Below are 56,532 nucleotides of genomic sequence, written 5' to 3'. Positions count from 1 at the left end.
GGCCGCTACCGCGGCCCCGAGGCCGATCTCGAGAAGGTGCTGGCCCGCCCGGTGATGCTGCGCGGCGAGCCGCACCTGCAGCTGGTCTGGCGCCACGCCACCCGCGACATCACCAAGAACCACCCTCTGTCCGAGGTGCCGGCGCTGCTGGGCGGCCTGATCGCCGCAGGCGTCTTCGAGAACGCGCACCTGCACACCCGCACCCAGGAGGCGCAGTTCACCGTCAAGACCAAGGGCGGCCGCGACCGCAGCCTGCTGCGGGTGGGCCGCGCCAGCGCGCCCGCCGACGACGAGGGCACGGACGCCGCCTCAGACACGGCCGCCGAGGAGCACAACCGCGAGAAGCACCGCCTGCTGTCGCTGGAGCGCCCGTTCTGGCATGACCTGGGCGTGACCGACGCGCAGCACCGGCTGATCCCGGCGATGTCGCGCAAGTGGCGCCAGATCAACCGCTTCGTCGAGGTGTTCTCCTCGGCGCTGGCCGACGCCGGCCTGAGCGGGCGCGATCCTGCAGAGCCGGTGCGGGTGCACGACTTCGGCTGCGGCAAGGGCTACCTGACCTTCGCGGTGCATGACTGGCTCGCCGGCCAGGGCCGCCGCGCCGAGGTCACCGGCGTGGAGCTGCGCCAGCCGCTGGTGGACCTGTGCAACGCCGCCGCCGAGCGCCACCAGCTCGGCGGCCTGCGCTTCGACGCCGGCGACGTGCGCGACTACACGCCCGCCGGCCTGGACGTGATGATCGCGCTGCACGCCTGCGACATCGCCACCGACTACGCGATCGACTACGGCCTGCGCGCCGGGGCGTCCGTCATCCTGTGCTCGCCGTGCTGCCACAAGGAAGTGCGTCCGCAGATGACGATGCCGGCGCTCCTGCGCCCGGTGCTGCAGCACGGCGTGCACCTGGGCCAGGAGGCCGAGATGGTCACCGACGGCCTGCGCGCGCTGCTGCTCGACGCCGAGGGCTACGACACCCAGGTGTTCGAGTTCATCTCGCTGGAGCACACCAACAAGAACAAGATGCTGCTGGCGGTGCGCCGCCGTCACACGCCCGCCGGCCACGCCGAGGCGGTGCGCGCGCAGATCGCCGCGATCAAGGACTTCTACGGCATCCGCACGCAGGCCCTGGAGTCGCTGGTGGCCGCCCGGGAGCGCTCGGCGGCCTGACGCGCGGCCGGCGCTTCAGCCGGCCTGCAGCGCGCAGCAGGCCTTGTACTTGCGCCCGCTGCCGCAAGGGCACGGGTCGTTGCGGCCGACCTTCGGCGCGCTGCGGCGGAAGGTCAGCGCCTGGCGCTCGCTGCGCTGCAGCTCGCGCCGCGCCGGGGCGAGCTGCTGGTGCAACTGCAGCAGCACATCGGCCAGCACCTCGGGCAGCTCGGCGCGCATGGCCGCATCGATCGGCGGCGGGCGCAGCGCCTCATCCTCATCATGCTCGTGGTGCAGCATCATGATCGGCACCAGCGCCTGGCCGGCCTCGTCGTCGGCCAGCAGCGGCTGCCAGCCCTCCGGCGCGATCTGCATGCCCAGCACGAAGCCCGAGGCCCAGTCGTTCCCGCCGGGCAGACCGTCCGGCCGCAGGGCCAGACGCGGGCGATGCGAGGCGCCGCCGCGCCCGCCACGCTCCAGCGCCGCGCCGATCGACTCGTGCAGCTTCATCAGCGTGCCGGCGATCGCACGCGCCTGGGCCTCGTTCTCGAAGGACACCTGCGCCTCGGCCGATTCGCCCCAGACCTGCGCCAGCCAGACCGAGGGCCCGGGCGGACTGGCCGCGCAGTTCAGCGCGGACAAAAAGCCGTCGAGCCGCTCCAGCGTCATCGCGCCGGCCGGCAGGTCCGTCAGGAAGGCCTGCAGCGCCGCCAGCGCGGCGGCATCGGGCGGAACGGGAGAGGTGGCGGCGTTGTTCATCGGCTGCGGATCCGGTATCGATCGGTGACGGAAGGGGCGCGAGCGTAACCCACTCCCAGGCATGGGTGAAGCAAAGGTAAGTGCAGGTAAACCGGGCGATCCGGGCGGCCCTGTTCGAGGCATGGTCACGTCAACGTCTCGATAGGCTCGATCGCCATGGAACGACCCGTCACGCATGACTTCGCGCTGTCGCCGCTGCCCGCTCTGACCCCGGGCGCGGCCACCGCCTCCTGGCATCTTCTGCTGGCCGGCCTGCCGTTCAGCGACACCACCCGGCTGCAGACGCTGATGCGCGGCCACGGCCACCGCGTCAGCGTGGTCCATGGCCTGGCGCAGGTGCAGGCCCGGCTGGCCGATGACGAGATCGATGTGCTGCTGCACGGCAGCGAGCATCTCGCCCAGCTCGAGAGCATGAGCCGGCTGCCGAGCCGGCCGGCGCGCATCTGCCTGGTCGACGGCACGGACGCACGCTCGCGCATCGAGGCACTCGATGCCGGCGCCGACGACTGCCTCTCGCGGCCCTACGCGCCGCGTGAGCTGCTGGCGCGGGTGGCGGCGGTGCTGCGCCGACGCGGCAGCAGCTCGACCGCTTTTCCGCTGCCTGCCAACGATGTCGGGGAAATCATCGCCACGCCTCAGGATCAGCCGCTGGCCGAGCGGACCGCCCTGCCATGGCTTCAGGCCGCCACGCGCGACTCCGCCAGCGCCAGCTCCAGCGCCTGCGCCCGCTCCGCCCCGAACAGACCGATGGCGATCGCCCGCGAATCGGTGACGGTGCGCAGCCGCAGATAGGCCTCGGCGGCCTGCGGATGGCGCTGGCGCAGGAACTGCAGCCACTGCTTGAGCCGGCCGGCGCGGTAGCCGGGCTCGAAATGCCGGCCCACCAGCACCCAGAAATCGGCCAGCAGCTCCAGCACCTCCGGCCAGTCGAGCTGTCGCCCGCCGCCGCTGGCGATCGCGATCGCCAGGCCCGGATCGGCGACGATGCCGCGCCCGAGCATCAGCGCGTCGCAGCCCGATTCCTGCAGGCAGCGCCGGGCATCGTCCGGCGTCCAGATCTCGCCATTGGCGACGATCGACAGCGCGGGCAGCGCCTGGCGCAGGCCGGCGATGCGGTCCCAGTAGGCCGGCGGCTTGTAGCCCTGGGCCTTGGTGCGCGCATGCACGACGATCTCGCAGGCGCCGCCCTCGGCGGCGGCGCGCGCCGCATCGAGCGCCTGCGCGTCGTCGTCCACGCCCAGGCGCATCTTGGCCGACACCGGCATCGAGGCCGGCACCGCCCGGCGCACCGCCGAGACGATGCGCCACATCAGCTCGGGCTGGTCGAGCAGCGCCGCGCCGCCGCCGTGGCGGTTGACCACCTTGGCCGGACAGCCGAAGTTCAGGTCGATGCCCGCCGGACCCAGCCCGGCCAGGCGCGCGGCGTTGTCGGCCAGGCAGGCCGGATCGGAACCGAGCAGCTGCGCACGCACCGGCACGCCCGCCGGCGTGCGCGCGCCGTCGCGCAGCTCCGGCACGATGCGGTGGAAGACCCGCTCGGGCAACAGCGTGTCGGTCACGCGGATGAATTCGCTGACGCAGCGCTCGATCGCACCGGCGCGGGTCAGCATGTCACGGAGAACAAAATCCAGCAGGCCCTCCATCGGGGCCAGCAGCAGTCGGGGAGCACTCATGGCCGAGAGTGTCACCGATGGCACGACCGGACCGATCCGCCGGGCCGGCCCGGACTGAAAGAGCCCACCCCGCAGCGCATAATCCGGCACCCGCTCCGCTTTCACGCTCTGCACCGAACTCCATGGCTCTCTACCGATGCAACCGCTGCGGGCACCTGTCCGAGCAGGCCGATGAACTGATCGGCTCGTCGCTGCCCTGTCCGTCCTGCCGGACCGACAACGCGGTCTATCCGACAGTGCGCTTCGTGCAGTCGATGCTGACCCGCTACTTCGCCGCCCGGCGCGACCTGACCGCCGCCCGCGCCGAGATCGAGACGCTGCGCCAGCAGGCGGCCGAGGCCGCCCAGGCCGGCAGCCAGGAGGCGCCGCCGTCGGTCTACTCGATGCCGATGGACTTCGACCCGACCAGCTCGGACCATTTCTGCAGCAAGGTGCAGGTCGCTCCGGTGCTGGACTGGCTGCGCCAGCACCAGGCCACCGTCGACCTGGATCCGCGTGCGCTCGACACCTCCGGCCCCTTCGACGCGATCGCCGGCCAGATCGCCGAGCAGCCGCGCCTGCTCGGCGAGATCATCGAGCGGGTGCGCAGCGCCCAGAAGCAGGACTACAGCTTCATCAATCTCGACCTGAGCCGGCGCACCCCCGAGGACGCCTGCGCGCTGCGCGACTTCTGCCAGGAGCTGGCCGATGGCGGCCTGCTGGCCAAGTACCTGTCGCAGCCGGGCGATCCGGTGGTGCGGCTGTCGCTGCACCGCTCGGTGGAGAACCGGCGCTTCTTCGACGGCGGCTGGCTGGAGTGGTGGTCCTTCATGCTGGCGCTGCGCCATCTGCTCAATGTCGGTGCGGACTTCTCGGTCGGCCGCGACATCGGCCTGTCCTGGCCGAAGGACGACGGCCACAAGCTCGACGCGCTGTTCCTGCTCGACAGCCGCCGGCCGCTGGCGCTGCAGTGCCTGACCGGCGACCCGGCGCCGCATGTCGACCGGCTGCTGCACCTGCGCGACCGCCTGGGCATCGATCCGGCCCACTACCTCCTGTGCGCCGCCGACCTGAGCGTGCGCCAGGCCGAATCGCTGACCCAGCGCACCGGCCTGCCGGTGGCCACGCTCGACACCCTCAAGCCGATGCTGCGCGAGACGGTGCGCGCGCTGCGCCAGCAGTCGCGGCGCTGAGCTGAACCCGGGTGAACTCCGGCGCCTCGCCATGCCCCGCTTCGCCGCCAATCTCACCATGCTCTACAACGAGCACGACTTTCTCGACCGCTTCGCCGCCGCCGCGGCGGACGGCTTCGAGGGTGTCGAATTTCTGTTCCCCTACGCCTTCCCGGCCGAGGAGATCGCCGCGCGGCTGAAGGCCCACGGCCTGCAGCAGGTGCTGTTCAACGCGCCCCCGGGCGACTGGGAGGCCGGCGAGCGCGGCCTGGCCTGTCTGCCCGGCCGCGAGGCCGAGTTCCGCGCCGGCTTGGCCACCGCGCTGGCCTATGCCCGGGCGCTGGACTGCCCGCGCATCCACGTGATGGCCGGCATCGCCCCGGCCGACCTGCCGCGTGCCGCACTGCTCGAGGTCTACCAGGCCAACCTGGCCTGGGCCGCAGCGCAGGCGGCGGCCCAGGGGCGCGAGGTGCTGATCGAGCCGATCAATCCGCGCGACATGCCCGGCTATTTCCTCAACCATCAGGCCGAGGCGCACCGCATCGTGCAGGCCATCGGTGCACCCAACCTCAAGGTCCAGTTCGATCTCTATCACGCCCAGATCGTGGAGGGCGACCTGTCCACCCGGATCCGCCAGACCCTGCCCACCGGCCGCGTCGGCCATTTCCAGCTCGCCGGCGTGCCGATGCGCCACGAGCCCGATCTGGGCGAGCTGAACTATCCCTACCTGTTCGCGCTGATCGACGAGGTGGCGGCGCAATGCGGATGGCAGGGCTGGATCGGCTGCGAGTACCGTCCGGCGCGCGGCGCGGTGGCAGGCGCCACCTCGGCCGGGCTGGGCTGGCTGCGTGCGGCCGGCGTGCCGGCACGCACGCCCTGACCTCAGCCGCGCAGCCGCTTGACCAGCATCACGCCGGCCAGCACCAGGGCACCGGCGACGATGCCCACCAGACCGTCGGCCAGCACCGACACCAGCGGCGCCAGCGTGCCGGCCGCGGCAGCCAGCGGCTCGATCAGGTGGTGCAGCGCCGGCACGCCGTGCACCAGGATGCCGCCGCCGACCAGGAACATCGCCGCAGTGCCGACCACCGCCAGCAGCTTCATCAGCAGCGGTGCGGCCCGCAGCAGCAGCTCGCCGAAGGCCGCACCCCGGCCGGTGCGCACCATCCAGGCTCCGGCGTCATCCATCTTGACGATGCCGGCGACCAGGCCATAGACGCCCACCGTCATCGCCACCGACACGCCGGAGAGCACCATCGCCTGCGTCATCAGCGGCGCCCCGGCCGCCGCACCCAGCGTGATGGCGATGATCTCGGCCGACAGGATGAAGTCGGTGCGGATCGCGCCGCGAATGCGCTCGCGCTCGAAGGCCACCAGATCGACCGCCGGATCGGCCAGCGCGGCCGTCAGCTCGGCATGGTGGCTCCGGTCCTCCTCGGCGCTGTGCAGCCAGCGGTGCGCCAGCTTCTCGAAGCCCTCGAAGCACAGGAAGGCACCGCCGACCATCAGCAGCGGCGTGATCAGCCACGGCGCGAACACGCTGATCAGCAGCGCCACCGGCACCAGGATCGCCTTGTTCAGCATCGATCCCTTGGCCACCGCCCAGACCACCGGCAGTTCCCGGTCGGCCGACACCCCGGTGACCTGCTGGGCATTGAGCGCCAGATCATCGCCGAGCACCCCGGCAGTCTTCTTCGCGGCGACCTTGGTCAGCACCGCAACATCGTCGAGCACGGTGGCGATGTCATCGAGCAGGGCAAGCAGGCTGGCAGCGGCCATCGGGTTCTCTCCTTGTCGCGGGCGGGGAATTTCTCACGCATCCTAGCCGAGAGCCGGTGACACCCGGTGTGGGCGTGTTCGCCTCTGCCGGCCCCTCACACGCCGAGCACCTCTTGCCGAAGCGGTGATCTGACCGCTCTTCGTCCGGCTGTTACGACTGCGACCGTCAGACCGACGCTATTGCACGGTCCTGTCCTGCACGGAACCTCGCCACAGCCTTACCTTTGCCGACATCGGGAGCACGCAGACTGGATTTCATCGAGATCCCGCCCGCGCGCACCAGAACCCGGGTCCGTACCAGCATCGTCAAGGAGTACCGTCATGCCTGCCAAGACCTGCGAAGCCCAGCACTACGAACTGCGCTTCCGCTCGCTGCACAACGAAGGCCGAGGCCTGAGCTTTCCCTGCGACGAACGCGGCGAGGTGCCGCTGGACCAGCTCAGCGAACGTGCGGTGATGAACTATCTCTATGCCCGGGCCTGCATCGGCATCGAGTACGCCTATCCGGCGATCATGCTCAGCGACCACCTCCACTGAGCGGCTGGAAGGCTTCAGGCGGCCAGGCCGCCAGCAGTCCCCGGAACGCTCGAGGTCAGGCGGTAGCCGGCGCCGCGCACCGTCTCGATCATGTCGGCGCAGCCGACCGGCTGCAGCGCGGCACGCAGCCGCTTGATGTGCACGTCGACGGTGCGCTCCTCGATGAATACATGGTCGCCCCAGACCCGGTCGAGCAGCTGCGGGCGGCCATGCACCCGCTCCGGGTAGGTCATCAGGAAGCGCAGCAGGCGGAACTCGGTCGGCCCGAGTGCCACCTCGGTCTGGCCGGCACGCACCCGACGGGTGACCGGATCGAGGCGCAGCACGCCGATCTCGACCGCGCTCTCCAGCGCTTCCGGCAGACGGCGGCGCAGCACCGAGCGGATGCGCGCCATCAGCTCGGTGGTCGAGAAGGGCTTGGCCAGATAGTCATCGGCACCGGCGTCGAGCCCCTGGACCAGGTCGCGCTCGTCGCTGCGGGCGGTCAGCATGATGATCGGCAGGTCGCGGGTGCGCGCGTCGGCACGCCAGCGCCGCGCCAGCGCCACGCCGGGCTCGCCCGGCAGCATCCAGTCGAGCACCACCAGATCCGGCAGCGAATCGCGCACCGCCTGCACCGCCTCGTCGGAAGTGGCGGCGATGCGCACCTCGTGGCCTTCGAAGCGCAGGTTCATCGACAGCAGCTCGGCGATCGCCGCTTCGTCCTCGACGACAAGAATGCGTCCCATGGTGTCATCTTCCGTGTGTTCGGAGCCGAACGCGAAAAATGCGAACGCTCCTGGATCAGCGAATGATGACGACTGTAGGCAGGCGGGATGAAGCTTTCGTGACAGAAGTTCGCTGGCGTGCCGATGTGCACGCACAGCACCGCGCAGACCTGCCGGCCTGCGCGGTGCAGAAAATCAGTTTCCTGGGAATATCGGAATCAGCCTCGGGAATCGGCGTCTGAATCAGCCGATGCGGCCATCCATGAACGCCTGCTGGAGATCCGCCAGCTCGTCGAGCACCTCGACCGCAAAACCCCGCCGATCCGGGCGGGAACTGATCAGCAGGCTGTCGAAATAATCCGCCACCGCATGATGGTCGCCCCAGGCCAGGGCCATGCGATTGATGATGTGCGGATGGCGCCGGGCGGTGATCACCGGGCGCACCGGCACCGGCAGCGACTGCAGCCAGCGGGTGGCAAAGACGGTCAGGCGTTCGCCGCTGGCCGCCTCGACGGGCGTGGACGGACCCGTGCGGGCAGGTTCGCAGGCTGAAGACATGGAATTTCCGGAATTCTGAGAGGTTTTTCCGGGCGATCCTGCGGATATCCGGTTCATTTGCCCGGGAATCGACGGCGAGGAAACCATCGAAAAGAAGGACTGTCTGAACATGACCGCTCCCGGTAACTGTGTGTGCTTGTGACGATTGTGCATCGTGTTACCGAGAGCCGCCGGAACCGGGGATTGAAAAGTACCGTTTCCGGCAGGGCATTTGCGAGTTTTTTCGATCCCCGCGGCGCAGCAGGCCGCGCAGGCTCGCCGCAGGACCCCGCCATCCCCTGCACCGGTGAGGCCATCCCGCGCGGATCGGGCGCGCTGGTCGCGGCGCCGGTCGTGGCCGACGGCGCTGGCTACAATCGATCGATCCCGCAAGGGCGCCCCAGCGGCCGCCCTGCCCTGCCTCCTGCTGCCAGCCCTGCGCTGTCCTGCCTGCCTCACTTCATGAGCGACGCGAACCACACCCCCGCCGACGGCTCCGGCCCGGAACACAAGACCAGCAACTTCCTGCGCGCAATCATCGAGCGCGATCTCGAGCAGGGCAGCTACGCCAGCCGCCGCTGGGCCGGCACGCCCGGCGACGGCGCGCACCACGGCCAGGGCGAGCCCGATCCGGCGAAGATCCGCACCCGCTTTCCTCCCGAGCCCAACGGCTACCTGCATGTCGGCCACGCCAAGAGCATCTGCCTGAACTTCGGCCTGGCGCGCGACTATGGCGGCGTCTGCCACATGCGCTTCGACGACACCAATCCGGAGAAGGAGGAGAAGGAATATGTCGACTCCATCCTCGACGCGGTGCAGTGGCTGGGCTTCGGCTGGGACTCGTCGTTCAAAGGCAAGACCGAGAGCCATCTCTACTACGCCAGCGACTACTTCGACTTCATGTACCGCGCGGCCGAGGCGCTGATCCAGGCCGGCCACGCCTATGTCGACGAGCAGACGCCTGAAGCCATGCGCGCCAGCCGCGGCGACTTCACCACGCCCGGCACCGACAGCCCCTTCCGCGCCCGCTCGCCCGAAGAGAACCTCGCGCGTTTCCGCGAGATGCGCGACGGCCGGCACGCCGACGGCGCGATGGTGCTGCGCGCGAAGATCGACATGGCCTCGCCCAACATCAATCTGCGCGATCCGGCCATCTACCGCATCCGCCGCGCCACGCACCACAATACCGGCGACCGCTGGTGCATCTACCCGATGTACACCTTCGCGCACCCGATCGAGGACGCGCTGGAGAACATCACCCACTCGATCTGCACGCTCGAGTTCGAGGACCAGCGCCCGTTCTACGACTGGCTGCTCGACAAGCTCGCCGAGCTGGGGCTGCTGGCCCGCCCGCTGCCTCGCCAGTACGAGTTCGCGCGGCTGAACCTGACCTATGTCATCACCAGCAAGCGCAAGCTGGCGCAGCTGGTCAACGAAGGCCATGTCGGCGGCTGGGACGACCCGCGCATGCCCACCATCGTGGGCCTGCGCCGGCGCGGCTACACGCCGGAGAGCCTCCAGCTCTTCGCCGAGCGCATCGGCGTGACCAAGGCCGACAGCTGGATCGACTACTCGACGCTGGAGATCGCGCTGCGCGACGATCTGGAGAACAAGGCGCACCGCGGCATGGCGGTGCTCGATCCGGTCCGGCTGGTGCTGACGAACTGGGACGAGGTGATGGGCGCCGGCCACCTGGAGCCCTGCTCGCTGCCGGCCCTGCCGCATGTCGCCGAGGGCCGGACGCCGCCGCCGGCACGCGAATTCACGATCGGCCGCGAGGTCTGGATCGAGCGCGAGGACTTCGCCGAGGTGCCGCCGAAGGGCTACAAGCGCCTGTTCCCCGGCAACAAGGTGCGCCTGAAGGGCGGCTTCGTGGTCGAGTGCACCGGCTGCGAGAAGGACGCCGACGGCCGCATCACCGCGGTGCTGGCCACCGTCGTGCCCGACACCAAGAGCGGCACGCCCGGCGCCGACGCGGTCAAGGTCAAGGCCGCGATCACCTGGGTCGGCGTGGCCGACGGCGTCGCCGCCGAGGTGCGCCTGTACGACCGCCTGTTCACCGACGCGCACCCGGACGCCGGCGGCAAGGATTTCAAGGCCAGCCTGAACCCGGACAGCTGCCGCGTCACCACCGCCTATGTCGAGCCCTCGCTGGCCCAGGCCGTGCCTGACCAGAAGTTCCAGTTCGAGCGCCACGGCTACTTCGTCGCCGACCGCCAGGACCATGCGCCGGGCCGCCCGGTCTTCAACCGCATCACCGGCCTGAAGGACAGCTGGGGCAAGTGAGAGACAATCCACGCCCTCAGCTCGTTCCTCTCAGCTCGTAACCACACGGAGAATCCATGGGTTTCCTCGCAGGCAAGCGCCTTCTGATCACCGGTCTGCTGTCGAATCGCTCGATCGCCTACGGCATCGCCAAGGCCTGCCACCGTGAAGGCGCCGAACTCGCGTTCAGCTATGTCGGCGAACGCTTCAAGGACCGCATCACCGAGTTCGCCGCCGAGTTCGACTCGAAGCTGGTGTTCGAGTGCGACGTCAGCAGCGACGAGCAGATCGAGCGCGTCTTCGCCGACCTGGCGCAGGCCTGGCCGGAGGGCTTCGACGGCTTCGTGCACTCGATCGGCTTCGCGCCGCGCGAGGCCATCGCCGGCGACTTCCTCGACGGCCTGTCGCGCGAGAGCTTCCGCATCGCGCACGACATCTCGGCCTACAGCTTCCCGGCGATGGCCAAGGCGGCCTTCCCGCACCTGCGTCCGGGCAGCTCGCTGCTGACGCTGAGCTACCTGGGCGCGGTGCGCTTCGTGCCGAACTACAACACGATGGGCCTGGCCAAGGCCTCGCTGGAAGCCAGCGTGCGCTACCTGGCCGCCAACCTGGGCCCGAAGGGCATCCGGGTCAACGGCATCTCGGCCGGTCCGATCAAGACGCTGGCGGCCAGCGGCATCAAGGACTTCGGCAAGCTGCTCAACCAGTTCGCCGGCAACGCGCCGCTGCGCCGCACCGTCACGATCGAGGACGTGGGCAATGTCGCCGCCTTCATGCTGTCGGATCTGGCCGCGGGCATGACGGCCGAGATCAGCTATGTCGACGGCGGCTTCAGCCAGGTGATGATGGGCAGCACGCCCGAAGCCTGATCCCGGAGAGCCCCGCATGCGCGCCCTGCTGGCCGAAGACGATGCCATCCTCGCCGACGCGCTCGGCACCAACCTGAAGTCGGCCGGCTTCGAGGTCGAGGTCGCCGACAACGGCGCGGTGGCCGAATACCTGCTGACGAAGCAGGCCTTCGACGTCGGCATCATCGACATCGGCCTGCCGCTGGTCGACGGGCTGACGGTGGTGCAGCGGGTGCGTGCGGTCAAGCCGGGGCTGCCGCTGCTGATCCTGACCGCGCTCGACGGGCTGCACAACCGCGTCGCCGGCCTGAATGCCGGTGCCGACGACTACCTGACCAAGCCCTTCGACTTTCCCGAGCTGGAGGCCCGCATCCGTGCGGTGCTGCGCCGCAGCCAGGGTGCGGCAGCGCAGCCGGCCGCACCGGCCGGCACGGACGCGGTCAGCGTCGGCCAGCTGCAGTTCGACCGCGATGCACGGCGCGCCACCATCGCCGGCCAGCCGGTCGAGCTGTCGCCGCGCGAATGGCTGCTGCTGGACCTGCTGCTGAGCCAGCGCCGCAAGGTGATCACCAAGGAGCAGATCGCCCAGGCCTGGTCGACCGAGGTCTCCGAGAGCGGCGGCCCCAGCTCGCTGGAGGTCTACATCCACCGCCTGCGCCGCAAGCTCGAGGGCTCGGGCGTGGGCATCCGCACCGTGCGCGGCCTGGGCTATCTGCTCGAAACCCAGGACTGACACGTCCTTGCCCGTGCGGCGACACTCGCGGTCGCCATGCCCGTCTTGCCGCAGTCCCTGCTCAACCGCCTGCCGGTCGTCTCGCCCGGCAGCCGCTCGCTGCGCCGCCATCTGCTGGCCTGGCTGCTGCTGCCGCAGCTGGTGCTGTGGCTGGCCGCGGCGGTCATCACCCACCATGTCGCGGCCCGCTATGCCGACCGCGCGATCGACCATGGCCTGTACCTGTCCTCGCGGGCGCTGGCGCGCCAGGTCAAGCCGATCGACAGCGGCCTGCTGATCGATTTCCCCCGCGCGGCGCGCGACATCATCGAGTCCGACCCGGACGACCGGGTCTACTACATGGTCAGCAGCCCGCCGGGCGAGTTCATTCTCGGCAACCACAAGCTGACGCCACCGGCCGACATCGAGGCCCTGGTGCCCGAGCGGCCCTCGTTCTACGACGCCCGCATCGACACGACCGACGGCGAAGTCACGGTGCGGGTCGCCGCCATCGTGCTGAGCTACGGCGAGCCCGGCCGCGACCAGCGCATGATGGTGCAGGTCGCCAAGAGCCGCATCAGCCGCGAGGCGCTGGCGCGCGACCTGCTGGTCGACACCGCGCTGCCGCTGTCGCTGCTGGTGCTGGCGATGTCGGCGCTGGTCTGGGCCGGCGTGCGCACCGGGCTGGCGCCGCTGGCACGGCTGCGCGAGGCGGTCAGCGGCCGCGGCCCCGATGACCTGGCGCCGATCGAGCTGGAGTCCGCGCCCGAGGAAGTGCGCGATCTGGCCGCGGCGGTCAACACCCTGCTGGCGGCGGTGCGCGACTCGGTGGCGGCGCAGCAGCGCTTCATCGGCGATGCGGCGCACCAGCTGCGCACGCCACTGGCCGGTCTGAAGGCCCAGACCGAGCTGGCGCTGAAGGAGACCACGGATCCGGCCCTGCAGGCGCGACTGCGGCGGGTGCACGAGAGCGCCACCCGCAGCGCCCACCTGATCAACCAGCTGATGACGCTGGCGCGCGCCGAGCCGGAATCGGTGGCGCAGATCGGGCGCAGCCGCTTCGACCTGCGCCGGCTGGTGCAGGAGCTGACCGCCGAGCTGGTGCCGCGCGCGCTGGCCGAAGGCGCCGATCTGGGCATGGACGCGCCCGAGAGCGACACCGAAGGCGAGGAGCCGCCCGCGCTGGCCATCGACGGCAATGCGTTGCTGATCCGCGAGGCGATCGCCAACCTGATCGACAACGCGATCCGCTACGCCGGGCGCCATGCCGAGATCACGGTGCGGGTCCGCGAGGACAGCGCCCGCCGCCGCGCGATCGTCGAGGTCGACGACACCGGCCCCGGCATTCCGGAGGCGCTGCACGGCGCGATCTTCGAGCGCTTCTTCCGCGGCACCCAGGAAGGGCGCGGCTGCGGCCTGGGCCTGGCGATCGTGCGCGAGATCGTCGAGCGCCATCACGGCCGGGTGCAGGTCGCCCGGCTGCATCCGCAGGGCACGCGCATGTCGGTGAGCCTGCCGCTGCCCGCGGCGATGCCGCAGGAACGCGGCACCTGAACAGCAGATATCAGGGATTTCACCTAATGTTAATCATTTAAAGCATCATTAATCTTCATGCCTGTCAGCGGGGACCTGTGCGTACCCTGCGCGAGACACCCACCCACCCCCTGGACTGGAGCAGACATGAAGAAGATGGAGAAGACGACGCGCTTCGCGCGCACCCTGCTGGCCACCGTGGCCGGCCTGACCGTGGCCGGCCTGGCGCAGGCCGGCGAGGTCGAGGTGCTGCACTGGTGGACCTCCGGCGGCGAGGCCAAGGCCGCCTCGGCGCTGAAGGCCACGCTGCAGTCCAAGGGCCACAGCTGGAAGGACTTCGCGGTCGCCGGCGGCGGCGGTGATTCAGCGATGACGGTGCTGAAGTCGCGCGTGGTCTCGGGCAACGCTCCGGCCGCAGCCCAGATCAAGGGCCCGTCGCTGCAGGAATGGGCTTCTGAAGGCGTGCTGGCCAACATCGACGATGTCGCCAAGGCCGAGAAGTGGGACAGCGTGCTGCCCCCGGTCGTGGCCAACGTCATGAAGTACAAGGGCAACTACATCGCCGCGCCGGTCAACGTGCACCGCGTGAACTGGCTGTGGGCCAACCCGGAAGTGTTCAAGAAGGCCGGCGCCAAGGTGCCGACCACCTGGGACGAGTTCTTCGTCTCGGCCGAGGCGCTGAAGAAGGCCGGCATCATCCCGGTGGCGCACGGCGGCCAGCCCTGGCAGGACTTCACCACCTTCGAGAGCGTGGCGCTCGGCGTCGGCGGCACCGACTTCTACAAGAAGGCCCTGGTGCAGCTCGATCAGGCCACGCTGAAGAGCGCGACCATGGACAAGGTCCTGGAGACCTTCCGCAAGGTCAAGGGCTACACCGACAAGAACGCTCCGGGCCGCGACTGGAACCTGGCGACCGCGATGGTCATCAAGGGCGAGGCCGGCATGCAGCTGATGGGCGACTGGGCCAAGGGCGAGTTCATCGCCGCCGGCAAGGTGCCGGGCAAGGACTTCACCTGCGCCGCTGCCCCCGGCACCGCCAAGGCCTTCACCTTCAACGTCGACTCCTTCGCGATGTTCAAGCTGAAGAACGAGGCCAACGTCAAGGCGCAGAAGGATCTGGCCGCCGCGATCATGTCGACCGACTTCCAGGAAGTGTTCAACCTGAACAAGGGCTCCATTCCCGTGCGCCTGAACATGGACCTGGCCAAGTTCGACGACTGCGCCAAGCTCTCGAGCAAGGACTTCGTCGACACCGCCAAGTCGGCCTCGCTGGTGCCCTCGGTCGCGCACGGCATGGCCGTGCCGTCGGCCGCGGCCGGCGCGATCCAGGACGCGGTCAGCCAGTTCTGGAACAGCGACAAGATGTCGGTCGCCGATGCCAAGGCCAAGATCGCCTCGGCCGCGATGACGAAGTGATCCCTGCGTGATCCCCGGGCCGGCTGCGGTATCGCGGCCGGCTCGTGCACCCAGATCATGGCCGCCGTGGCGGCCATGATGCTTTCCGGACCCTGCTCCAGGGCCCGCTCCCCTGCCTCGTCACCACCATGTCCACTCCTTCCGCCGCTGCCCGGCTGGACCACTGGCTGCCGCGCCTCGTGCTGGCACCCAGCTTCGTCCTGTCGTTCCTGTTCATCTACGGCCTGATCGCCTGGAACGGCTACCTGTCCGTCTCGGCCTCGCGCCTGCTGCCGAACTACGAGTTCGTCGGCCTGCAGCAGTACGAGATCCTGTTCGAGTCGGAGCGCTGGATGGTGGCGCTGAAGAACCTGGGCATCTTCTCGGTGCTGTTCATCGGCATCGGCATGGCGCTGGGCCTGCTGCTGGCGATCCTGCTCGACCAGAAGATCCGTGCCGAAGGCCTGCTGCGCACCATCTACCTCTACCCGATGGCGCTGAGCTTCATCGTCACCGGCACCGCCTGGAAGTGGATCCTCAACCCCGGCCTGGGCCTGGAGCACCTGATGCAGCAGTGGGGCTTCGAGAACTTCCGCTTCGGCTGGCTGGTCGATCCGGACATGGCGATCTACACCGTCGTGATCGCCGGCGTCTGGCAGAGCTCGGGCTTCGTGATGGCGCTGTTCCTGGCCGGCCTGCGCGGCATCGACGACTCGATCATCAAGGCCGCGCAGATCGACGGCGCGACGCTGCCGCAGATCTACTGGCGCATCATCGTGCCGAGCATGCGGCCGGTCTTCTTCTCGACGCTGATGGTGCTGGCGCACATCGCGATCAAGAGCTTCGACCTGGTGATGGCGCTGACCGCCGGCGGCCCCGGCTTCGCCACCGACGTGCCGGCGACCTTCATGTACACCCACGCCTTCACCCGCGGCCAGATCGGCCTGGGCGCGGCCTCGGCCACCGTGATGCTGGCCACCGTCGCGGCCATCGTCGTGCCCTATCTGTACAGCGAGCTGCGCTCGCAGCGCCGCTGACCCGGCGCCGGCGGAGAGTCCCCTCATGAAAAACGTCCACCGCTTCATCATCTTCGGCCTGCTCGGCGTCTTTGCGCTGTTCTTCCTGCTGCCGTTCTACGTGATGCTCGTGACCTCGCTGAAGGACATGAGCGAGATCCGCGGCGGCAGCCTGCTGGCGCTGCCGGCCGGGCTGAACTTCGAGGCCTGGGGCAAGGCCTGGTCGAATGCCTGCACCGGCACCGACTGCAACGGCCTGCAGCCCTTCTTCTGGAACTCGATGGCGATGATCGTGCCGGCCGTGGCGATCTCCACCACGCTGGGCGCGCTCAACGGCTATGTGCTGACCAAGTGGCGCTTCAAGGGCAGCGAGCTGCTGTTCTCCTTCATGCTGTTCGGCGTGTTCATGCCGCTGCAGGTGGTGCTGCTGCCGATGTCGCAGGTGCTGGGCTGGGTCGGCCTGTCGGACTCGATCTGGGGCCTGATCACGGTGCACGTGCTGATGGGCCTGGCCTCGACGACGCTGTTCTTCCGCAACTACTACATCGGGCTGCCCGACGAGCTGATCAAGGCGGCGATGCTCGACGGTGCCGGCTTCTTCCGCATCTTCGTGCGCATCGTGCTGCCGCTGTCGACGCCCATCCTGGTCGTCACGCTGATCTGGCAGTTCACCAACATCTGGAACGACTTCCTGTTCGGCGTGGTGTTCTCCGGCGCCGATTCCAAGCCGATCACGGTGGGCCTGAACAACCTGGCCAACACCTCCAGCTCGGTCAAGGAATACAACGTGGACATGGCCGCCGCGATGATCGCCGCGCTGCCGACGCTCCTCGTCTATGTCGTCGCAGGCAAGTACTTCGTGCGCGGGCTGACCGCCGGCGCCGTCAAGGGTTAAGAAGGATTCAGGATCTCATCATGGGCGCACTTTCCATCCGCAACGTCCGCAAGACCTACAGCGGCGACATCCACATCCTCAAGGGCATCGATCTCGAGATCGAGAAGGGCGAGTTCCTGATCCTGGTGGGCCCGTCGGGCTGCGGCAAGTCGACGCTGCTGTCGATGATCGCCGGCCTCGACAGCCCCACCAGCGGCACCATCCACATCGGCGAGCGCGACGTCACCCACGAGCTGCCGAAGAACCGCGACATCGCGATGGTGTTCCAGAGCTATGCGCTCTACCCGAACATGAACGTGGCCGAGAACATCGCCTTCGGCCTGGAGATGCGCAAGGTGCCCAAGGCCGAGCGCGAGAAGGCGGTGGCCCGGGTGGCCAGGATGCTGCAGATCGAGCATCTGCTCGAGCGCAAGCCCGGCGCGCTCTCGGGCGGCCAGCGCCAGCGCGTGGCCATGGGCCGCGCCCTGGCGCGCGACCCGGCGCTGTTCCTCTTCGACGAGCCGCTGTCCAACCTGGACGCCAAGCTGCGCGTGGAGATGCGCGCCGAGATCAAGCAGCTGCACCAGCGCACCCGCACCACCACCGTCTACGTCACCCACGACCAGGTCGAGGCCATGACGCTGGGCGACCGCATCGCGGTGATGCAGGGCGGCGTGGTGCAGCAGTTCGGCACGCCCGACGACATCTACAGCCGCCCGGCCACCGTCTTCGTGGCCGAGTTCATCGGCTCGCCGGCGATGAACATGCTGCGCGGCACCGCGGCCGCCGGCGGCGTGTCGGTGAATGGCACGCTGCTGGCCACCCATGCCGAGCACCAGGCGGCGGCACCGGCCGGCCGCAAGGTGATCTACGGCCTGCGTCCGGAAAAGATCAGCTTCGCCGCCAGCGGCCTGGCCGGCGAGATCACCATGCTGGAGCCGACCGGCCCGGAGACCTATGTGTCGGTGAAGACCGCCGCCGGCGCGCTGGTGGTTCGCCTGGCCGGCCATGTGGCCGAGCAGGTCGGCGACACGGTGCATCTGAGCTGGTCGACAGACGCGGTCCACCTGTTCGACGGCGAGACCGAGAAGCGTCTGGGCCGCTGAGCCCCCCGCCGCCGCCCGCCGGCTTGTTCTGGGCACGAAACCTGCGGCGCGCTACGATGGCGCGCCGCAGTCGTTTCCGGCCGGCGCCTGTCCTTCTTTCCCTGCCCTTCATTCCCGAGTGACGTCCCCGCAGATGAGCTCCCGTTCGCCCTATCCCCGCCTCGTGGCCGACATCGGCGGCACCAACGCCCGCTTCGGCTGGATCGCGCATGACGGCGCCACGATCGACCGGATCCGCACCCTGCCCTGCGCCGAGCATGCGACGCTGGCCGATGCGGTGCGCGCCTATCTCGCCGGCACCGGCCTGGGGCAGCCCGGCTCGATGGCGATGGGCATCGCCAATCCGGTCACCGGCGACGAGATCCGCATGACCAACCACCACTGGGGCTTCTCGATCTCGGGCCTGCAGGCCGAGCTGGGCCTGCAGCGGCTGGTGGTGATCAACGACTTCACCGCGCTGGCGCTGGCGCTGCCCTCGCTGCAGCCGCACGAGCTGCGCCAGGTCGGCGGCGGCAGCGCCCGCCCGCAGGCACCGATCGCGCTGATCGGCCCGGGCACCGGCCTGGGCGTGTCCGGCCTGCTGCCGGCCGGCGACCAGTGGGTCGCGCTGGCCGGCGAAGGCGGCCATGTGACGCTGGCGGCCAGCGACGCGCGCGAGGAGGCGATCATCGCGGTGCTGCGCGAGCGCTACGGCCACGCCTCGGCCGAACGCGCGATCTGCGGCGCTGGCCTGGTGGCGCTGTACGAGGCGGTCTGCCAGCTCGATGGCGTGGCCGCGACCGCGTCGACGCCGGCCGACGTCAGCCGCCGCGCGCTCTCGGGCGAATGCGCCCGCAGCGTCGAGGCGGCCTCGCGCTTCTGCGCGCTGCTGGGCAGCGTCGCGGGCAATCTGGCGCTGACGCTGGGCGCGCTGGGCGGCGTCTACATCGGCGGCGGCATCGTGCCGCGCCTGGGCGACTTTCTCGACCGCTCGGACTTCCGCGCCCGCTTCGAGGCCAAGGGGCGCTTCCAGGCCTATCTGGCGCAGATGCCGGTCTTCGTGATCGACGCCAGCGTGTCGCCGGCGCTGCTGGGCGTGGCGCGCGCGCTGGATCAGGATCTCTGAAGCCGCCATCGGCCCTGAGGCCCAGAGCCGGGAAAACGAAAAAGCCGCGGCGGGTGCCGCGGCTTTTTTTCGGGTCGCCGGATGCGCAGTGGCATCCGACAGGGCCGACGATCAGAGCGCGTAGGTCGGCAGACCGGTGCTCTCGTAGCTGGTGAAGGGAGCATAAGGCGTCACCACCGGCTTGGCCCAGCTGCCGTCGCTGTTCTTCGTCAGCACAACCTTGACCGGGAAGGTGAGCCGGGTCTGCTGAATGAACTCGGGCAGATCGTCGTAGGCAAACGTCTTGGAGTAGACCTCACCGGACTTCGCGGTCGCGATCTGCAGCGTGATCGGCGTCAGCGAGGGAATCTGGGCGTGGACACGGGTCACGGCGATCCAGTAGGTGCCCGGCAGCAGCTTGCTCTCGTCGCAGGACGCGTAGTAGTGCTCCGGCCCGCTGTCTGCCAGCGATGTTCCCTTGCCATCCTTGTCGAGATAGCCGGCGTAGCCCTGCTTGGACACATCCCCGCCGCCACCCTTGCCCGGATCGCCCGTGGTCGAGAAGTGCACCCACTGGACATAGCTGCTGCCGGTCTGCGGGGGCGTCGGCTCGATCACATGCAGATCGAAGTCGTTCTTCAGCGGATTGCCATTGGCATCGGTGCCATAGGCATTCGACGGCACCGACCACGACAGGGTCGCGGTGAAGAAACCCTGGTTGTTGTGCAGGCCTGTCGGGGTCTTCAGCGCCGCCATCTTCTCGGTCAGCGCGGTCGCATCACTCGTGCCGGGGCGGCTGGTGAGCGACAGGCGCAGCGCAGAATCGTTGCTCGGCGAACCGATGGCCGTGAAGCTCTGGTCGGCGAACAGCGTGCCCTGGCTGCCCAGGCTGGCGAGCGTGACCTTCTGGCGTTCGGTATAGAGCGCCTGGATGCGGGCCTTCTGGGTGTTGCCGACGGTGGTCAGCGCGCTCACGGAGGCGGCCTTCTGGCTCGTCACCTGCGCGGCGAAGGACGAGGTCAGCGCGGTGAAGCGGCTGTCGCCGGTGCGGCCGGCCAGCGTGCTCCAGGCCGAGTTGTCACCGCCGAGGAAGTCCCAGAAGTATTCCCAGTGGGCGCTCAGCGCGCCGTCCAGCGCGCTGCGGTAGGCACTGGCCAGCGCCTGCAGCTGGGTCGGGGTCAGGCTGTAGAAGCTCTCGTAGCGGACCGGCTCGCTGTTGAGCGTCTCGACGCTGCCGGTGGTGTTGCGGCCGTGCCGGGCGATGCGCATCGCGGCACGCTGCGCATCGGCATCATCCGGCAGCGCCAGCGTGTCGTTGTAGTAGGCGACGACATAGCCGCCAGCCGCATCGCAGATCGAGGTGGTGGCCGCGGTGGCCGTGCCCGCCAGCATCGCCAGGCCGGCTGCGCCCGCCAGCGCGTGACGCAGGAAGTTGTGCTTGCTCTTCAGCTTGATCTTCATCGTGTCGCTCCCGGTCGATGTCAGTTGCTGCTGGTGCAGCCGGTGCCTTCGGGGGCACGCACGACGGTGTCGTTGACCGCCGCGGCATAGGCCAGATAGGCCGAGGCGCGTGCGTCGGTGTTGAGGGCCACGCGGCGCACGTCGGCCACCGCCTTGTAGCCGGCGTCGATCGAGGCGGCGCTCTGCATCACGCATTCCACCGCGTCGCTGGCGGCGGTGCGGGCGGCGCGCAGCGCATCGGCGTCGGTCGTGCTGACCGTGATTGCACCCTGATAGGCCCGGGCCAGCTGGGTTGCAGCCGCGCTCATCGCGCTGGTGTAGCCCTGGCTGCCGATCCAGGTCGCGACATCGTCACGCACGCCATCGGCGTTGGCATCGGTGCCGGCAGCGGCACTGCCTCGGTCCAGCACCAGCGTCGAGCCCGACACGCCGGCCATCACCTCGGTGGTGGTCTTCGCCGTCGTTCCCGTTCCCGTGCCACCGTCGCTGCTGCCACCGCCGCCGCCACCGCCGCAACCGGCCAGCAGGCCGAGCGTCAGCAGCGCCCCCATCATCGACAACTTCTTCATGATCATCGTTTCCAAGCAGGTCACTCGATGGCCGGGAACCGATTCAGGCTCATCCAGAGAGCCTGTCCGGAGCTCACTCCCGACCGATGAGGCATTCTGGAACCGGTGAAGAAGGACCCTAATCCTTCATTTCAGGGGGTTCATGTCGCGGCTTTTCCGATATTGCGACTTATTGGACGTCTGAAGTCCACTGAGCCGCCCGCAACGAGGCGACAAGCTTCAGCAAACCTTCCTCATCGAGGATCGGCAGGCTCAGAGCCTGAGCCTTGTCAAGCTTCGATCCGGCCTCTGCGCCTGCCACGACATAGCTCGTCTTCTTCGAGACCGAGCCGCTGACCTTGCCGCCGGCGGCCTCGATCAGATCCTTCGCATCATCGCGGCCCATCGTCGGCAGCGTGCCGGTCAGCACGAAGGTCAGGCCGGCCAGCGGCAGGCTCTGCGCCGGCGGCGCGCCCTCGTGCTCGTCCCAGGTGACGCCGGCGGCGCGCAGCTGCTCGACCACCTCGCGGTTGTGCGGCTGGTCGAAGAAGGTGCGCAGGCTGGCCGCCACGATCGGCCCGACATCGGGCACCTCGACCAGCTGCTCGGGCGGGGCGTCCATCAGCCGGTCGATGCCGCCGAAGTGGCGCGCCAATGCCTTGGCGGTCGACTCGCCCACATGGCGGATGCCCAGTCCGAACAGGAAGCGCGCCAGCGTGGTGTGGCGGCTCCGCTCCAGCGCGTCGACCAGGTTCTGCGCGCTCTTCTCGCCCATGCGCTCGAGCGCGGCGAGCTTGAGCACGCCCAGCTTGTAGAGCTCGGGCAGGGTGCGGATCAGGCCGGAGTCGACCAGCTGGTCGACCACCTTGTCGCCCAGGCCCTCGATGTCCATCGCGCGCCGGCCGGCGAAGTGCAGCAGCGCCTGCTTGCGCTGCGCCGGGCAGAACAGGCCGCCGGTGCAGCGCCAGTCGGCCTCGCCTTCTTCCCGCACGATGTCGCTGGCGCAGACCGGGCAGCAGCCCTGCAGGCGCTGGTACAGATCGAAGGGCTCGCCGGCGTCCGGCGGGCGGCGCTCCGGCACCACGCCGACCACCTCGGGAATCACGTCGCCGGCGCGGCGCACGATCACCGTGTCGCCGACGCGCACATCCTTGCGACGCGTCTCGTCCTCGTTGTGCAGCGTGGCGTTGCTGACGGTGGTGCCGCCGACGAAGACCGGCTCGAGCTTGGCCACCGGCGTGAGCTTGCCGGTGCGCCCGACCTGGATGTCGATTGCCAGCACCCGCGTCATCTGCTCCTGCGCCGGGTACTTGTGCGCCACCGCCCAGCGCGGCTCGCGGGTCTTGAAACCGAGCTGCTGCTGCAGCGCCCGGTCATCGACCTTGTAGACCACGCCGTCGATGTCGAAGGGCAGCGCATCGCGCTTCGCGCCGATCGCGGCATGGAAGGCAACCAGCCCGTCGGCGCCCTCGGCCACGATCCGGTCGGCGCAGACCGGCAGGCCCATCGCCGCAAAGGCATCGAGCAGCCCGGCATGGGTCGCCGGAATGTCCCAGCCCTGCACATCGCCCAGGCCGTAGGCGAAGAAGCTCAGCGGGCGCTGCGCCGTCACCGCCGGATCGAGCTGACGCACCGCACCGGCGGCGGTGTTGCGCGGGTTGACATAGGTCTTCTCGCCCTTCTGGCGCTGGACCTCGTTGAGCCGCTCGAAGTCGTCGCGGCGCATGTAGACCTCGCCGCGCACCTCGATCACCGGCGCGTCGACGCCCGCCAGTCGAAGGGGAATCTGGCCGATCGTGCGGATGTTCTGGGTGACATCCTCGCCGGTCTCGCCGTCACCGCGGGTGGCGGCCTGCACCAGCACGCCGGCCTCGTAGCGCAGGTTGATCGCCAGACCGTCGAACTTCAGCTCGGCCGCGTAGCGCACCGGCGGGTCGGACTCGGTCCGCTTCAGGGCCGAGCGCACCCGCTCGTCGAAGGCGATGGCGCCTTGCGATGTGGTGTCCGTCTCGGTCTCGATCGACAGCATCGGCACGGCATGCCGCACCGGCGACAGGCCGTCGAGCACCGCGCCGATGACCCGCTGCGTCGGCGAGTCGGACGTGCGCAGCGCGGGATCCGCCGCCTCCAGCGCCTGCAGCTCGGCGAACAGGCGGTCGTACTCGGCGTCCGGAATCTCCGGCGCGTCGAGCACGTAGTAGCGGTGGGCGTGATGGTGGAGCTGGCGACGCAGCTCGGCCGCGCGCAGGGCGGTCGGCGCCTCGGAAGGCGGATCGGAGGGAGCGTCGGAGAAGAGATCGGTCTGGGACATGCGCGCCAGTGTAGGCGCGGCACGCCCGCAGCTGAACCTCGGCGGAACCTCAGCTGAACAGGCGGCGCGTGGCCGGCGCACCGGCAGGCAGGCCGAACTCCTCGAGCTTGTCGTACAGGCCGTCGAGGTCCTCGCGGATCATCGCGAAGGACTCGGCATGGAGGCGCTGGCCGGAATCATCGGTCACCTCGGCGTCCAGCGAGATCGCCAGCGCCTGGCCGGCCGCGCACCAGGCGTTGAAGGGCTGGTCCTGGCGCGGCGTCTGCGGCACGTCGAAGATCAGCGACATCTGGTCGACCCAGACCTGGCCAGGATCGTCGGCCAGGGCCGCCTGGGCGTCCAGGCACAGCTCCAGCACCGGCGGCGCGCCTTCGGTGCGGCCGGGCAGCACCAGCCGGCCCGGCGTCGGCCCGTCGACGAAGCCATGGCGCGCGGCATGCTGCTGGACCCAGCTCAGCGGCCAGCTGCCGCGCCGGGCCTGCAGGCGCATCGCCAGCTGGGCGTCATGGTTGACCGCGATGTGATCGAGCGCCCGGGCCTGCGCCACCACCTCGAGCATGTCGGGGAAGAGCGCCTCGCCGCCCAGCGCATCGGCGCAGGCCTGGATCTTCTGGACGAACTCGGAATACTCGATCTCGTTGATCGCGCCGCCGCGGTTGACCTGCTGCACGCCGGCCTGCAGAGCGCTGTAGCGGGCCGGGGCGGCCAGGGGCTCCCATTGGCCGGTCTCGGCATGGCGACCCTCGATCAGGAAGGGCTTGCTGCCGGCGCGGCGGGTCGGCGGCACCTGCGCGAGCACCTGCTCGGCCGACAGCGGCGCGTCCAGCCCGATCGGCACGATCGCGTCGATCAGCGCGTCGATGCGGGCCGGGCTGCTGTGGCGGCGCGGCGCATGCGCCAGCGCGGCCGGTACCTCGCTCAGACGCTGCTCGATCGGCGTCACCGGCGCGACCGCCGGAGCAGGCGCGATCGCGTGCATCTCAGGCTCCCGCACGGCGGCCGGCTCGCGCGGCAGCGCATCGAAGACCGCCGGGCGGGTGGAGGCCGGCTCCGGACCGAAGCTCGGCTCGAGCGCCATCGGCACGGTGCCCGGGCCGGGATCGGACGCATCGGGCGGCGGCAGCGGCGCGGTGTCGGAGGCGGTGCCGGCCGGGGCCGAGGTCGGCCGGGCACGGCCGGCGGCCCGGCGCGTCTGCCAGGCACCATGCCCGATCACCCCGGCGAGCACCAAGCCGCCGATGATGGCCAACCAGATTTGCAGCGAATTCATCGGACCCTGTTTTCCTTGTCTTCAGTCGTGTCGTTGCTCGCGCAGCGCGGCAGCCCTGCCAGGCACAGGCTCATCTCATGAGTCCGCCATCGAGACGGCAGCCTCCATGTCGACGGCGACGATGCGCGAGACCCCCTGCTCCTGCATTGTCACCCCGATGAGCTGTTCTGCCATTTCCATCGCTATTTTGTTATGCGAGATGAACAGGAACTGCGTTTGATCAGACATCTTGCGCACGAGACGGGCATATCGCTCGGTATTGGCGTCGTCCAGTGGCGCATCCACCTCATCGAGCAGGCAGAACGGCGCCGGGTTGAGCTGGAAGATCGCGAAGACCAGCGCGATGGCGGTCAGCGCCTTCTCGCCGCCCGAGAGCAGGTGGATGGTCGAATTCTTCTTGCCCGGCGGCTGCGCCATGACCTGCACGCCGGCGTCGAGAATCTCCTCGCCGGTCATCACCAGCCGGGCGGTGCCGCCGCCGAACAGCGACGGGAACATCTGGCCGAAGCCGGCGTCGACCCGCTCGAAGGTGCTGCGCAGCAGGTCGCGCGTCTCGGCGTCGATCTTGCGGATCGCCTCCTCCAGCGTCTGCATCGCCTCCTGCAGGTCGGCGTTCTGCGCATCCAGGAAGCCCTTGCGCTCGCGCGCCGAGCCCAGCTCCTCGAGCGCGGCCAGGTTGACCGCGCCCAGCGCGTTCATCTCGCGCTGCAGCCGGTCGATCTCGGCCTGCAGGCCGTGCAGGCGCACGCCGTCCCGGGCGATGCCCTCGGCGAGCGGCGCCAGATCGACGCCGGCGGCCTGCAACTGCTCCATGAACTGCGCGCCGCCCAGCGAGGCGGCCTGCTCCTCGAGCTGCAGCCGGGTGATGTCGTCGCGCAGCGGCTGCAGCTCGCGCTCGAGCGCGCCGCGGCGCTCGTCATGCTGGCGCAGCTGCAGCGTGAGTTCCTCATGGCGCGAGCGCACGCCCGAGAGCGCCTGCTCGCGCTCGATGCGCAGCGCCAGCGCCTCCTGCAGGCCCTCGCTGGTCGAGGCCTCGTCGAAGCCCTCGAGCTCGAGCTGCAGCTGGCTCTCGGTCTGGGTGGCGGCGCGGATCTGCTGCGCGGCGGTCTCGATCGCGCGCTGCAGCTCGCCGCGGCGCGCCTCCAGCGCGCGGGCACCGAACTGCGCCTCCTGCGCGCCGCGCTCGAGCCGGCGCAGCTGCTCGCGGGCATCGTTCAGACGCCGCTCGGCCTCCAGCACCCGGTCCTCGGCGGCGACCTGCGCCTCCTGCGCGTCGCCGAGCTGCAGATCCAGCTCTTCCAGCCGGGCCTGATCGGTCTGGCGACGCTCCTCGATGTCCTCGGCCTGCAGGTCGATCTCGGCGATCTCGGCGTCGAGCTGATCGCGTCGGCGGGTGGCCTGCTCGGCCTGCTGCGCCAGGCGCATCACCTCGACCTGCAGCTGATGCGCGCGCGACTGCGCCTCGCCGGCCTCGCGGCGGGCGCCGGCGAGCTGGCGCGAGGCCTCGGCGGCGGCCGCCTCGGCACGCACCTGCGCGTCGCGCGCGCCGTCGGCCAGCAGCACCTGCGCGCGGGTCTGGCGGTCGAGCTGCTCGATCTCCTGCGCGCGCGCCAGCAGGCCGGACTGCTCGGAGTCCGGCGCATGGAAGGCCACCGCATGGCGGCTGACCGCATGGCCGGCCGGCGTCAGGATCAGCTCGCCCGGGCGCAGCCGCTCGCGCAGCAGGAGCGCCGCGGCCAGATCCGGCGCGGTGCGGCAGCCCGCCAGCCAGTCCTCCAGCAGCCCGGAAAGCGCCACATCGCCCAGGCGCAGCCGCGAGGCCAGCGTCGGCAGCGGCAGGCGCGGCGCCTCCTCGACAGGCGCCTCGGTGCGGCCGGCCTCGGCCAGGCTGCAGAACACCAGCCGCGCCGGCGGCGGATCGGCCTCGAAGGCGCGCACCGTCTCGACCCGGCCGATCTCCAGCGCCTGCAGACGCTCGCGCAGCGCCGCCTCCAGCGCGCTTTCCCAGCCCGGCTCGACCTGCAGCCGGGTCCACAGCGCCGCCAGCCCGTCCAGGCCGTGACGCGCCAGCCAGGGCGGCAGCCGGCCACCGCGCTGCACCTTCTCCTGCAGCGCACGCAGCGCGTCGAGCTTGGCGGCCAGCTGGGCGCGGCGCGCCTGCTCCTGGCTGGCGAGCTGCTGCGCGGCGCGGCGCTGCTCCTCCAGCTCGGGCAGCTGTTCGGTCAGCGCGGCCAGCCGCTCCTCGGCCTGAACCTGCAGATCGCGGGCCTCGTCGAGCTGCGCCTGCAGCAGCGCCAGCCGCTCGGCATCCGGCGCGGCGAGCTGGCGCCGCTCGGTGCCGAGACGCTCGCGGCGCAGCTCAAGCTCGCGGCGGCGCTCGTCGAGGTGGCGCGACTGCGCCGCCAGCAGCTGGATCTGCTGCTGCACGCCGGTGGCGCGGGCCCGCTCGGCGCCGGCCTGCTGCGTGGCCTGGCGCAGCCGGTCCTCGGCGGCGGGCAGCGCCTCGGTGTGATCTTCGAGCTGCGCGGCCAGCACCGCGGCCTGCTCCTCGGCCTCGATCTGGCGACCGGCCAGGTCTTCGAGCTGCGCCTGGGCCTCGGCCTGACGCTCGACCCACTGCGCGGCCTGGGCCTGCGCCTCCATCAGCCGCTGCTGGCTGCGCCGGCGCGCGTCGGCCACATGACGGATGCGCTCCTCCAGGCGGCTGACCTGCATCGCCGCCTCGGCCAGACGGCCCTGGGCGACATGCAGCGCGTCGTTCGATTCATGGTGCGACTGGCGCAGCGACTCCAGCGCCGCCTCGGTGCGGCGCAGCTCGGCCAGACGCGACTCCAGCGCGTTGGTCGCCGCCAGCACCGCCTCGCGCACCCGCTGCTGCTCGCCGGTGGCATCGCGGTGCTTCAGGAACCAGAGCTGGTGCAGCTTCAGCGTGCCGGCCTGCTGCAGGTCGCGGAAGCGCTGCGCCACCTGCGCCTGCGCCTCGAGCTTCTCGAGGTTGGCGTCAAGCTCGCGCAGGATGTCCTCGACCCGGGTCAGGTTCTCGCGGGTGTCCTTCAGGCGGTTCTCGGTCTCGCGGCGGCGCTCCTTGTACTTGGAGACGCCCGCGGCCTCCTCCAGGAACAGGCGCAGCTCCTCGGGGCGAGACTCGATGATGCGGCTGATCGTGCCCTGCCCGATGATGGCGTAGGCGCGCGGGCCCAGACCGGTGCCCAGGAACACGTCCTGCACATCGCGCCGGCGCACCGGCTGGCTGTTGATGTAGTACTGGCTGGTGCCATCGCGGGTCAGCACCCGGCGCACCGCGATCTCGGCGTACTGGTTCCACTGGCCGCCGGCGCGCGCCGACGCGTTGTCGAAGATCAGCTCGACGCTGGCGCGGGCGGCGGGCTTGCGCTGCCCGGAGCCGTTGAAGATCACGTCCTGCATCGACTCGCCGCGCAGCTCGCTGGCCTTGCTCTCGCCCAGCACCCAGCGCACCGCGTCCATGATGTTGGACTTGCCGCAGCCGTTGGGGCCGACCACGCCCACCAGCTGCCCGGGCAGCTGGAAATGGGTCGGATCGGCAAAGGACTTGAAGCCCGCGAGCTTGATCGAATTCAGGCGCATCGGCCGCAAGTCTTTGATCTGAAAGTGATTTTCCCGCAAGCATCGATCACGGGGCGGGCGCGATGATAGCACCGGGCCCTGACCGGGCCGGGCGCGAGCCGGACACAGGCCGGATACCGGATAATCCGGCACCCATGAACCCCCTGCTCACGCGTCTCCAGCCCTATCCCTTCGAGCGCCTGCGCGCGCTGACCAAGGATGTCCGACCGAACCCGGATCTCGCGCCGATCAGCCTGGGCATCGGCGAGCCCAAGCATCCGACGCCGGAGTTCCTGAAGCTCGCGCTGACCAGCTCGCTCGACGGGCTGGCGGCCTACCCGGCCACCGCCGGCCTGCCGGCGATGCGCCGCGCCTGCGCCGGCTGGATCGAGCGCCGCTACGGCGTCACGCTCGACGCCGACACCGAGATCCTGCCGGTCAACGGCTCGCGCGAGGCGCTGTTCTCGCTGGCGCAGACCGTCATCGACCCGAGCCGCGACCGCGAGCGCAGCGGCCCGGTCGTCGTCTGCCCGAATCCCTTCTATCAGATCTACGAGGGCGCGGCCTACCTGTCGGGCGCCACGCCGGTCTTCGCCAACAGCGATCCGGCGCGCAACTTCGCCGCCGACTGGTCGCAGATCGACGACGAGACCTGGTCGCGCACGCAGCTGCTCTTCGTCTGCTCGCCCGGCAACCCGACCGGCGCGGTGGTGCCGATGGAGGAATGGGAGCAGCTCTTCGCGCTGTCCGACCGCCACGGCTTCGTCATCGCCTCCGACGAGTGCTACTCCGAGATCTACTTCCGCGACGAGCCGCCGCTGGGCGCGCTGCAGGCGGCCAAGCGCCTGGGCCGTGGCCTCGAGCGCCTGGTGGTGCTGACCAGCCTGTCCAAGCGCTCGAACGTGCCGGGCCTGCGCTCGGGCTTCGTCGCCGGCGATCCGGCGCTGCTGAAGGCCTTCCTGCTCTACCGCACCTACCACGGCAGCGCGATGAGCACCACGGTGCAGCAGGCCAGCATCACCGCCTGGGACGACGAGGCGCATGTGGTCGAGAACCGCGAGATGTACCGGCGCAAGTTCGCGCAGGTCACGCCGGTGCTGGCCGAGGTGATGGATGTGGCGCTGCCCGACGCCAGCTTCTACCTGTGGGCCAAGGTGCCCGAGGCGGTCTGCGGCGGCAGCGACACCGAGTTCACCCGCGAGCTGCTGGCTCAATACAATGTCGCGGTGCTGCCGGGCAGCTACCTGGCGCGCGAGGCCCACGGCATCAACCCCGGCGCCGGCCGGGTGCGCATGGCGCTGGTGGCCGGCGTCGACGAGTGCCTGGAGGCCGCGCACCGCATCGCCGCCTTCATCCGCGCCAACACCGCGTCCTGACCCTGCGTTCCGACCCGGGCGCCGCCGCGCCCTTCCCCTTCCTTCGAATCCCCTCCGAGAGATCCCCATGTCCGACCTGAGCCAACTGCAATCCGTCATCGAAGCCGCCTGGGAAGACCGCGCGAACCTGTCCGTCGCCGCCGCCCCGGCCGAGATCCGCGAGGCCGTCGCCCACGCGATCAACGAGCTCGACGCCGGCCGCCTGCGCGTGGCCAGCCGCGAAGGCGTCGGCCAGTGGACGGTGCACCAGTGGCTGAAGAAGGCGGTGCTGCTGAGCTTCCGCCTGAACGACAACGTCGTGATGGGCGAAGGCGCCCTGACCTTCTTCGACAAGGTGCCGACCAAGTTCGGCGGCCTGTCGGAGGAGCAGCTGCGCGCCACCGGCGTGCGCGTGGTGCCGCCGGCCGTCGCCCGCCGCGGCAGCTTCGTCGCGCCCGGCGCGATCCTGATGCCGTCCTACGTCAACATCGGCGCCTATGTGGACGCCGGCACCATGGTCGACACCTGGGCCACGGTGGGTTCCTGCGCGCAGATCGGCAAGAACGTGCACCTGTCGGGCGGCGTGGGCATCGGCGGCGTGCTGGAGCCGCTGCAGGCCAACCCGACCATCATCGAGGACAACTGCTTCATCGGCGCACGCTCCGAAGTGGTCGAGGGCGTGATCGTCGAGGAGCACTCGGTGCTGGGCATGGGCGTGTATCTGGGCCAGTCGACCCCGATCTTCGACCGCGCCACCGGCGAGATCTCCTACGGCCGCGTGCCATCGGGCTCGGTGGTGGTGAGCGGCAACCTGCCGAAGAAGGCCGCCAACGGCGCCGACTACAGCATGTACGCCGCGATCATCGTCAAGCGCGTCGACGCGCAGACCCGCTCGAAGACCAGCATCAACGACCTGCTGCGCGACTGATCGCCCACGCGGATCGACCGAGCGATCGCGTCGACCGCGCCGCACCGGAACACGAAGGGGGAAGAAGACGATGAACGGCACGCGCAACATGGAGCGCATCCTGCGGCTGATGGCCGAGAAACGCGCCTCCGACGTGTTCCTGTCGGCCAACATGCCGGTGCTGATCAAGATCCACGGCCAGATCCTGCAGCTCACGCAGGAGCCGCTGGGCGCGAACCAGCCGCGCCAGCTGCTGGCCGAGGTGCTCGGCGCCACCCAGCTCGAGGAGCTCGACGAGACCGGCGAGCTCAATGTCGGCGTGCCGATCACCGGGCTGGGCACCTTCCGGCTGTCGGCCTTCAAGCAGCGCGGCACCATCGCCGGCGTGTTCCGCTTCATGCCGACCGAGATCCCGGCGCTGGAGACGCTCAGCCTGCCCGACATCCTGGCGACGCTCGCGCTGGCCAAGCGCGGTCTGGTGCTGATGGTCGGCGCCACCGGCACTGGCAAGAGCACCACGATGGCCTCGATGATCCAGCACCGCAACCGCCAGGTCGCCGGGCACATCCTGACCATCGAGGATCCGATCGAGTTCCTGTTCACCAACCACAAGTCGGTGGTGAACCAGCGCGAGGTCGGCCGCGACGTGCAGTCGCTGCAGATCGGCCTGAAGAACGCGATGCGCCAGGCGCCCGACTGCATCTTCATCGGCGAGATCCGCGACCGCGAGACGATGAGCGCGGCGCTGTCCTATGCGCTCTCCGGCCACCTGGTGCTGTCGACGATGCATGCCAACAACAGCCACCATGCGCTGGGCCGCATCCTGTCGTTCTACTCGCCCGAGGCGCGGCCGGCGCTGCAGTCCGATCTGGCCGCCGGCCTGCGCGCGATCGTCTCGCAGCGGCTGCTGCGCTCGACCCAGGGCGGCCGCATGCCGGCGGTCGAGGTGCTGCTCAACACCCAGCTGGTCTCCGAGATGATCGACCAGGGCAACCTCTCCGGCGTCAAGGACGCGATGGAGCGGCTGATGGCCGAGGGCTCGCAGACCTTCGAGCAGGACATCGCCCGGCTGATCACCGAGGGTCTGGTCACCCGCGACGAGGGCGTGGCCCATGCCGACTCGCCGACCAATCTGCTGTGGCGGCTGCAGAACGACATGGCGCCCGGACGCCGCAGCGCCGACGAGGAGCCCGAGGCCGAGGCCGGCCCGTCCTTCACCGAGATCGAACTCGACGTGGTGCCCGAGCCGCGCCGCGGCGCGGCAACCGGCACGATGCCGATGAGCGGCGTCACCCCGCCGGGCCGCGCGGCCGTCGGCCTCACGCCGCGCCCCTTTCCTGCCAAGCAGCGCTGAGCCTTCTCCGCTTCCGCTTCCTTTTCCATGCACCTGCCCACCCTCACGCTGCTCGAGCAGCTCATCGCCCGCCGCTCGGTCACGCCCGACGACGCCGGCTGCCAGGCGCTGATCGCCGCCGAGCTGCGCCCGCTCGGCTTCGACTGCCACGACCTGCCCTTCGGCCCGGACGACTTCCGCGTCAGCAACCTCTGGGCCAAGCGCTCCGGGACAGGCGGCGACGGTCCGACGCTGGTCTTCGCCGGCCACACCGATGTGGTGCCCACCGGCCCGGTCGAACTGTGGAGTTCCGACCCCTTCGTGCCGACGCACCGCGACGGCCGCCTGTGGGGCCGGGGCAGCGCCGACATGAAGACCTCGCTGGCGGCGATGGTCGAGGCGGTGCGCGAGTTCGTCACCGCCCGTCCCGACCACCGCGGCGCGATCGCCTTCCTGCTCACCAGCGACGAGGAAGGCCCGGCGCGCGACGGCACGGTCAAGGTCTGCGACTGGCTGGAGGCCCGCGGCGAGCGGCTCGACGCCTGCATCGTCGGCGAGCCGACCTCGGTCGAGCGCCTGGGCGACATGGTCAAGAACGGCCGGCGCGGCTCGATGTCGGGCCGGCTGACGGTGCGCGGCGTGCAGGGCCACATCGCCTATCCGCATCTGGCGAAGAACCCGATCCACCTGGCGATGCCGGCGCTGGCCGAGCTGGCCGCCGTCGTCTGGGACGCCGGCAACGACCACTTCCCGCCGACGAGCTGGCAGATCTCCAACCTGAACGCCGGCACCGGCGCCACCAACGTCATTCCGGGCGAGCTGGTGGCCGACTTCAACTTCCGCTTCTCGACCGAGTCGACGCCCGAGGGCCTGCAGGCGCGGGTGCACGAGGTGCTCGACCGCCACGGCCTGGACTACCGGCTCGACTGGAGCCTGAGCGGGCGGCCCTTCCTGACCCGGCCGGGCCCGCTGGTCGAGGCGCTGGCCGGCGCGATCCGCGACATCACCGGCCTGGAGACCGAGCTCTCCACCAGCGGCGGCACCTCCGACGGCCGCTTCATCGCGCGCATCTGCCCGCAGGTGGTCGAGTTCGGCCCGGTCAACGCCACCATCCACAAGATCGACGAGAACTGCGAACTCTCCGCGCTCGGCCCGCTCAAGGACATCTACCTGCGCACGCTGGAGCGCCTGCTCGCATGACTTCGACCGCTTCCTCCTCTCCCGCCGCCGCATCCCTCACCACGCTGCAGCTCGTCGAGGCGATGGCCGCGCGGCTCGACGCCGCCGGCGTGAGCTTCGGCCACGGCACGACCAACGCCTTCGACGAGGCTGCCTGGCTGGTGCTGTGGCAGCTCGGCCACCCGCTGCACGCCCTCGACGAGGTCGCGGACGACGCGGTGACCCCTGAGGCCGCCGCGCAGGTCGAGGCGCTGGTGCAGCGCCGCATCGACAGCCGCCGTCCGGCCGCCTACCTGACCGGCGAGGCCTGGCTGCAGGGCGTGCCCTTCCATGTCGACGAGCGCGTCATCGTGCCGCGCTCCTTCATCGCCGAGCTGCTGGCTGATGCCGAGCTGGGCGCCGAACTCGACGCCTGGCTCTCGCCCGACACCCGCCGGGTGCTGGACCTGTGCACCGGCAACGGCAGCCTGGCGGTGCTGTCGGCGATGGCATTCCCCGACATCGAGGTCGACGCCGCAGACATTTCCCCGGACGCGCTGGCGGTGGCACGCCTCAACGTCGACCGCCACGGCCTGGCCGGGCGCATCCGCCTGGTCGAGAGCGACGGCCTGAGCGCGCCCGCGCTGGCCGGCCCCTACGACCTGATCCTGTGCAACCCGCCCTATGTCAACGCCGCGTCGATGGCGGCACTGCCCCCCGAATACCTGGCCGAGCCGCAGATTGCGCTGGCCGGTGGCAGCGACGGCATGGACTTCGTGCGCCAGCTGCTGAAGGACGCGCCGGCGCGCATGTCGCCCGACGCGGTGCTGGTGCTGGAGATCGGCAACGAGCGCGAGCATTTCGAGGCCGCCTTCCCGCAGCTCGAGGCGATCTGGCTGGAGACCAGCGCCGGCCATGACCAGGTGCTGCTGCTGACGCGCGCGGCGCTGCTGGGCAGCTGAGACAGTCAAGGCAGCCACTGAAGACAAACGCACACTTCTGGTGCCATCCGCACCAGGCTGCGTCAATCTCAGCCGATTCCCGTTCTTATCTGCCGATTCGGGCACCCGCGAGGCAGTGACACTGCGCCACGTCCGGCAGCTCAGGACATGGCTTGAATGGAAACGGCTCCATCCGGGCAGAACCTGTCGCCGATGTCGGACAGGACTCTTGCCACGGATAGCCGCCCGATGACCTTCCTGAACAGCATGTCCGTCCGGACCCGCCAGATCGCGATGGCCGCAATCGGCATCACCGCCGTCTCGGCCTGCGCGCTGACCGGCCTGTGGAGCGAATCCCGGCTGTCGCAGGCCAGCCAGCGCGCCTTTGTTGCCAAGGACGTGGTCGCCGACATCCTGCCCCCGCCGATGTACCTGATCGAGATGCGCCTGCTGCTGTCGCAGGCGCTCGAAGGCCGGCTCGACACCGCTCAGGCCAAGAGCGAGCTGGCCCGACTGGACAAGGAATATCAGGCCCGGGTCAGGCACTGGCAGGCCAATCCACCCTTCGGTCTCGAGCAGGATCTGCTCGGCGCCCAGCATCAGGCGGCGGTCGAGCTCATCGGCGCCGCGCAGCTCATGCTCGTCCGCCTGGACGCCGGTGATCCGGATGCGGCCCGGCAGCAGCTGGACGTGGTGCACGCGCTCTATCTGAAGCACCGGGCCGCGGTGGATGTGACCGTGGTTCGCGGCAACGCGCTGAGCAGCCAGTCGATGGCCGAGTTCGATGCCACCGTGGAGCGGGGTCGCAGCCTGCAGCTCCTGCTGCTCGGCCTGTCGGTGCTGGGTCTCGGACTGCTGAGCTGGCAGCTCGCCCGCTCGGTGACCCGCCCGCTCGACCAGGCGGTCGACCTCGCCGAGGCGGTGGCCGGCGGCGACCTGAGCCGCCAGGTCGCGGTCGAGGGCCGCGACGAGACCGCGCGGCTGCTGCAGTCGCTCGAGCGCATGCGCACCCAGCTCGGCGACATGGTGTCCGAACTGCGCCAGGGCAGCCTGCGCATGGCCAGCGTCTGCGCGCAGATCCATGCCGGCAACCTCGACCTGAAGAGCCGCACCGCCGGCCATCTGGACGAGCTCGGCCATGTGCGCGGCAATCTGGCCGAAGTGACGCGAATGATCAGCCACAGCGCCCAGGCGGCCGAGCAGGCGGCCGGTCTGGTCGAGAGCGTCGAGACGGCGGCACGACGCGGCCAGGAAGCGATGGGGCGCATGAGCGAGACGATGAGCGGCATCGCCGCCTCGTCGGCACGGGTCAGCGAGATCGTCGGCGTGATCGAGTCGATCGCCTTCCAGACCAATCTGCTGGCGCTGAACGCGGCGGTGGAGGCCGCACGGGCCGGGGATCAGGGCCGCGGATTTGCGGTGGTCGCCACCGAGGTGCGCATGCTGGCGCAGCGCTCCTCGCTGGCGGCACGCGAGATCCGCACGCTGGCGGCCGACAGCACCCGCCAGGTCGGCAGCGGCACCGATCTGGCCGCCGGCACTGCCCGCGCCATCGTCGACATGGCCACCCAGGTCGAGACGATGAACCGCCTGGTCAAGGACATCTGGGAAACCACCTTCGCGCAGACCTCGGGCATCGCCCAGCTCGGCGAGGCGGTGGAGATGCTGTCCAAGGCCGGCGACGCCAATGTCACGCTGGCCGAGCAGTCCAGCCAGGCCACCGCCAGCCTGGAGGACGAAGCGCGCCGGCTGACCGGATCGGTCAGCCGCTTCCGGCTCGACCGCGCCTTCCAGTAGGAGCCCGCCGGATCACCCGGTTCAGTGATGCGCCGCGCCGCCCGCAGGCTTGCGGGCCGCACGCACCGGATGCACGTCGACCATCACCTCGGTGCTGCCGCCGCGCTCGAACACCAGCGTGACCGGGAAACGGTCGCCGTCGCGCAGCGGCTGCTTCAGCTCCATCAGCATCAGGTGGTGGCGCCCGCCGTGACGCAGCGGCACCGCCGCGCCGGGCGCGAGCTCCAGCGCCGGCAGCGCGCGCATGCGCATCACGTCGCTCTCCATCGTGCTCTCGTGGATCTCGATGCGCGCAGCCACCGGGCTGCGTGCGCTCAGCAGCCGGTCGGGCTGGCGGCCCTCGTTCGTCAGCATCCGGAAATAGACCGCGCCGCTGCGCGCGCCTGTGGGTGTCGGTGCCGCATACGGATGGTCGACGACGACCGAACCGGCCGTGAAGTCATGCGCCGCGACCGGCAGGGCCGGTACGGCCAGGGTCAGGAACAGGGCGCCCAGCAGGGCACGGCGAGAAGGGGGCAGGACAGTCTTCATGCTTCGCAAAATGACACAGCCCCTGAAGCCATGAGAGCTGCAGGGGCTGAGGAAGAAGGCGGCAAGGCCGGCAAGGACTGGAGCGGGTGAAGGGAATCGAACCCTCGTATGAAGCTTGGGAAGCTGCCGTTCTACCATTGAACTACACCCGCCCGGGTGCACATCGGCTGGTTGGCGATTATGCCAGATGCGCGATCCAGTCGACACAGGCATCCAGCGCCGGCACCGCAGCGGCGATCAGGCTCTGGTCCGGATGATGGGCCAGCAGCGTGACCGCGATCATGCGTCCGCCCCGGGTCTGCACGCAGCCGGCCAGGCCACGGGTGTCGAGCAGGGTGCCGGTCTTCAGCCAGGCGCGGCCCTGGGCAGCGCTGCCGCGCAGCCGCCCCTCCAGCGTGCCGTCCACGCCGGCCACCGGCAGCGTGCGCTGCAGCAGCTTCCAGTGCGGCCCGCGGGCCGCGCGCTGCAGCAGGTGGACGAAGGCCTGCGGCGTGGCGCGCTCCAGCCGCGACAGGCCGGAGCCGGTGTCCAGCCCGACGACCGCCTCGTCGCGCAGCCCGCCGCGCCGGCGCAGCCAGTCACGCATGCGCAGCCGCGCCGCCTCGGCAGTGGCCGAACGATCGGGAAAGTCCGGCGCCAGGCTCAACATCAGATGACGTGCGATCAGGTTGTCGCTGCGCTTGTTCATCTCGCGCAGCTGCACCGACAGCGGCGCCGACAGATGCTCGGCAAACGGCGCCGCACCGCCACCGGCCTCGGTGACACGCCAAGGCGTCGGGGTGCCGCCGTCATGTTCGACCACCCGGCCGCGCAGCACGCCGCCCGCCTGCAGCCACAGGCCCTCGATGGCACGGGCACCCAGATCGCGCACGCCCACCGGCGCGAAGCGGATCTGCTGCGCGCCGCAGCGTGGCGACCACTGACCGCTGACCTGCAGCTGGGGCTGCAGCTGCGAGCCATCGTCGCGCAGCACCGCGCTGGCCGCGCAGCCACCGCCCCGCCCCAGGCTGTTGACCAGCCGCACATCGTGCAGCGGCGGGGTGACCTCGATGTCGGTGCGCCCGCCCGCGTCGCTGCGCAGCGCCACCCGCACCACGCCGGCGTCGAGCGCCAGCGCATCCGGACGAACATGGTGCGGCCGCTCCGGCGTCGGCTCCGGCGTGGTCACCAGATCCTCGGGCCGCAGCCGGAAGGCCTCGCGGTTGATGACGATGTCGCCCCAGACCTCGCGCAGGCCCTGGGCCTGGATCTCGCGGAACCACTGCAGCAGATCGGCGCTGGTCAGCGTCGCGTCGCCACCACCGCGGATCACCAGATCGCCCAGCAGCCGGCCCTGGGTCAGCGGACCGCTCAGGTAGGCGCGGGTGCGCCAGCAGTAGGCCGGACCGAGCAGGTCCAGCGCCGCCATCGAGGTCAGCAGCTTCGAGGTCGAGGCCAGCACGAAGGGCCGCGCGGCCTGCCAGGACAGCAGCGCCTCGCCGCCATCGAGCGGCTGCGCGTGCAGGCCGAAGCTCTCCAGCGGCAGACCGCTGGACTCGAGCGCCTGCCGCAGCACCGCGGGCAGCTGGTCGACCGGTGCCGGCAGGCTGGCTGCGGCGCTGTCCCGGCCCGGGCGGCGCCGGGCCGCGCTGGCCGGGACAGCACCGCCGGCCAGCGCCAGAGCGGCCAGACGGCCCAGGCAGCGACGGCGGTCGAGAAGTCCGGCGGCAGCGTCATCGTGCCCGGGCCGGTCCGGGCTTGGTGCAGAATCGCGCATCCTCTGAGCCTAGCCGGCCCGAATGACCCCCGACAGGTCAATATCGCCGGTTTCTTCCTGTCCAGTGTTGAAAGCCCCTGTTTCCGGGGTTTCATCTTGAAATATTCACGCGCCGCACTGTCGCATGCGGCGCTTCGCATTCCATGAACGACTCCCAGCCCCCCCTCGAACCGATCGGCACGGATGCCGACGACACCTCCACCGAAGGCGCACCGCGCCGCGCGATCCGCAGCTTCGTGGTGCGCGCCGGCCGCATGGGCACCGGCCAGATCCGTGCGCTCGAGGAACTCGGCCCGCGCTTCTGCCTGCCCTACCGCGCCGAGCCGCTCGACGCCGCAGCCGTCTGGGGCCGCAGCGCGCCGCTGGTGCTGGAGATCGGCTTCGGCATGGGCGGGGCCACCGCGGAGATCGCCGCGAACCGCCCTGACACCGACTTTCTCGGCGTCGAGGTGCACACGCCCGGCGTGGGCGCGCTGCTCAAGCTGATCGACGAGCGCGAGCTGGGCAACCTGCGCATCGTCCAGCACGACGCGGTCGAGGTGCTCGAGCACATGATCGCGCCGGGCCAGCTCGCCGGCGTGCACATCTTCTTTCCCGATCCGTGGCACAAGAAGAAGCACAACAAGCGCCGGCTGATCCAGCCGGAGTTCGTCGCCCGCCTGGTCACCCGGCTGGCGCCGGGCGGCTATCTGCACTGCGCGACCGACTGGCAGCCCTATGCCGAGCAGATGCTGGAGGTGCTGTCGGCCGAGCCGCAGCTGGCCAACACCGCCGAGGGCTATGCGCCGAAGCCGGACTACCGGCCGCTGACCAAGTTCGAGAACCGTGGCCTGAAGCTCGGCCACGGCGTCTGGGATCTGGTCTTCACTCGGTCCAGTTGACCACGCCCGTGTAGGAGGTCACCAGGATCAGCAGACCGAAGCCGATCCGGTACCAGGCGAAGGGCACGAAGTCGTGCGTCGCGACATACTTCAGCAGCCAGCGCACGCACAGCCAGGCCGACAGGAAGGAGAACACCAGGCCGACGAGGAACATCGGCGCGTCGGCCATCGACAGGTGCTCGCGCTCCTTCAGCAGGCTGTAGGCGCCGGCGCCGATCAGCGTCGGAATGCCGAGGAAGAAGCTGAAGTCGGTCGCGGCCTGGCGCGACAGGCCCATCAGCATGCCGCCGATGATGGTCGAGCCCGAGCGGCTGGTGCCGGGAATCATCGCGAAGCACTGCACCAGGCCGACCTTCAGCGCATCCAGCGCCGTCATGTCGTCGACCGAGTGCACCCTCACCGCGCTGGCCGGACGGCGCTCGGCCCACAGGATGATCAGGCCGCCGACGATGAAGGCGGAAGCGACGATGATGGGCGTGAACAGATGGGCCTTGACCATCTTGCCGATCAGCAGGCCCAGCACCACCGCCGGCAGGAAGCCGATCAGCACGTTCAGCGCGAAGCGGCGCGCGTCACGGCTGCTGCCCAGATGGGTGACGGTCCCTGACAGACGCTGCCAGTAGACCAGGATGACCGCAAAGATCGCACCGGTCTGGATGGCGATGTCGAAGACCTTGACGGTGGCCTCGCTCATGTGGTCCTGCATGCCGAGCAGCTGGCCGGCCAGGATCAGGTGGCCGGTGCTCGAGATCGGCAGGAACTCGGTCAACCCCTCGACGATGCCCATCACCGCCGCCTTCAACAACATCACGATATCCACGCAATCAACCCTTTCCTGAGGCTCGGACAAGAAAACGCCCCGATTGACGGGGCATCTCTCTGTTGTTCAATACTGCGATTGAAGATAGCACAGGCCTGTGGCGGCTCCCTTCTGCCCAGCTTCAGGTCAGGCTGTCAAAACACGACATGGTCACGCTCACACTGAAAAAGAAACCCGGCGCCGGCGCCGACATCCCCTCCTCCCGCAACCGGCCGCTGCGCAGCAGCGGCATGCGCCAGCGCCCGACGCTGGCCGAGGCCCAGGAGCAGCGCGCCCGCCAGGCCGAGGAGCTGGCCCGGCGCCCGGCCCCGTCCGAGACGCCGCGCTGGCAGGACGAGCGCCGCCCAGGGGGCCGACCCGGCCCGCGCGACGCCCGCGATTCGCGCGACCCGCGTGACCCGCGCGAGGCCCGTGGCGGCCGCGATCCCCGCGAGGCTCGGCGCGATCCCCGTCAGGATCCACGTCACGACGCCCGACGAGAGCCCCGCCGCGAAGATCCGCGCCATGGCGATCGCCGCGATCCGCGTGCCGCACGCCCGGGTCGTCCGGGCATCGAGGCCCCGGCCTCGCCGCTGCGCAGCGTCGGCAATGCCGAGCGTGCGCGCCAGATTCTTGAGCGCGCCAGCCGCAATCCGGACACCGGCCGCCCGCAGCAGCGCCAGGATCGCCCGCCCGTGCAGCGCGATCCCGCCGCACGGCCGCTGCGCAGCGTGGCCAACCCGCAGCTGGCCCGGCAGATGGTGGAAGCGGCTGCAGCCGCCACCGCCCCTGCACGGCCCGAGCAGGACGGCGAGCGCCTATCCAAGCGCATGACCGCGCTCGGCCTGGCCTCGCGCCGCGAGGCCGACGAATGGATCGAGGCCGGCTGGGTCAGCGTCAACGGCGAGCCGGCGGTGCTGGGTCAGCGCGTGCAACCCGGCGACCGCATCGAGGTGGATGAACGGGCGCACAAGGAACAGGCCCGTCGCGTCACCATCCTGCTGAACAAGCCGATCGGTCATGTCAGCGGCCAGGCCGAGGACGGGTATGAGCCAGCCGTTGCGCTGATTCGTCCGGAAAATCAGTGGGCGGAGGATCGTTCCGGTCTGCGCTGGCATCCGGGCCATCTGCGAAACCTCGCTCCGGCCGGCCGGCTCGACATCGATTCTGTCGGTCTGCTGGTATTGACCCAGGACGGCCGGGTCGCCCGCCAGCTGATCGGCGATGAATCCGAGGTGGAAAAGGAATATCTGGTCCGGGTCGAATACACCCGCGAGGGCCGCCTGCGCGACGAGGACCTGGCGCTGCTCAACCACGGCCTGAGTCTGGACGGCAAGCAGCTTCGTCCCTGCAAGGTCAGCTGGCAGAACGAAGATCAACTGCGTTTCGTGCTGCGTGAAGGCAGGAAACGTCAGATCCGACGCATGTGCGAGGCGGTCGGCCTGAAGGTCGTCGGCCTGAAGCGGGTGCGCATCGGCAGCGTTCCGCTGGGCCATCTGCCGGTCGGACAGTGGCGTTATCTGCGCCAGGATGAATATTTCGCCTGAATGGAACGGATTCATTCCAAAGCAGCAAGAAACAAAATCAAATAAACGGGTAAGAGCCGTACCACTTCGCTGCTTTGCTGTCACCCTTGCGCTCCGAGACTTGAGACTTCGTGACGCCAAGTTCGTCACGAAGCCTTTCATTGCTATCGACCACACAGATTCGGTAGTCTTTGGTAATGATAGGTACCCTTTTTTATCATTTTTTCTGCTTTCAAGCAGGAAAGCTCAAGTACGATTGGGCAGAGGGGAAGCCCCATGATCGAGCAAACAGCCATAATCTCTTCTTCACTGGACCACCGTACTCGTCTCCTCGAGGGCATGGCGCGCTGCGTCGCCACCAAGGGGTATGCAGACACCACCATCGCCGACATCGCCACCGCGGCCAGGGTGTCGAAGCGAACGTTCTACGAGCACTTCCGGACCAAGCAGGAGTGCCTGATCGCGCTCTACGAGAATGCCAGCCAGCGCAGCATCAGCTCGCTGTCGAAAGCCATCGAGCCGTCCCAGGACTGGACGACGCGGGTGGATCAGGCGGTCAAGGCCTACTTCGGCCACCTGGCCGCCAATCCGCTGCTGATGCGCACGCTCTTCATCGATGTGCTGGCGGTCGGCTCCGAGGGCCTGCAGGCGCGCCGCAAGGTGCATCGCCAGCTCGCGGACCTGATCGCCGATCTGCCTCAGCAGGCCGAAGGTGATGCCGCCGCCTGGCAGGCCAACGCGATCGTCGGCGCTCTGACCGAGATCGTGCTGCAGGCCATCGAGCAGGACCGCGTCGAGCAGCTCCCCGAATGCGCCGATGGTGCAGCGCAGGTGGTGCGCGCAGCGATCCAGGCCCACCGCAGCACGACCGAAGGCCGGCCTCTGCCCCAGGATCACTGAGGACAGCCGCGCGCCGGCCCGCCCTCCACCACTCCAGCCCACCCTTTTCCGAACTCCCCGACGCACAAGGGGCCGGCCACCTGACGGTGCCGGCCCCTTGGTCGTTGGCGGGCACGGGCTCGAGACCCGTGCGGGTGCTGCGCTCTGCGGTCTTCAGCCGACCCAGCGGCGCGCGTTGCCGAACATGCGCGCCCACGGGCTGCGCGCCGACACGTCGCCCGAGGTCCAGCTCAGCTGCACGTTGCGGAAGACCCGCTCCGGGTGCGGCATCAGCACGGTGAAGCGGCCATCGGCGGTGGTGACCGAGGTCAGGCCGTCCGGGCTGCCGTTCGGGTTGGCCGGATAGGCCTCGGTCGGACGACCCGCCGAATCGACGAAGCGCATCGCGCGGTGGACCCTGGCCGCATCGCCACGCTGCGAGAAGTCCGCGAAGCCTTCGCCATGGGCGACGGCGATCGGCAGGCGGCTGCCGGCCATGCCCTGGAAGAAGATCGACGGGCTCTCGAGGATCTCGACCTGCGACAGGCGGGCCTCGAACTGCTCGCTCTTGTTGCGGGTGAACTTCGGCCAGTCCTGCGCGCCCGGGATGATCGGGCTGAGCGCGGCCATCATCTGGCAGCCGTTGCACACGCCCAGCGCGAAGGTGTCCTGGCGCTGGAAGAAGGTGGTGAACTGCTCCGCCAGCAGCGGGTTGAACAGCACCGAGCGCGCCCAGCCCTCGCCGGCGCCGAGCGTGTCGCCATACGAGAAGCCGCCGCAGGCGACCAGACCGTGGAACTGCTCGAGGCGCGCGCGGCCTGCCTGCAGGTCGCTCATGTGCACGTCGAAGGTGTCGAAGCCGGCCTGCGCCATCGCGTAGCTCATCTCGACATGCGAGTTGACGCCCTGCTCGCGCAGGATCGCCACCTTCGGACGGGTCTTGGCGATGAAGGGCGCGGCGACATCCTCGCTGGCGTCGAAGCTCAGCGCGACATGCAGGCCGGTGTCGTCCGGCGCGCCTGCGGCGGCGTGCTCGCTGTCGGCGCAGGCCGGGTTGTCGCGCTGCGCACTGATGCGCCAGCTCACCTCGTCCCAGGCCTGGTGCAGCTGCTGCAGCGGCGCGCTGAACACCGTCTTGGCGTCGCGCCAGACCTCGACCGCACGGCGGTTGTTGGTCTTGCCGACGACATGGCTGTGGCGGCTCAGGCCGTGCGCGCGCAGCGTGCGGATCACCTCGTCGCGGTCGGCGGTGGCAACCTGCAGCACGACGCCGAGTTCCTCGTTGAACAGCGCCTTGAGCGTCAGCTCGTTGCGACGCTCGCCGACCTGGGCGGCCCAGTTCTTCGAGTCGCCCATGTCGGCGCGGCTGTCGCTGATGCCGTCGCCCTCGGTGACCAGCAGGTCGACGTTCAGGCTCACGCCGACATGGCCGGCAAAGGCCATCTCGCAGGCAGCCGCCCACAGGCCGCCGTCGCTGCGGTCGTGGTAGGCCAGCAGCTTGCCGGCCGCGCGCAGCTCGTTGACCACCGCGACCAGCGCCTTGAGCTGGGCCGGATCGTCCACGTCCGGCACGGTGTCGCCGAACTGGCCGAGCACCTGCGCCAGCATCGAGCCGCCCATGCGGTTCCGGCCCTGGCCGAGGTCGATCAGGATCAGCGTGGTGTCCAGGCCCGCCGGGGTGTCGGTCTTGAGCTGCGGCGTCAGCGTGCCGCGCACATCGTCGAGCGTGACGAAGGCGGTGACGACCAGCGAGACCGGGGCCACGACCTGCTTGGTTTCGCCCTGGTCGCTCCACCTGGTGCGCATCGACAGCGAATCCTTGCCGACCGGGATGCCGATGCCCAGCGCCGGGCACAGCTCCATGCCGACCGCCTTGACGGTGTCGTAGAGCGCGGCGTCCTCGCCGGCCTCGCCGCAGGCGGCCATCCAGTTGGCCGAGAGCTTCACGCGCGACAGCTCGATCGGCGCGGCCAGCAGGTTGGTGATGGCTTCGGCGACGGCCATGCGGCCGGAGGCCGGCGCATCCAGCGAGGCCAGCGGGGTGCGCTCGCCCATCGACATCGCCTCGCCGCGGAAGCCGGCGTAGTCGGCCAGCGTGACCGCGCAGTCGGCCACCGGCACCTGCCACGGGCCCACCATCTGGTCGCGGTGGCTCATGCCGCCCACGGTGCGGTCGCCGATGGTGATCAGGAAGCGCTTGGAGGCCACCGTCGGGTGACGCAGCACGCTCAGCGCCACCTCGTCGAGGTTCACGCCGGTGAGGTCGAGCGGCTGCTCGGTGCGCGCGACGCGGGTGACGTCACGGTGCATCTTGGGCGGCTTGCCCAGCAGCACGTCCATCGGCATGTCGATCGGGCGCTCGCCGCCGGGGCCGTCCTCGAGGATCAGCTCGCGGTCGTCGGTGGCGATGCCCACCACCGCGTAGGGCGCGCGCTCGCGGCGGCACATCTCGTCGAACAGCGGCAGCAGGTCCGGGTTCACCGCCAGGACATAGCGCTCCTGGCTCTCGTTGCACCAGATCTCCTTCGGCGCCAGGCCGGTCTCCTCCAGCGGCACCTTGCGGATGTCGAAGGTCGCGCCCTTGCCCGCACCGTCGACCAGCTCGGGAAAGGCGTTGGAGATGCCGCCCGCGCCGACATCATGGATGGCCATGATCGGGTTGGTCGCGCCCAGCGCCCAGCAGTGGTTGATCACCTCCTGCGCGCGGCGCTGGATCTCGGGGTTGCCGCGCTGCACCGAATCGAAGTCGAGCGCGGCGGTGTTGGTGCCCGCGGCCATCGACGAGGCGGCGCCGCCGCCCATGCCGATGCGCATGCCCGGGCCGCCGAGCTGCACCAGCAGGGTGCCGGCGCCGAAGGGCAGCTTGTCGGTCTGGCCGGCACTGATCGTGCCCAGGCCGCCGGCGATCATGATCGGCTTGTGGTAGCCGCGGCGCACGCCAGCCACCGTCTGCTCGAAGACGCGGAAGTAGCCGGCCAGGTTCGGGCGGCCGAACTCGTTGTTGAACGCCGCGCCGCCCAGCGGGCCCTCGGTCATGATCTGCAGGGGACTCGCGATGTGCTCGGGCTTGCCGACGGCATCGTTCTCCCACGGCTCGTTCGTGCCGGGCAGGTTCAGGTTCGAGACATGGAAGCCGGTGAGACCTGCCTTCGGCTTGGAGCCGCGGCCGGTCGCGCCCTCGTCGCGGATCTCGCCGCCGGCGCCGGTGGAGGCGCCCGGGAACGGCGAGATGGCGGTCGGGTGGTTGTGCGTCTCGACCTTCATCAGCACATGCGCGGTCTCGGCGCGTGCGCCGTACTGCGGCGCATTGGTGTAGCCCTGCGGCAGCCAGCGCTCGACCGGGCCGCCTTCCATCACCGCGGCGTTGTCGCTGTAGGCGATGACGGTCGACTGCGGCGCGAGCTTTTCCGTGTTGCGGATCATGCCGAACATCGACAGCGGCTGGCGCTCGCCGTCGATGGTGAAGTCGGCGTTGAAGATCTTGTGGCGGCAGTGCTCGGAGTTGGCCTGCGCGAACATCATCAGCTCGACGTCGCTGGGGTTGCGCTTGAGCTCGGTGAAGGCCTTGACCAGGTAGTCGATCTCGTCGTCCGACAGCGCCAGGCCGAAGTCCTTGTTGGCGACTTCCAGCGCCGCGCGGCCCTGGCCGATCACGTCGACATGGGCCAGCGGCTCGGCCGTCTGGACGTCGAACAGGTGGCGGCCGGCCTCGCGCTCGAAGGCGACCGACTCGGTCATGCGGTCATGCAGCAGCATCGCGCAGGCCTGCAGCTCCTCGCGCGAGAGCGGCCTGGCGCCGCCCTTGAGCGCGTCGATCAGGCCGGACTTGAGCTGCAGGCGGAACTCGGTGACGCGCTCGACGCGGTGGATGTCCAGGCCGCAGTTGTGGGCGATGTCGGTGGCCTTGGAGGCCCACGGCGACACGGTGCCCAGGCGCGGCATCACCACCACCAGTTCGCCCTCGGCCGAGGTCTCGGCGGCGTCGCCATAGGTCAGCAGCGCGGCGAGCTTGTCGGTGGCGGCCGCGTCGAGCGCGGTGTCGCTCCAGACCCAGTGCACATGGCGGGCCGACACGCCGACGATGCGGGCGCTGACGGCCTGCAGGCGCGGCAGCAGCGCCTGGGCGCGGAAGGCGGAAAGGGCGTTGCCGCCCTCGAAATGCTGGAGGTGCTTGGGGGAGGAGGAAGACACGCGTGTGAGTCCCGAAGGGCTGTTGATGCGGTGGGGTCGGCGGGCTGCGCGATGCCGCGGCCAGCGCGGGCCCGGCCGGCGGCCGGACCGTGAGACAAGTCCGGGATTCTAGTGGAGTGCGTCGCCCAGTGCGGCCGCGGCCTGTTCGCCGATCGCCAGCGAGGCGGTCAGCCCGGGCGACTCGATGCCCAGCAGCTCGACCAGCCCGTGCAGGCCGTGCACCGCCTCGGTGTCGATGCGGAAGTCGGCCGACGGCGCCTGCGGCCCCGAGATCTTCGGCCGCACGCCGGCGTGGCCGGGCTGCAGCGCACCCTCGGGCAGGCCCGGCCAGTAGCGCCGGATCGCCTCGGCCATGCCGGCCTGGCGGCGCGCATCGACCTGGTAGTCGATCTGCGCCTCGGATGGGATGTCCAGCCACTCGACATCCGGGCCGAAGCGCATCTGTCCGCCCAGGTCCAGCGTGACATGCACGCCCAGGCCGGCGGCCTCCGGCACCGGGTAGATCAGCCGCGAGAACGGCGCGCGGCCCGCGAAGGTGAAATAGCTGCCCTTGCAGAAATGCGCCTCGGGCGGCCGCGGCGCGCCCGGCGGGCGCCCCTGCAGGCGCGCGGCCAGATCGGGCGCCGCCAGCCCGGCGGCATTGACCAGCCGGCGCACCTGCAGCGTCTCGCCGGCGATCGTCACCCGGTAGCCGCCGCGACCGGCGTCGATCGCCTCGATGGCCTGCACCGGCGACTTCAGCGCCAGCACCGCGCCGGCGGCCTCGGCGTCGGCCAGCAGCGCCAGCATCAGGCCGTGGCTGTCGACGATGCCGGTCGAGGGCGACCACAGCGCGGCCACGCAGGCCAGCGCGGGTTCCATCTCGCGCGCCTGCTCGGCGCTCAGACGCTGCAGATCGTGCACGCCGTTGGCCTGCGCCTGGGCCTGCAGCGCGTCGAGCCGGCCGAGCTGCGCCTCGGACGTGGCGACGATCAGCTTGCCGCAGCGCCGGTGCGCGATGCCGCGCCCGGCGCAGAAGGCATACAGAAGATCGCGCCCGCGCACGCACAGCCGCGCCTTGAGCGAACCGGTCGGGTAATAGAGGCCGGCGTGGATCACCTCGCTGCTGCGTGCGCTGGTGACGGTGCCGAAGGCCTCGCGCGCCTCGGCGATCACCACCTCGCGGCCGGCCTGCGCCAGCGCGCGCGCCGCGGCCAGCCCCACCACGCCCGCGCCGACCACCAGGGTATCGATGTTGTCCATGGATGCGATAATCGCCCACCATGTCGATCACGATCAAGACCGCCGCAGACATCGAGGCGATGCGCACGGCCTGCCGCCTCGCCTCCGAAGTCCTGGACATTCTCGGCCCGCACGTCCGCGCGGGCGTGACCACCAACGAGCTCGACCGCATCGCTCACGACCACATCGTGAACGTGCAGAAGGCCATTCCTGCGCCGCTGAACTACCAGCCGCCGGGCTACAAGCCGTATCCGAAGTCGATCTGCACCTCGGTCAACCAGGTGATCTGCCACGGCATCCCGAACGACAAGCCGCTGAAGAACGGCGACATCGTCAACCTGGACATCACCGTCATCAAGGACGGCTGGCACGGCGACACCAGCCGCATGTTCGTGGTCGGCGAAGGCTCGATTGCGGCCAAGCGCCTGTGCGCGCTCACCTACGACGCGATGTGGAAGGGCATCCTGAAGGTCAGGCCGGGCGCCCGGCTGGGCGACATCGGCAACGCCATCCAGACCTTCGTCGAGAACCAGGGCCTGTCGGTGGTGCGCGAGTTCTGCGGCCACGGCATCGGCCGCAAGTTCCACGAGGAACCGCAGATCCTGCACTACGGCCGCCCCGGCACGCTCGACGAGCTCAAGCCCGGCATGATCTTCACCATCGAGCCGATGGTCAACGCCGGCCGGCGCGAGATCAAGGAAGGCGGCGACGGCTGGACCATCGTCACCAAGGACCGCTCGCTGTCGGCGCAGTGGGAGCACACCGTCGTCGTCACCGAGACCGGCTACGAGGTGCTGACCCTGTCGGACGGCAGCCCGCCGCTGCCCGACTTCGTCACCACCACCCGCTGCTGAGCGTGGGGATGCGTCTGTCCGAACGTCGCAGCGACGTCTCCGACGTGCTGCCGGTGGCCGAGCTGCGCCGGCTGATGCGCGAAGGCAAGCAGACCCTGATCCGCCAGTTCCGCGACGGCCCGGCCACCGTGCCGGCGGCCTCGCAGCTGGTGCGCCAGATCAGCCAGCATGTCGACGGCGTGATCACCCAGCTGTGGCAGCAGGGCGATCTGCCGCGCGGCGCGGCGCTGGTGGCCGTCGGCGGCTATGGCCGCGGCGAGCTCTACCCGCACTCGGATGTCGACGTGCTGGTGCTGCTGCCCGACGACATGGCCGAGCCGCACGGCCAGGCGCTCGACCCCGATGCCACGCCCGACCCGCGCCGCGCCGGCATCGAGGCCTTCATCACCGCCTGCTGGGACATCGGCCTGGAGATCGGCTCGAGCGTGCGCACCGTCGACGAGTGCGTCGCCGAGGCGCAGGCCGACGTGACGGTGCAGACCGCGATGCTGGAGGCGCGCTTTCTCTGCGGCACCCGCAAGCTCTTCGACCAGTTCAGGCGCTGGACCGCCGACGTGCTCGACCCGGCCGCCTTCCTGCGCGCCAAGACGCTCGAGATGCAGCAGCGCCATGTGAAGTACGAGAACACCCCATATTCGCTCGAGCCCAACTGCAAGGAAAGCCCGGGCGGCCTGCGCGACCTGCAGGTGGTGCGCTGGGTGGCACAGGGCGCCGGTCTGGGCCGCTCCTGGGCCGAGCTGGTGAAGAAGGGCCTGATCACCCGCTTCGAGGCCACGCAGCTGCAGCGCAACGAGGGCCTGCTGCGCCTGATCCGCGCGCGGCTGCACACCATCGCCGGCCGGCGCGAGGACCGTCTGGTCTTCGACCTGCAGACCGCGGTGGCCGAGAGCTTCGGCTACGCCTCCACCCCGGAGCGGCGCGCCAGCGAGGCGCTGATGCGGCGCTACTACTGGGCGGCCAAGGCGGTGGTGCAGCTCAACCAGATCCTGATGCTGGGCATCGAGGAGCATGTGTCGGGCTCGCGCGATGCGCCGATGCGGCCGATCGACGCCCGCTTCTTCGACCGCGGCGGCCTGATCGAGGTGGCCAGCGACGATCTCTACCAGCGCGACCCGCACGCCATCCTGCAGACCTTCCTGGTCTTCCAGCGCAGCCATGGCTGCAAGGGCCTGTCGGCGCGCACGCTGCGAGCGCTCTATAACGCCCGCGAGCTGATGGACGCGAAGTTCCGCGCCGATCCGGTCAACCGCGCCACCTTCATGGAGATCCTGCAGCAGCCGCAGGGCCAGACCCATGTCTTCCGGCTGATGAACGACACCTCGGTGCTCGGGCGCTACCTCTGGGTGTTCCGCAAGATCGTCGGCCAGATGCAGCACGACCTGTTCCACGTCTACACCGTGGACCAGCACATCATGATGGTGCTGCGCAATGTGCGCCGCTTCTTCATCGCCGAGCACACCCACGAGTACCCGTTCTGCTCGCAGCTGGCCGCGCACTGGGACAAGCCCTGGCTGCTGTATGTGGCCGCGCTCTTCCATGACGTGGCCAAGGGCCGCGGCGGCGACCACTCCGACCTCGGCGCGGTCGAGGTGCGGCGCTTCTGCCGCGACCACCGCATCGCCCGGGACGACGCCCGGCTGATCGAGTTCCTGGTCAAGGAGCATCTGACGATGTCGCGGGTCGCGCAGAAGGAGGATCTGTCGGACCCGGACGTGATCGACGCCTTCGCCAGCCATGTCAAGGATCCGCGTCGTCTCACGGCGCTCTACCTGCTGACGGTGGCCGACATCCGCGGCACCAGCCCGAAGGTCTGGAACGCCTGGAAGGGCAAGCTGCTCGAGGACCTGTTCCGCGCCACGCTGCGCGCGCTGGGCGGCGCCAAGCCGCAGATGGACGCCGAGATCGAGCTGCGCAAGCAGGAATCCCGCCAGCTGCTGGCGCTGCACTCGATGCTGCCCGGCGCCGAGGAGGCGCTGTGGAAGACGCTCGACCTCAACTACTTCGCCCGCCACGACAGCAACGAGATCGCCTGGCACGCGAGGGCGCTGAACCGCCGCGCCGACACGCCGCAGCCGCTGGTCAGCGCACGGCTCTCGCCGGTCGGCGAAGGGCTGCAGGTGCTGGTCTACGCCCCCGACCGCCAGGACCTGTTCGCGCGCATCTGCGGCTACTTCGACGCGGCGCAGTTCAGCATTCTCGACGCCCGGGTGCACACCACCCGCGCCGGCTACGCGCTCGACACCTTCCAGGTCATCACGCCCTTCTTCGACCAGGCCTACCGCGACCTGATCGCGCTGGTCGAGCACCAGCTGATGGCCACCCTGACCGAGGAAGGCCCGCTGCCCGAGCCCAGCCGGGGCCGGCTGTCGCGCCGGGTCAAGTCCTTCCCGATCTCGCCTCGGGTGCAGCTGCGCCCGGACGAACGGGCGCAGCGCTGGGTGCTGTCGGTCTCGGCCAGCGACCGCTCCGGCCTGCTCTACAGCATCGCCCGGGTGCTGGCGCGCCACCAGATCAACCTGCAGCTGGCCAAGATCAGCACGCTGGGCGAGCGGGTCGAGGACACCTTCCTGGTCGACGGCGCGGTGCTGCAGCACAACCGCAGCCAGATCGAGTTCGAGACGGAGCTGCTCGACGCGCTGGGCTGAGCCCTGGCCCTTCGATGCCAAGATAGCGCATCGGTCTTTCCACTGCCCTTTGGAGGTGCTCGCCATGTACCAGGCCATCGAAGCCATCTGCCGCGCGGGTCAGATCATTCCGCTGGAGCCGGTGCAGTTCCAGGAGGATGAACATCTGGTCATCGTCCGGCTGCCGCTCGCCGCGGCGGTCGGTCTGCGCCCCGCCTCGACGGCCCCCGCACCGGCGACAGGCGACTGGCAGCAGTTCGCCGGGATGCTCAAGGACTCGCCGAACTGGAACGGCGATCCGCAGGCCGTGCAGGAGGCGATGCGCCGTGAGTGGGATTGATCATCTGCTCGATACCAATGTGGTCATCGGCCTGCTCAAGGGCGCGGAGCCGGCGCTCGCGCTGATGCAGCAGTCCGGGCGTTCCTGTCCTGCTGCGAAGTGGTTCGCCTCAGCGACGACATCGAGAGCGAGGCCATCCGGCTGCGCCGCCATGGTGGGCTGAAATTGCCGGATGCCATCGTTGCCGCCACGGCCCGCGTCTGCGGCGCCCGGTTGTTGACGCTGGATCAGCGCTTGGCGCGGGTGATGCAGGATCCCCCTTGAGGGAACGCCAGCAGCTCACCCCCGCAGATCGATCACCTTCACCCGCACCCGGCGCTCCTTCTCGCCGCGGCGCACCGTCAGCTCGACGGTCGCGTCGATGCCGGCGCGCTCCAGCTCGCCGACGAAGGTCGACAGCGTCTGCACCGGGCGGCCGTTGACGCCGACGATCACGTCGCCCAGATCGCCGGTCTGCGGGTTGTAGGGCTGCAGGCCGGCCGAGGCCGCCGGTGTGCCCCGGCCCACCGCGCCCAGCACCACGCCCGAGATGCCGGCGCGCGCCACCTGGTCGGGCGAGATCGGCGTGACGCCGATGCCCGGCAGCGGCGCCTGGCCGCGGTTGATCAGCGAAGGCACCACCCGGTTGACCAGATCGACCGGAATCGCGAAGCCGATGCCCGACGAGCTGCCGCTGGCCGAGCGGATCGCGGTGTTGACGCCGATCAGCCGACCGGCGCTGTCGAGCAGCGGCCCGCCCGAGTTGCCGGGATTGATCGCCGCGTCGGTCTGGATCACGCCGGCCACCTCGCGGAAGTTGGCGGTCGGCAGCTCGCGGTCGAGCGCGCTCACCAGGCCCTTGGTCAGCGTGCGCTGCAGGCCGAAGGGGTTGCCGATGGCGTAGACGGTCTGGCCGATGCGCAGGTCGCGCGACGAGCCCAGCGGCACCGGGCGCAGGGTCCTGGGCACGTTCTTGAGCCGCAGCACCGCCAGATCGTATTCCGGCGCGCCGCCGATCGGCTCGGCCTCGATGGGCTTGCCGGCGTCGAGCTGCACGAACACCCGCCGCGCGCCCTTGACCACATGGAAATTGGTGACCACATGGCCCGAGGCGTCCCAGACGAAGCCCGAGCCGGCGCCCTGGCTGACCTCGGCGCCGCCGAAGACGCCGCGCTGCACCGTCTCGGTGGTGATGTAGGCCACCGAGGGCGAGGACTGCTCGAACAGGCTCACCACCGCCTGCTCCTCGCTCAGCAGCGCACCGCGCGGCGCGACCGCACGCGGCGCGGCCTGGGCGCTCTCCCGGGCGCAGACCGCCGTCGGCGCCAGCAGCGAGGCCGACAGCAGCAGCGCCGCCAGACCGGGCGTCGCAGTGGCCATGAGCGGGAAAGGGGCAGACCGGAACGTCTTCATGATGGGCGGACAGTCGAAGGCAAGGAACGGATGAGGTCGATTCTGCCGGTTTCAAGCGGCCCGGACATGAAGCGGGCCGGCGGTTATCCTCGCGCTCATGCAAGTTCAAGAACACGGCGACTGATGCGCGCCGGCATCCTCCAGGCCGCTGCGGCCTATGTCATCTGGGGACTGTTTCCGCTGTATTTCCGGCTGCTTCAGGGCGTGGGCGCGCTGGAGGTGCTGGGGCACCGCATCGTCTGGTCGCTGCTGTTCCTGGTCGGGGTGCTGGGCATGCGACGCCAGTGGAGCTGGCTGCGCCCGGCGCTGGCCGACCGGGCGGTCATGCAGCGCTTCATCGCCAGCGCGCTGCTGATCGCGGCCAACTGGTTCATCTACATCTGGGCGGTCTCGCAAGGCCGGGTGGTGGAGTCCAGCCTGGGCTACTTCATCTCGCCGCTGGTCAATGTGCTGACCGGCTGGCTGGTGCTGAAGGAGCGGCTGCGGCCGGCGCAGTGGCTGGCGGTGGCCATCGCCGCCGCGGGCGTGATCTGGCTGACCTGGACGCAGGGCGCGGCACCCTGGATCGCGCTGGCGCTGGCGGCCAGCTTCGCCAGCTACGGGCTGCTGCGCAAGACCGCCTCGCTGGGGGCGCTGGAAGGCCTGACGCTGGAGACGATCCTGCTGGGCCCGCTGGCCATCGCCGGCCTGCTGTGGGCGGTGGCACAAGGCCAGGACAGCCTGACGCAGGTGCCGCTGCACCAGCAGATGCTGCTGCTGGCGGCCGGGCCGCTGACCGCCATCCCGCTGCTGCTGTTCGCCGGCGGCGCGCGGCGCATTCCGCTGAGCCTGCTGGGCATGCTGCAGTACATCGGCCCGACGCTGCAGCTCGCGCTGGGCGTGTGGGTCTTCGGCGAGCCCTTCGCCGGCGGCCGCGCCCAGGGATTCATGATCATCTGGGCCGCCTGCCTGATCTTCAGCGCCGAGCTGCTCTGGCGGCACCGAAAGGAGCGGCGATGAGGCTGCAACTGCGCAGCGCGCTGCTGTCGCTGCGCGATCTGCTGCTGACCGGCGGGCCAGTGCTGCTGCTGGCCATCGGCCTGTTCTGGCTGGCCTACCGGGTGCTGGATCCGATTCCGCCGCAGCGCATGGTGCTGGCCACCGGCGGCGCCCAGGGCGCCTATGCCGAGTTCGGCCGGCTCTACCGGGACGCGCTGGCCCGCCAGGGCATCGAGGTCGAGCTGCGCGCCACCCGCGGCGCGCTCGACAACCTGGCGCTGCTGCGCAGCGGCGAGGTCGATGCCGCCTTCGTGCAGGGCGGCGCCGACATGCTGCGCAGCGGCGACGAGGACCGTGCGCCCGACGAGCTGCTCAGCCTGGGCGCGCTGTTCCGCGAGCCGGTCTGGATCTTCTACCGCGAGGACAGCGCCCGCGCCCGGCTCGGCGGCGAGCGGCTGGAGAGCCTGTCGCAGATCGCCGAATGGCGGCTCAACGTCGGCCAGGAGGGCAGCGGCATCACGCATCTGATGCATCGGCTGCTGATCGCCAACGGGCTGGAGCCGGCGAAGCTGCCGCTGTCGCAGCTGCCGACCACGCCGGCGGTGATGGCGCTGCTCGACGGCCGGCTCGATGCGCTGGCGCTGGTGTCGGCACCGGAGTCGCCGATCGTGCGCATGCTGCTGATCACGCCGGGCATCCGGCTGTTCGACTTCGCCCAGGCCGAGGCCTATGCGCGCCGGGTGCCGCAGGTGGCGCCGGTGCTGCTGCCACGCGGCGTGGTCGACCTGGCGCAGGATCTGCCCGGACAGGATGTGCGGCTGGTGGCGGCCACCGCTTCGCTGCTGGTGCGCGAGGACACGCATCCGGCGCTGCAGCAGCTGCTGGTGCAGGCCGCACGACGCATTCACAGCGAGCCCAACTGGTTCCAGGACAAGGGGGAATATCCGAAGGCGCAGACCGGCGACCACCCGCTCTCGCCGGAGGCGCAGCGCTTCTACGCCTCCGGCGAGCCGCTGCTGCAGCGCCATCTGCCCTTCGGCTATGCCAACCTGATCGACCGGATGTGGGTGGTGCTGCTGTCGATCGTGGCGGTGCTGATCCCGCTGTCGCGGGTGGTGCCGCCGCTGTACAACTTCCGGGTGCGCTCGCGCATCTTCCGCTGGTACGGCCTGCTGCGCGAGATCGAGCAGCAGCATGCCGAGGGCAGCCGGCCGCTCGCCGCGCTGCGCGCCGAGCTGGATCAGCTCGATGCGCGCATCGAGCGCCTGCCGGTGCCGCTGAGCTATGCCGACGAGCTCTACTCGCTGCGCAGCCACATCGCGATGGTGCGGCAGCGCCTGGACGGCCCCGCCAGCCCCGCCAGCATCTCTCCCGCGTCCCCAGACGATCCTGCCCGGACATCGACATGACCCACTCGCCCTCCCCGATCCCCGCCCGCCTGGCCGCGCTGCGCCAGGCGCTGCTGCGTCACGACCTCGCCGCGGTGCTGGTGCCCTCGAGCGACCCGCACCTGTCCGAATACCTGCCCGAGCGCTGGCAGGGCCGGGTGCACTTCTCCGGCTTCACCGGCTCGATGGGCACGCTGGTGGTCACGCGCGACCGTGCCGCGGTCTTCGCCGACAGCCGCTACTGGACCCAGGCCGAGGCCGAGCTGGCCGGCACGACGGTCGAGCTGGTGAAGATCCCCACCGGCGCGGCCACCCACCCCATCGACTGGCTGACCGCCACGCTCTCGCCCGGCCAGACGCTGGCGGTCGACGCGGCGGTGCTGGGCCTGGCGGCGGCGCAGATGCTCGCCGGCGCGCTGCAGCGCCACGGCATCGGCCTGCGCACCGACCTCGACCTGATGGCCGAGGCCTGGCCGGAACGCCCCGGCCTGCCGGCCGCGCCGGTGCGCGAGCATCTGGCGCCGCACGCGGCGGTGCCGCGCGCCGAGCGGCTGGCGGCGGTGCGCGCCGGCCTGGCCCGCCACCGCGCCAGCCACCATCTGGTCTCGACCGTCGACGACATCGCCTGGATCACCAGCCTGCGCGGCTCGGACGTCGACTACAACCCGGTCTTCCTCGCCCACCTGCTGATCGGGCCGACGCGCGCCACGCTCTTCGTCGCGGCCGGCAAGATCGACGCGGGTCTGGCCGCACGGCTGGCCGCCGACGGCATCGACCTGGCCGGCTATGCCGAGGCCGCCCCGGCGCTGGCGGCGCTGCCGGCCGACGCGGTGCTGCTGGTCGACCCGAAGCGCATCACGCTGGGCCTGCGCGAGGCGGTGCCGGCCGTCGTGCAGGTGGTCGAGGCGATCAACCCCAGCACGCTGGCCAAGAGCCGCAAGACGCCGGCCGAGGCCGCCTTCATCCGCGAGGCGATGGAGAAGGACGGCGCGGCGATGTGCCGCTTCTACGCCTGGCTGGAGGCAGCGCTCGGCCGCGAGGCGATCAGCGAGCTGACCATCGACGAGCGCCTGACGGCCGAGCGCGCCCGCGAGGACGGCTTCGTCAGCCTGAGCTTTCCGACCATCGCCGGCTTCAACGCCAACGGCGCGATGCCGCACTACCGCGCCACGCCCGAGTCCTTCGCCGAGATCTCCACGCCCGACGGGCTGGTGGCGGAGGGCCTGCTGCTGATCGACTCCGGCGCACAGTACCTGGGCGGCACCACCGACATCACCCGCGTCTGGCCGATCGGCGCGCCCTCGGCGGCGCAGAAGGCCGACTTCACCCGGGTGCTCAAGGGCACGATGGCGCTGTCGCGGGCGCGTTTTCCCGCCGGCACGCTCTC

Annotated in this window: 45 protein-coding genes, 1 tRNA gene and 1 pseudogene (2 of these 47 cut by a window edge); 30 read left to right on the top strand and 17 right to left on the bottom strand. The window is 70.2% G+C overall.

The annotated features are described in order from the left end of the window. On the top strand, positions 1–1,164 hold the 3' portion of the coding sequence (locus NFT33_RS10650) for a class I SAM-dependent methyltransferase (protein WP_251675193.1). Its footprint begins 123 nt before the window's first position; the window shows 1,164 of its 1,287 coding nt (coding positions 124–1,287); its start codon lies off the left edge, out of view; its stop codon occupies positions 1,162–1,164. A 15-nt stretch (positions 1,165–1,179) separates the two neighbouring features. Here NFT33_RS10650 and NFT33_RS10645 read toward each other — a convergent pair whose 3' ends face one another. After that, a complete protein-coding gene (locus NFT33_RS10645) occupies positions 1,180–1,902 on the bottom strand; it encodes a UPF0149 family protein (RefSeq protein WP_180692844.1) in 723 nt (240 codons plus the stop codon). A gap of 156 nt (positions 1,903–2,058) precedes the next feature. Between NFT33_RS10645 and NFT33_RS19250 the strand changes: the two genes are divergently transcribed. Next, positions 2,059–2,694: a response regulator transcription factor gene (locus NFT33_RS19250; protein ID WP_309296140.1), complete on the top strand. Its 636-nt coding sequence runs from the start codon at positions 2,059–2,061 to the stop codon at positions 2,692–2,694. On the opposite strand, the gene NFT33_RS10635 is transcribed toward NFT33_RS19250, so the two are convergent. Further along, complete coding sequence (locus tag NFT33_RS10635) at positions 2,580–3,575, bottom strand: tRNA dihydrouridine synthase (RefSeq protein WP_220784290.1); 996 nt, start codon at positions 3,573–3,575, stop codon at positions 2,580–2,582. The genes NFT33_RS19250 and NFT33_RS10635 overlap by 115 nt on opposite strands. Before the next feature lie 122 nt (positions 3,576–3,697). Here NFT33_RS10635 and NFT33_RS10630 point away from each other — a divergent pair, with 122 nt between their 5' ends. After that, entirely contained in the window at positions 3,698–4,747 is a 1,050-nt protein-coding gene (locus NFT33_RS10630) for a hypothetical protein (protein WP_251675191.1), read from the top strand. A 31-nt stretch (positions 4,748–4,778) separates the two neighbouring features. Next, positions 4,779–5,606 (top strand): 2-oxo-tetronate isomerase, encoded by an 828-nt coding sequence (otnI, locus tag NFT33_RS10625; RefSeq protein WP_220784288.1) that lies wholly within the window; start codon positions 4,779–4,781, stop codon positions 5,604–5,606. Positions 5,607–5,608: 2 nt separating this feature from the next. Here the strand turns inward: otnI and NFT33_RS10620 are convergent, their stop codons facing one another. Continuing rightward, entirely contained in the window at positions 5,609–6,505 is an 897-nt protein-coding gene (locus tag NFT33_RS10620) for a DUF808 domain-containing protein (RefSeq protein ID WP_251675188.1), read from the bottom strand. A gap of 321 nt (positions 6,506–6,826) precedes the next feature. On the opposite strand from NFT33_RS10620, the gene NFT33_RS10615 reads away from it, so the two are divergent. Further along, entirely contained in the window at positions 6,827–7,042 is a 216-nt protein-coding gene (locus tag NFT33_RS10615; RefSeq protein WP_149503791.1) for a hypothetical protein, read from the top strand. A gap of 14 nt (positions 7,043–7,056) precedes the next feature. Here NFT33_RS10615 and phoB read toward each other — a convergent pair whose 3' ends face one another. Then, the gene (gene phoB, locus NFT33_RS10610) at positions 7,057–7,770 is read right to left on the bottom strand and encodes a phosphate regulon transcriptional regulator PhoB (protein WP_149503792.1); all 714 of its coding nucleotides are present in this window, start codon (positions 7,768–7,770) and stop codon (positions 7,057–7,059) included. 222 nt (positions 7,771–7,992) lie between these two features. Beyond that, a complete protein-coding gene (locus NFT33_RS10605; RefSeq protein ID WP_251675186.1) occupies positions 7,993–8,418 on the bottom strand; it encodes a hypothetical protein in 426 nt (141 codons plus the stop codon). 330 nt (positions 8,419–8,748) lie between these two features. Between NFT33_RS10605 and NFT33_RS10600 the strand changes: the two genes are divergently transcribed. The 9 genes from NFT33_RS10600 (at position 8,749) to NFT33_RS10560 (ending at position 19,140) form a co-directional block, all read left to right on the top strand. Continuing rightward, positions 8,749–10,572: a glutamine--tRNA ligase/YqeY domain fusion protein gene (locus NFT33_RS10600; RefSeq protein WP_251675184.1), complete on the top strand. Its 1,824-nt coding sequence runs from the start codon at positions 8,749–8,751 to the stop codon at positions 10,570–10,572. 56 nt (positions 10,573–10,628) lie between these two features. Further along, positions 10,629–11,420, top strand: coding sequence for an enoyl-ACP reductase FabI (gene fabI / locus NFT33_RS10595; protein WP_037484509.1), 792 nt, complete (start codon positions 10,629–10,631; stop codon positions 11,418–11,420). A gap of 16 nt (positions 11,421–11,436) precedes the next feature. Further along, the gene (locus NFT33_RS10590; RefSeq protein WP_251675181.1) at positions 11,437–12,132 is read left to right on the top strand and encodes a response regulator transcription factor; all 696 of its coding nucleotides are present in this window, start codon (positions 11,437–11,439) and stop codon (positions 12,130–12,132) included. A 36-nt stretch (positions 12,133–12,168) separates the two neighbouring features. Beyond that, positions 12,169–13,665 (top strand): sensor histidine kinase, encoded by a 1,497-nt coding sequence (locus tag NFT33_RS10585; RefSeq protein WP_251675179.1) that lies wholly within the window; start codon positions 12,169–12,171, stop codon positions 13,663–13,665. A gap of 135 nt (positions 13,666–13,800) precedes the next feature. Continuing rightward, positions 13,801–15,060 (top strand): ABC transporter substrate-binding protein, encoded by a 1,260-nt coding sequence (locus NFT33_RS10580; protein ID WP_376744150.1) that lies wholly within the window; start codon positions 13,801–13,803, stop codon positions 15,058–15,060. 128 nt (positions 15,061–15,188) lie between these two features. Further along, positions 15,189–16,076, top strand: a complete 888-nt coding sequence (locus NFT33_RS10575) for a carbohydrate ABC transporter permease (protein ID WP_251675176.1) — start codon at positions 15,189–15,191, stop codon at positions 16,074–16,076. Between the two features lie 25 nt (positions 16,077–16,101). Next, positions 16,102–16,950: a carbohydrate ABC transporter permease gene (locus tag NFT33_RS10570; protein ID WP_149503798.1), complete on the top strand. Its 849-nt coding sequence runs from the start codon at positions 16,102–16,104 to the stop codon at positions 16,948–16,950. Between the two features lie 20 nt (positions 16,951–16,970). Further along, positions 16,971–18,035, top strand: coding sequence for an ABC transporter ATP-binding protein (locus tag NFT33_RS10565; protein WP_220784279.1), 1,065 nt, complete (start codon positions 16,971–16,973; stop codon positions 18,033–18,035). Positions 18,036–18,168: 133 nt separating this feature from the next. Next, complete coding sequence (locus tag NFT33_RS10560; protein ID WP_251675174.1) at positions 18,169–19,140, top strand: glucokinase; 972 nt, start codon at positions 18,169–18,171, stop codon at positions 19,138–19,140. A gap of 111 nt (positions 19,141–19,251) precedes the next feature. Here NFT33_RS10560 and NFT33_RS10555 read toward each other — a convergent pair whose 3' ends face one another. The 5 genes from NFT33_RS10555 to smc form a co-directional block, all read right to left on the bottom strand. Next, positions 19,252–20,580, bottom strand: coding sequence for a hypothetical protein (locus tag NFT33_RS10555; RefSeq protein WP_251675172.1), 1,329 nt, complete (start codon positions 20,578–20,580; stop codon positions 19,252–19,254). Positions 20,581–20,600: 20 nt separating this feature from the next. Further along, the gene (locus NFT33_RS10550) at positions 20,601–21,149 is read right to left on the bottom strand and encodes a hypothetical protein (protein ID WP_251675169.1); all 549 of its coding nucleotides are present in this window, start codon (positions 21,147–21,149) and stop codon (positions 20,601–20,603) included. Positions 21,150–21,318: 169 nt separating this feature from the next. Further along, a complete protein-coding gene (gene ligA / locus NFT33_RS10545) occupies positions 21,319–23,439 on the bottom strand; it encodes an NAD-dependent DNA ligase LigA (protein WP_251675166.1) in 2,121 nt (706 codons plus the stop codon). 49 nt (positions 23,440–23,488) lie between these two features. Next, a complete protein-coding gene (locus NFT33_RS10540) occupies positions 23,489–24,709 on the bottom strand; it encodes a cell division protein ZipA C-terminal FtsZ-binding domain-containing protein (RefSeq protein WP_251675164.1) in 1,221 nt (406 codons plus the stop codon). Positions 24,710–24,784: 75 nt separating this feature from the next. Continuing rightward, complete coding sequence (gene smc / locus NFT33_RS10535) at positions 24,785–28,315, bottom strand: chromosome segregation protein SMC (protein ID WP_251675161.1); 3,531 nt, start codon at positions 28,313–28,315, stop codon at positions 24,785–24,787. A gap of 134 nt (positions 28,316–28,449) precedes the next feature. Here smc and dapC point away from each other — a divergent pair, with 134 nt between their 5' ends. The 6 genes from dapC (at position 28,450) to NFT33_RS10505 (ending at position 35,785) form a co-directional block, all read left to right on the top strand. Continuing rightward, complete coding sequence (gene dapC, locus NFT33_RS10530; RefSeq protein WP_251675160.1) at positions 28,450–29,670, top strand: succinyldiaminopimelate transaminase; 1,221 nt, start codon at positions 28,450–28,452, stop codon at positions 29,668–29,670. Positions 29,671–29,737: 67 nt separating this feature from the next. Beyond that, complete coding sequence (gene dapD / locus NFT33_RS10525; RefSeq protein ID WP_251675159.1) at positions 29,738–30,577, top strand: 2,3,4,5-tetrahydropyridine-2,6-dicarboxylate N-succinyltransferase; 840 nt, start codon at positions 29,738–29,740, stop codon at positions 30,575–30,577. Between the two features lie 70 nt (positions 30,578–30,647). Next, complete coding sequence (locus NFT33_RS10520) at positions 30,648–31,910, top strand: PilT/PilU family type 4a pilus ATPase (protein WP_149503808.1); 1,263 nt, start codon at positions 30,648–30,650, stop codon at positions 31,908–31,910. A 27-nt stretch (positions 31,911–31,937) separates the two neighbouring features. Then, positions 31,938–33,089: a succinyl-diaminopimelate desuccinylase gene (gene dapE / locus NFT33_RS10515; protein WP_251675158.1), complete on the top strand. Its 1,152-nt coding sequence runs from the start codon at positions 31,938–31,940 to the stop codon at positions 33,087–33,089. Continuing rightward, a complete protein-coding gene (gene prmB, locus NFT33_RS10510) occupies positions 33,086–34,009 on the top strand; it encodes a 50S ribosomal protein L3 N(5)-glutamine methyltransferase (protein ID WP_251675157.1) in 924 nt (307 codons plus the stop codon). Before dapE ends, prmB begins: the two co-directional genes overlap by 4 nt. A 246-nt stretch (positions 34,010–34,255) precedes the next feature. After that, positions 34,256–35,785, top strand: a complete 1,530-nt coding sequence (locus NFT33_RS10505; protein ID WP_251675156.1) for a methyl-accepting chemotaxis protein — start codon at positions 34,256–34,258, stop codon at positions 35,783–35,785. A gap of 21 nt (positions 35,786–35,806) precedes the next feature. Here NFT33_RS10505 and NFT33_RS10500 read toward each other — a convergent pair whose 3' ends face one another. The 3 genes from NFT33_RS10500 to dacB form a co-directional block, all read right to left on the bottom strand. Next, positions 35,807–36,316 (bottom strand): copper chaperone PCu(A)C, encoded by a 510-nt coding sequence (locus NFT33_RS10500; protein ID WP_251675155.1) that lies wholly within the window; start codon positions 36,314–36,316, stop codon positions 35,807–35,809. 78 nt (positions 36,317–36,394) lie between these two features. Further along, positions 36,395–36,468 (bottom strand) — tRNA-Gly (locus NFT33_RS10495). A 26-nt stretch (positions 36,469–36,494) separates the two neighbouring features. After that, a complete protein-coding gene (gene dacB, locus NFT33_RS10490) occupies positions 36,495–38,072 on the bottom strand; it encodes a D-alanyl-D-alanine carboxypeptidase/D-alanyl-D-alanine endopeptidase (RefSeq protein WP_251675154.1) in 1,578 nt (525 codons plus the stop codon). A gap of 143 nt (positions 38,073–38,215) precedes the next feature. Between dacB and trmB the strand changes: the two genes are divergently transcribed. Beyond that, complete coding sequence (gene trmB / locus NFT33_RS10485; RefSeq protein ID WP_251675152.1) at positions 38,216–38,953, top strand: tRNA (guanosine(46)-N7)-methyltransferase TrmB; 738 nt, start codon at positions 38,216–38,218, stop codon at positions 38,951–38,953. On the opposite strand, the gene NFT33_RS10480 is transcribed toward trmB, so the two are convergent. Then, positions 38,937–39,773, bottom strand: a complete 837-nt coding sequence (locus NFT33_RS10480; RefSeq protein WP_220784265.1) for an undecaprenyl-diphosphate phosphatase — start codon at positions 39,771–39,773, stop codon at positions 38,937–38,939. The two genes, trmB and NFT33_RS10480, sit on opposite strands and share 17 nt — an antisense overlap. A gap of 146 nt (positions 39,774–39,919) precedes the next feature. On the opposite strand from NFT33_RS10480, the gene NFT33_RS10475 reads away from it, so the two are divergent. Both NFT33_RS10475 and NFT33_RS10470 read left to right on the top strand, forming a co-directional pair. Beyond that, positions 39,920–41,299 carry a pseudouridine synthase gene (locus NFT33_RS10475; protein WP_251675151.1) on the top strand — a complete coding sequence of 460 codons (1,380 nt, stop codon included), beginning with the start codon at positions 39,920–39,922 and terminating at the stop codon, positions 41,297–41,299. 318 nt (positions 41,300–41,617) lie between these two features. After that, complete coding sequence (locus NFT33_RS10470) at positions 41,618–42,178, top strand: TetR/AcrR family transcriptional regulator (RefSeq protein WP_149505264.1); 561 nt, start codon at positions 41,618–41,620, stop codon at positions 42,176–42,178. Positions 42,179–42,331: 153 nt separating this feature from the next. On the opposite strand, the gene purL is transcribed toward NFT33_RS10470, so the two are convergent. Together purL and NFT33_RS10460 are read right to left on the bottom strand one after the other, a co-directional pair. Then, positions 42,332–46,348 (bottom strand): phosphoribosylformylglycinamidine synthase, encoded by a 4,017-nt coding sequence (purL, locus tag NFT33_RS10465; RefSeq protein WP_251675148.1) that lies wholly within the window; start codon positions 46,346–46,348, stop codon positions 42,332–42,334. 108 nt (positions 46,349–46,456) lie between these two features. Then, a complete protein-coding gene (locus NFT33_RS10460; RefSeq protein WP_251675146.1) occupies positions 46,457–47,590 on the bottom strand; it encodes an NAD(P)/FAD-dependent oxidoreductase in 1,134 nt (377 codons plus the stop codon). 20 nt (positions 47,591–47,610) lie between these two features. On the opposite strand from NFT33_RS10460, the gene map reads away from it, so the two are divergent. The 4 genes and pseudogenes from map to NFT33_RS10440 all read left to right on the top strand — a co-directional run. After that, positions 47,611–48,423 (top strand): type I methionyl aminopeptidase, encoded by an 813-nt coding sequence (gene map, locus NFT33_RS10455; protein ID WP_251675144.1) that lies wholly within the window; start codon positions 47,611–47,613, stop codon positions 48,421–48,423. An 8-nt stretch (positions 48,424–48,431) separates the two neighbouring features. Beyond that, positions 48,432–51,068: a [protein-PII] uridylyltransferase gene (locus tag NFT33_RS10450; RefSeq protein WP_251675142.1), complete on the top strand. Its 2,637-nt coding sequence runs from the start codon at positions 48,432–48,434 to the stop codon at positions 51,066–51,068. Positions 51,069–51,132: 64 nt separating this feature from the next. Further along, positions 51,133–51,387, top strand: coding sequence for an antitoxin family protein (locus NFT33_RS10445; RefSeq protein WP_251675140.1), 255 nt, complete (start codon positions 51,133–51,135; stop codon positions 51,385–51,387). A gap of 57 nt (positions 51,388–51,444) precedes the next feature. Further along, positions 51,445–51,651 (top strand): annotated as a pseudogene (locus NFT33_RS10440) (PIN domain-containing protein); the annotation flags it as partial. Positions 51,652–51,666: 15 nt separating this feature from the next. Here the strand turns inward: NFT33_RS10440 and NFT33_RS10435 are convergent. Beyond that, on the bottom strand, positions 51,667–52,746 hold the full coding sequence (locus NFT33_RS10435) for a S1C family serine protease (RefSeq protein ID WP_251675135.1): 1,080 nt from the start codon (positions 52,744–52,746) through the stop codon (positions 51,667–51,669). A gap of 156 nt (positions 52,747–52,902) precedes the next feature. Here NFT33_RS10435 and rarD point away from each other — a divergent pair, with 156 nt between their 5' ends. The 3 genes in view from rarD to NFT33_RS10420 are tightly spaced (each overlapping or abutting the next) and all read left to right on the top strand, a layout consistent with a single transcriptional unit that may run on beyond the window. Beyond that, complete coding sequence (gene rarD, locus NFT33_RS10430) at positions 52,903–53,778, top strand: EamA family transporter RarD (RefSeq protein WP_251675133.1); 876 nt, start codon at positions 52,903–52,905, stop codon at positions 53,776–53,778. Next, entirely contained in the window at positions 53,775–55,166 is a 1,392-nt protein-coding gene (locus NFT33_RS10425; RefSeq protein ID WP_251675131.1) for a TAXI family TRAP transporter solute-binding subunit, read from the top strand. The genes rarD and NFT33_RS10425 overlap by 4 nt, the downstream gene beginning before the upstream one ends. After that, positions 55,163–56,532: the 5' portion of an aminopeptidase P family protein gene (locus NFT33_RS10420; protein ID WP_251675129.1), read on the top strand. Its footprint extends 451 nt past the window's final position; the window shows 1,370 of its 1,821 coding nt (coding positions 1–1,370); it begins with the start codon at positions 55,163–55,165; its stop codon lies beyond the right edge, outside the window. Before NFT33_RS10425 ends, NFT33_RS10420 begins: the two co-directional genes overlap by 4 nt.

This window comes from Sphaerotilus sp. FB-3 (genome assembly GCF_023706025.1).
Taxonomy (GTDB): Bacteria; Pseudomonadota; Gammaproteobacteria; order Burkholderiales; family Burkholderiaceae_C; genus Sphaerotilus; species Sphaerotilus sulfidivorans.
This window is presented reverse-complemented; position numbering and strand designations above follow the sequence as displayed.

Bases quoted from the DNA above. Each gene is read 5' to 3' on its own strand.
- NFT33_RS10645 (WP_180692844.1), bottom strand. From the start codon at position 1,902: ATGAACAACGCCGCCACCTCTCCCGTTCCGCCCGATGCCGCCGCGCTG.
- NFT33_RS19250 (WP_309296140.1), top strand. From the start codon at position 2,059: ATGGAACGACCCGTCACGCATGACTTCGCGCTGTCGCCGCTGCCCGCT.
- NFT33_RS10635 (WP_220784290.1), bottom strand. From the start codon at position 3,575: ATGAGTGCTCCCCGACTGCTGCTGGCCCCGATGGAGGGCCTGCTGGAT.
- NFT33_RS10630 (WP_251675191.1), top strand. From the start codon at position 3,698: ATGGCTCTCTACCGATGCAACCGCTGCGGGCACCTGTCCGAGCAGGCC.
- otnI (WP_220784288.1), top strand. From the start codon at position 4,779: ATGCCCCGCTTCGCCGCCAATCTCACCATGCTCTACAACGAGCACGAC.
- NFT33_RS10620 (WP_251675188.1), bottom strand. From the start codon at position 6,505: ATGGCCGCTGCCAGCCTGCTTGCCCTGCTCGATGACATCGCCACCGTG.
- NFT33_RS10615 (WP_149503791.1), top strand. From the start codon at position 6,827: ATGCCTGCCAAGACCTGCGAAGCCCAGCACTACGAACTGCGCTTCCGC.
- phoB (WP_149503792.1), bottom strand. From the start codon at position 7,770: ATGGGACGCATTCTTGTCGTCGAGGACGAAGCGGCGATCGCCGAGCTG.
- NFT33_RS10605 (WP_251675186.1), bottom strand. From the start codon at position 8,418: ATGTTCAGACAGTCCTTCTTTTCGATGGTTTCCTCGCCGTCGATTCCC.
- NFT33_RS10600 (WP_251675184.1), top strand. From the start codon at position 8,749: ATGAGCGACGCGAACCACACCCCCGCCGACGGCTCCGGCCCGGAACAC.
- fabI (WP_037484509.1), top strand. From the start codon at position 10,629: ATGGGTTTCCTCGCAGGCAAGCGCCTTCTGATCACCGGTCTGCTGTCG.
- NFT33_RS10590 (WP_251675181.1), top strand. From the start codon at position 11,437: ATGCGCGCCCTGCTGGCCGAAGACGATGCCATCCTCGCCGACGCGCTC.
- NFT33_RS10585 (WP_251675179.1), top strand. From the start codon at position 12,169: ATGCCCGTCTTGCCGCAGTCCCTGCTCAACCGCCTGCCGGTCGTCTCG.
- NFT33_RS10580 (WP_376744150.1), top strand. From the start codon at position 13,801: ATGGAGAAGACGACGCGCTTCGCGCGCACCCTGCTGGCCACCGTGGCC.
- NFT33_RS10575 (WP_251675176.1), top strand. From the start codon at position 15,189: ATGTCCACTCCTTCCGCCGCTGCCCGGCTGGACCACTGGCTGCCGCGC.
- NFT33_RS10570 (WP_149503798.1), top strand. From the start codon at position 16,102: ATGAAAAACGTCCACCGCTTCATCATCTTCGGCCTGCTCGGCGTCTTT.
- NFT33_RS10565 (WP_220784279.1), top strand. From the start codon at position 16,971: ATGGGCGCACTTTCCATCCGCAACGTCCGCAAGACCTACAGCGGCGAC.
- NFT33_RS10560 (WP_251675174.1), top strand. From the start codon at position 18,169: ATGAGCTCCCGTTCGCCCTATCCCCGCCTCGTGGCCGACATCGGCGGC.
- NFT33_RS10555 (WP_251675172.1), bottom strand. From the start codon at position 20,580: ATGAAGATCAAGCTGAAGAGCAAGCACAACTTCCTGCGTCACGCGCTG.
- NFT33_RS10550 (WP_251675169.1), bottom strand. From the start codon at position 21,149: ATGAAGAAGTTGTCGATGATGGGGGCGCTGCTGACGCTCGGCCTGCTG.
- ligA (WP_251675166.1), bottom strand. From the start codon at position 23,439: ATGTCCCAGACCGATCTCTTCTCCGACGCTCCCTCCGATCCGCCTTCC.
- NFT33_RS10540 (WP_251675164.1), bottom strand. From the start codon at position 24,709: ATGAATTCGCTGCAAATCTGGTTGGCCATCATCGGCGGCTTGGTGCTC.
- smc (WP_251675161.1), bottom strand. From the start codon at position 28,315: ATGCGCCTGAATTCGATCAAGCTCGCGGGCTTCAAGTCCTTTGCCGAT.
- dapC (WP_251675160.1), top strand. From the start codon at position 28,450: ATGAACCCCCTGCTCACGCGTCTCCAGCCCTATCCCTTCGAGCGCCTG.
- dapD (WP_251675159.1), top strand. From the start codon at position 29,738: ATGTCCGACCTGAGCCAACTGCAATCCGTCATCGAAGCCGCCTGGGAA.
- NFT33_RS10520 (WP_149503808.1), top strand. From the start codon at position 30,648: ATGAACGGCACGCGCAACATGGAGCGCATCCTGCGGCTGATGGCCGAG.
- dapE (WP_251675158.1), top strand. From the start codon at position 31,938: ATGCACCTGCCCACCCTCACGCTGCTCGAGCAGCTCATCGCCCGCCGC.
- prmB (WP_251675157.1), top strand. From the start codon at position 33,086: ATGACTTCGACCGCTTCCTCCTCTCCCGCCGCCGCATCCCTCACCACG.
- NFT33_RS10505 (WP_251675156.1), top strand. From the start codon at position 34,256: ATGTCCGTCCGGACCCGCCAGATCGCGATGGCCGCAATCGGCATCACC.
- NFT33_RS10500 (WP_251675155.1), bottom strand. From the start codon at position 36,316: ATGAAGACTGTCCTGCCCCCTTCTCGCCGTGCCCTGCTGGGCGCCCTG.
- dacB (WP_251675154.1), bottom strand. From the start codon at position 38,072: ATGCGCGATTCTGCACCAAGCCCGGACCGGCCCGGGCACGATGACGCT.
- trmB (WP_251675152.1), top strand. From the start codon at position 38,216: ATGAACGACTCCCAGCCCCCCCTCGAACCGATCGGCACGGATGCCGAC.
- NFT33_RS10475 (WP_251675151.1), top strand. From the start codon at position 39,920: ATGGTCACGCTCACACTGAAAAAGAAACCCGGCGCCGGCGCCGACATC.
- NFT33_RS10470 (WP_149505264.1), top strand. From the start codon at position 41,618: ATGGCGCGCTGCGTCGCCACCAAGGGGTATGCAGACACCACCATCGCC.
- NFT33_RS10460 (WP_251675146.1), bottom strand. From the start codon at position 47,590: ATGGACAACATCGATACCCTGGTGGTCGGCGCGGGCGTGGTGGGGCTG.
- map (WP_251675144.1), top strand. From the start codon at position 47,611: ATGTCGATCACGATCAAGACCGCCGCAGACATCGAGGCGATGCGCACG.
- NFT33_RS10450 (WP_251675142.1), top strand. From the start codon at position 48,432: ATGCGTCTGTCCGAACGTCGCAGCGACGTCTCCGACGTGCTGCCGGTG.
- NFT33_RS10445 (WP_251675140.1), top strand. From the start codon at position 51,133: ATGTACCAGGCCATCGAAGCCATCTGCCGCGCGGGTCAGATCATTCCG.
- NFT33_RS10435 (WP_251675135.1), bottom strand. From the start codon at position 52,746: ATGGCCACTGCGACGCCCGGTCTGGCGGCGCTGCTGCTGTCGGCCTCG.
- rarD (WP_251675133.1), top strand. From the start codon at position 52,903: ATGCGCGCCGGCATCCTCCAGGCCGCTGCGGCCTATGTCATCTGGGGA.
- NFT33_RS10425 (WP_251675131.1), top strand. From the start codon at position 53,775: ATGAGGCTGCAACTGCGCAGCGCGCTGCTGTCGCTGCGCGATCTGCTG.